At 71.2% G+C, this 57671-nt stretch carries 51 protein-coding genes, 1 tRNA gene and 2 riboswitches (1 of these 54 running past the window's edge); of the genes, 37 read left to right on the top strand and 15 right to left on the bottom strand.

All coding sequences use genetic code 11. The annotated features are described in order from the left end of the window. Positions 1-11: 11 nt before the first annotated feature. Genes IEZ06_RS15790 through IEZ06_RS15805 form a run of 4 tightly spaced genes read right to left on the bottom strand, consistent with a single transcriptional unit; the run spans position 12 to position 4782 of the window. Positions 12-932, bottom strand: a complete 921-nt coding sequence (locus IEZ06_RS15790; protein ID WP_189237457.1) for a DUF4407 domain-containing protein — start codon at positions 930-932, stop codon at positions 12-14. Next, entirely contained in the window at positions 925-1893 is a 969-nt protein-coding gene (locus IEZ06_RS15795) for a hypothetical protein (protein WP_189237458.1), read from the bottom strand. The genes IEZ06_RS15790 and IEZ06_RS15795 overlap by 8 nt, the downstream gene beginning before the upstream one ends. Before the next feature lie 43 nt (positions 1894-1936). Further along, a complete protein-coding gene (locus IEZ06_RS15800; RefSeq protein WP_189237459.1) occupies positions 1937-4054 on the bottom strand; it encodes a hypothetical protein in 2118 nt (705 codons plus the stop codon). Further along, entirely contained in the window at positions 4051-4782 is a 732-nt protein-coding gene (locus IEZ06_RS15805) for a hypothetical protein (RefSeq protein WP_189237460.1), read from the bottom strand. Before IEZ06_RS15805 ends, IEZ06_RS15800 begins: the two co-directional genes overlap by 4 nt. A gap of 199 nt (positions 4783-4981) precedes the next feature. Here IEZ06_RS15805 and IEZ06_RS15810 point away from each other — a divergent pair, with 199 nt between their 5' ends. After that, positions 4982-5497, top strand: coding sequence for a Pycsar system effector family protein (locus tag IEZ06_RS15810; RefSeq protein WP_189237461.1), 516 nt, complete (start codon positions 4982-4984; stop codon positions 5495-5497). 96 nt (positions 5498-5593) lie between these two features. Here IEZ06_RS15810 and IEZ06_RS15815 read toward each other — a convergent pair whose 3' ends face one another. Next, the gene (locus tag IEZ06_RS15815) at positions 5594-6259 is read right to left on the bottom strand and encodes a Crp/Fnr family transcriptional regulator (RefSeq protein ID WP_189237565.1); all 666 of its coding nucleotides are present in this window, start codon (positions 6257-6259) and stop codon (positions 5594-5596) included. 421 nt (positions 6260-6680) lie between these two features. Here IEZ06_RS15815 and IEZ06_RS15820 point away from each other — a divergent pair. Beyond that, a tRNA-Thr gene (locus IEZ06_RS15820) sits at positions 6681-6757 on the top strand. Between the two features lie 41 nt (positions 6758-6798). Here the strand turns inward: IEZ06_RS15820 and IEZ06_RS15825 are convergent. The 3 genes from IEZ06_RS15825 to IEZ06_RS15835 all read right to left on the bottom strand — a co-directional run bounded on the left by IEZ06_RS15825 (position 6799) and on the right by IEZ06_RS15835 (position 9787). Continuing rightward, on the bottom strand, positions 6799-7611 hold the full coding sequence (locus IEZ06_RS15825) for a hypothetical protein (protein WP_189237462.1): 813 nt from the start codon (positions 7609-7611) through the stop codon (positions 6799-6801). Positions 7612-7882: 271 nt separating this feature from the next. Beyond that, a complete protein-coding gene (locus tag IEZ06_RS15830; protein ID WP_189237463.1) occupies positions 7883-8281 on the bottom strand; it encodes a hypothetical protein in 399 nt (132 codons plus the stop codon). Between the two features lie 135 nt (positions 8282-8416). Then, complete coding sequence (locus tag IEZ06_RS15835) at positions 8417-9787, bottom strand: hypothetical protein (RefSeq protein ID WP_189237464.1); 1371 nt, start codon at positions 9785-9787, stop codon at positions 8417-8419. Between the two features lie 270 nt (positions 9788-10057). Here IEZ06_RS15835 and IEZ06_RS15840 point away from each other — a divergent pair, with 270 nt between their 5' ends. Beyond that, positions 10058-10540: a DUF3995 domain-containing protein gene (locus tag IEZ06_RS15840; protein WP_229798206.1), complete on the top strand. Its 483-nt coding sequence runs from the start codon at positions 10058-10060 to the stop codon at positions 10538-10540. Positions 10541-10550: 10 nt separating this feature from the next. On the opposite strand, the gene IEZ06_RS15845 is transcribed toward IEZ06_RS15840, so the two are convergent. Continuing rightward, positions 10551-11606 carry an SMP-30/gluconolactonase/LRE family protein gene (locus tag IEZ06_RS15845; RefSeq protein WP_203872377.1) on the bottom strand — a complete coding sequence of 352 codons (1056 nt, stop codon included), beginning with the start codon at positions 11604-11606 and terminating at the stop codon, positions 10551-10553. 132 nt (positions 11607-11738) lie between these two features. Here IEZ06_RS15845 and IEZ06_RS15850 point away from each other — a divergent pair, with 132 nt between their 5' ends. The 7 genes from IEZ06_RS15850 (at position 11739) to IEZ06_RS15880 (ending at position 21430) form a co-directional block, all read left to right on the top strand. Beyond that, on the top strand, positions 11739-12161 hold the full coding sequence (locus IEZ06_RS15850; protein WP_189237568.1) for a MarR family winged helix-turn-helix transcriptional regulator: 423 nt from the start codon (positions 11739-11741) through the stop codon (positions 12159-12161). A gap of 387 nt (positions 12162-12548) precedes the next feature. Then, positions 12549-13967, top strand: coding sequence for a SulP family inorganic anion transporter (locus IEZ06_RS15855; protein ID WP_189237569.1), 1419 nt, complete (start codon positions 12549-12551; stop codon positions 13965-13967). Between the two features lie 131 nt (positions 13968-14098). Continuing rightward, entirely contained in the window at positions 14099-15715 is a 1617-nt protein-coding gene (locus tag IEZ06_RS15860; protein ID WP_229798208.1) for a methyl-accepting chemotaxis protein, read from the top strand. A gap of 87 nt (positions 15716-15802) precedes the next feature. Then, positions 15803-17413 carry an ABC-F family ATP-binding cassette domain-containing protein gene (locus IEZ06_RS15865; protein WP_189237465.1) on the top strand — a complete coding sequence of 537 codons (1611 nt, stop codon included), beginning with the start codon at positions 15803-15805 and terminating at the stop codon, positions 17411-17413. A 96-nt stretch (positions 17414-17509) separates the two neighbouring features. After that, complete coding sequence (locus IEZ06_RS15870; protein ID WP_229798210.1) at positions 17510-18337, top strand: hypothetical protein; 828 nt, start codon at positions 17510-17512, stop codon at positions 18335-18337. Between the two features lie 151 nt (positions 18338-18488). Then, entirely contained in the window at positions 18489-19979 is a 1491-nt protein-coding gene (locus IEZ06_RS15875; protein ID WP_189237466.1) for an RNA polymerase sigma factor, read from the top strand. Positions 19980-20173: 194 nt separating this feature from the next. After that, complete coding sequence (locus IEZ06_RS15880; protein ID WP_189237467.1) at positions 20174-21430, top strand: C40 family peptidase; 1257 nt, start codon at positions 20174-20176, stop codon at positions 21428-21430. A gap of 18 nt (positions 21431-21448) precedes the next feature. Here the strand turns inward: IEZ06_RS15880 and IEZ06_RS15885 are convergent, their stop codons facing one another. After that, positions 21449-21955, bottom strand: a complete 507-nt coding sequence (locus IEZ06_RS15885; protein WP_189237468.1) for an inorganic diphosphatase — start codon at positions 21953-21955, stop codon at positions 21449-21451. Between the two features lie 117 nt (positions 21956-22072). Here IEZ06_RS15885 and dacB point away from each other — a divergent pair, with 117 nt between their 5' ends. The 11 genes from dacB to IEZ06_RS15940 all read left to right on the top strand — a co-directional run bounded on the left by dacB (position 22073) and on the right by IEZ06_RS15940 (position 32044). Beyond that, on the top strand, positions 22073-23446 hold the full coding sequence (gene dacB, locus IEZ06_RS15890) for a D-alanyl-D-alanine carboxypeptidase/D-alanyl-D-alanine endopeptidase (protein ID WP_229798212.1): 1374 nt from the start codon (positions 22073-22075) through the stop codon (positions 23444-23446). A gap of 181 nt (positions 23447-23627) precedes the next feature. Further along, a complete protein-coding gene (locus tag IEZ06_RS15895) occupies positions 23628-24719 on the top strand; it encodes an Rv3626c family coenzyme F420 biosynthesis-associated protein (protein ID WP_189237469.1) in 1092 nt (363 codons plus the stop codon). A 6-nt stretch (positions 24720-24725) separates the two neighbouring features. Continuing rightward, positions 24726-25805, top strand: a complete 1080-nt coding sequence (tilS, locus tag IEZ06_RS15900; protein WP_189237470.1) for a tRNA lysidine(34) synthetase TilS — start codon at positions 24726-24728, stop codon at positions 25803-25805. A gap of 11 nt (positions 25806-25816) precedes the next feature. Then, complete coding sequence (gene hpt / locus IEZ06_RS15905; protein ID WP_068902488.1) at positions 25817-26374, top strand: hypoxanthine phosphoribosyltransferase; 558 nt, start codon at positions 25817-25819, stop codon at positions 26372-26374. Positions 26375-26664: 290 nt separating this feature from the next. Beyond that, positions 26665-28659, top strand: coding sequence for an ATP-dependent zinc metalloprotease FtsH (gene ftsH, locus IEZ06_RS15910; RefSeq protein ID WP_189237471.1), 1995 nt, complete (start codon positions 26665-26667; stop codon positions 28657-28659). 2 nt (positions 28660-28661) lie between these two features. Beyond that, positions 28662-29246: a GTP cyclohydrolase I FolE gene (folE, locus tag IEZ06_RS15915; protein WP_444544039.1), complete on the top strand. Its 585-nt coding sequence runs from the start codon at positions 28662-28664 to the stop codon at positions 29244-29246. Between the two features lie 201 nt (positions 29247-29447). Further along, a complete protein-coding gene (folP, locus tag IEZ06_RS15920; RefSeq protein WP_189237574.1) occupies positions 29448-30248 on the top strand; it encodes a dihydropteroate synthase in 801 nt (266 codons plus the stop codon). Beyond that, complete coding sequence (locus tag IEZ06_RS15925) at positions 30245-30688, top strand: nuclear transport factor 2 family protein (protein WP_068902496.1); 444 nt, start codon at positions 30245-30247, stop codon at positions 30686-30688. The genes folP and IEZ06_RS15925 overlap by 4 nt, the downstream gene beginning before the upstream one ends. A 38-nt stretch (positions 30689-30726) precedes the next feature. Next, on the top strand, positions 30727-31092 hold the full coding sequence (folB, locus tag IEZ06_RS15930) for a dihydroneopterin aldolase (protein ID WP_189237575.1): 366 nt from the start codon (positions 30727-30729) through the stop codon (positions 31090-31092). Next, positions 31089-31586 carry a 2-amino-4-hydroxy-6-hydroxymethyldihydropteridine diphosphokinase gene (folK, locus tag IEZ06_RS15935; protein ID WP_189237472.1) on the top strand — a complete coding sequence of 166 codons (498 nt, stop codon included), beginning with the start codon at positions 31089-31091 and terminating at the stop codon, positions 31584-31586. Before folB ends, folK begins: the two co-directional genes overlap by 4 nt. Continuing rightward, positions 31583-32044, top strand: coding sequence for a DUF3180 domain-containing protein (locus tag IEZ06_RS15940; RefSeq protein ID WP_189237473.1), 462 nt, complete (start codon positions 31583-31585; stop codon positions 32042-32044). Before folK ends, IEZ06_RS15940 begins: the two co-directional genes overlap by 4 nt. Before the next feature lie 25 nt (positions 32045-32069). Here the strand turns inward: IEZ06_RS15940 and IEZ06_RS15945 are convergent, their stop codons facing one another. Both IEZ06_RS15945 and IEZ06_RS15950 read right to left on the bottom strand, forming a co-directional pair. Then, positions 32070-33239 carry an NADH-quinone oxidoreductase subunit D gene (locus IEZ06_RS15945; protein ID WP_189237474.1) on the bottom strand — a complete coding sequence of 390 codons (1170 nt, stop codon included), beginning with the start codon at positions 33237-33239 and terminating at the stop codon, positions 32070-32072. A gap of 18 nt (positions 33240-33257) precedes the next feature. Then, entirely contained in the window at positions 33258-34616 is a 1359-nt protein-coding gene (locus tag IEZ06_RS15950; protein WP_229798240.1) for an aminotransferase class V-fold PLP-dependent enzyme, read from the bottom strand. A 242-nt stretch (positions 34617-34858) separates the two neighbouring features. Next, positions 34859-34974: riboswitch (SAM riboswitch) on the bottom strand. 197 nt (positions 34975-35171) lie between these two features. Here IEZ06_RS15950 and IEZ06_RS15955 point away from each other — a divergent pair. Next, positions 35172-35945 carry a TerC family protein gene (locus IEZ06_RS15955; RefSeq protein WP_189237475.1) on the top strand — a complete coding sequence of 258 codons (774 nt, stop codon included), beginning with the start codon at positions 35172-35174 and terminating at the stop codon, positions 35943-35945. A gap of 19 nt (positions 35946-35964) precedes the next feature. Then, positions 35965-37164: a cytochrome P450 gene (locus tag IEZ06_RS15960; RefSeq protein WP_189237476.1), complete on the top strand. Its 1200-nt coding sequence runs from the start codon at positions 35965-35967 to the stop codon at positions 37162-37164. A gap of 232 nt (positions 37165-37396) precedes the next feature. Here the strand turns inward: IEZ06_RS15960 and IEZ06_RS15965 are convergent, their stop codons facing one another. Both IEZ06_RS15965 and tnpA read right to left on the bottom strand, forming a co-directional pair. Beyond that, positions 37397-38362, bottom strand: coding sequence for an SAM-dependent methyltransferase (locus IEZ06_RS15965; protein WP_189237477.1), 966 nt, complete (start codon positions 38360-38362; stop codon positions 37397-37399). A 602-nt stretch (positions 38363-38964) separates the two neighbouring features. Beyond that, positions 38965-39381, bottom strand: coding sequence for an IS200/IS605 family transposase (gene tnpA, locus IEZ06_RS15970; RefSeq protein WP_189237478.1), 417 nt, complete (start codon positions 39379-39381; stop codon positions 38965-38967). A gap of 15 nt (positions 39382-39396) precedes the next feature. Between tnpA and IEZ06_RS15975 the strand changes: the two genes are divergently transcribed. From IEZ06_RS15975 to IEZ06_RS16010, 8 genes are all read left to right on the top strand, one after another. Beyond that, on the top strand, positions 39397-40764 hold the full coding sequence (locus IEZ06_RS15975) for an RNA-guided endonuclease InsQ/TnpB family protein (protein WP_189237479.1): 1368 nt from the start codon (positions 39397-39399) through the stop codon (positions 40762-40764). Positions 40765-40856: 92 nt separating this feature from the next. Then, positions 40857-41747 (top strand): Rossmann-like and DUF2520 domain-containing protein, encoded by an 891-nt coding sequence (locus IEZ06_RS15980; RefSeq protein ID WP_229798214.1) that lies wholly within the window; start codon positions 40857-40859, stop codon positions 41745-41747. Further along, positions 41738-42604: a pantoate--beta-alanine ligase gene (panC, locus tag IEZ06_RS15985; protein ID WP_189237481.1), complete on the top strand. Its 867-nt coding sequence runs from the start codon at positions 41738-41740 to the stop codon at positions 42602-42604. Before IEZ06_RS15980 ends, panC begins: the two co-directional genes overlap by 10 nt. A gap of 77 nt (positions 42605-42681) precedes the next feature. Continuing rightward, on the top strand, positions 42682-43098 hold the full coding sequence (gene panD / locus IEZ06_RS15990; RefSeq protein WP_189237482.1) for an aspartate 1-decarboxylase: 417 nt from the start codon (positions 42682-42684) through the stop codon (positions 43096-43098). A 144-nt stretch (positions 43099-43242) separates the two neighbouring features. After that, a complete protein-coding gene (locus tag IEZ06_RS15995; RefSeq protein WP_189237483.1) occupies positions 43243-45756 on the top strand; it encodes an L-aspartate oxidase in 2514 nt (837 codons plus the stop codon). Continuing rightward, entirely contained in the window at positions 45756-46538 is a 783-nt protein-coding gene (locus tag IEZ06_RS16000; RefSeq protein WP_068902518.1) for a type III pantothenate kinase, read from the top strand. The genes IEZ06_RS15995 and IEZ06_RS16000 overlap by 1 nt, the downstream gene beginning before the upstream one ends. A 46-nt stretch (positions 46539-46584) precedes the next feature. Continuing rightward, positions 46585-48090, top strand: coding sequence for a bifunctional lysylphosphatidylglycerol synthetase/lysine--tRNA ligase LysX (lysX, locus tag IEZ06_RS16005; protein ID WP_189237484.1), 1506 nt, complete (start codon positions 46585-46587; stop codon positions 48088-48090). 631 nt (positions 48091-48721) lie between these two features. Beyond that, complete coding sequence (locus IEZ06_RS16010; protein ID WP_307729044.1) at positions 48722-48922, top strand: LuxR C-terminal-related transcriptional regulator; 201 nt, start codon at positions 48722-48724, stop codon at positions 48920-48922. A gap of 111 nt (positions 48923-49033) precedes the next feature. Here the strand turns inward: IEZ06_RS16010 and IEZ06_RS16015 are convergent, their stop codons facing one another. Then, positions 49034-50077, bottom strand: coding sequence for a C40 family peptidase (locus tag IEZ06_RS16015; protein ID WP_189237485.1), 1044 nt, complete (start codon positions 50075-50077; stop codon positions 49034-49036). Between the two features lie 8 nt (positions 50078-50085). Next, positions 50086-50239: riboswitch (cyclic di-AMP (ydaO/yuaA leader) on the bottom strand. 328 nt (positions 50240-50567) lie between these two features. Here IEZ06_RS16015 and IEZ06_RS16020 point away from each other — a divergent pair. From IEZ06_RS16020 to IEZ06_RS16045, 6 genes are all read left to right on the top strand, one after another. Continuing rightward, a complete protein-coding gene (locus tag IEZ06_RS16020; RefSeq protein ID WP_189237486.1) occupies positions 50568-51155 on the top strand; it encodes an amino-acid N-acetyltransferase in 588 nt (195 codons plus the stop codon). A gap of 87 nt (positions 51156-51242) precedes the next feature. Beyond that, the gene (locus IEZ06_RS16025; RefSeq protein ID WP_189237487.1) at positions 51243-52487 is read left to right on the top strand and encodes an RDD family protein; all 1245 of its coding nucleotides are present in this window, start codon (positions 51243-51245) and stop codon (positions 52485-52487) included. Between the two features lie 135 nt (positions 52488-52622). After that, entirely contained in the window at positions 52623-53360 is a 738-nt protein-coding gene (locus IEZ06_RS37185) for an RDD family protein (RefSeq protein ID WP_268245605.1), read from the top strand. 526 nt (positions 53361-53886) lie between these two features. After that, the gene (locus IEZ06_RS16035; RefSeq protein ID WP_189237489.1) at positions 53887-54219 is read left to right on the top strand and encodes a histone-like nucleoid-structuring protein Lsr2; all 333 of its coding nucleotides are present in this window, start codon (positions 53887-53889) and stop codon (positions 54217-54219) included. Positions 54220-54589: 370 nt separating this feature from the next. Further along, on the top strand, positions 54590-57100 hold the full coding sequence (locus tag IEZ06_RS16040) for an ATP-dependent Clp protease ATP-binding subunit (RefSeq protein WP_189237490.1): 2511 nt from the start codon (positions 54590-54592) through the stop codon (positions 57098-57100). A gap of 399 nt (positions 57101-57499) precedes the next feature. Continuing rightward, positions 57500-57671, top strand: the beginning of a protein-coding gene (locus tag IEZ06_RS16045; RefSeq protein WP_189237491.1) for a TIM barrel protein. 797 nt of this gene lie beyond the right edge of the window; only the first 172 of its 969 coding nucleotides appear in the window; the start codon lies at positions 57500-57502; its stop codon lies beyond the right edge, outside the window.

Raw genomic sequence — 57671 nt, forward strand, 5'->3', positions numbered from 1 at the left:
CACAGTACTCATCAGGGGTGTCCTCCTTGATCAGGAGTTACACCGAAAACCGTACAGTCCCCACGCTGCCCGTAGTCGGCCCGTTTGGTGGTGAGCGGTCCGCTCAACTCCGCGATCTGCGTGTTCAACGCCTGCAGCTTCTCGGTGTTCTCACTCAGTCGGCTTCGTGTCTTGAAGCCATCCGCCTCGTTTTGGAGCCGCTGACACCGCGGCCCCCAGCCTTCTTTGCCACTCAGACCCGAGCCTCTTCTTCCCGCGCATTCGTCGGTCGCCTGGTCGATCAAGTGTGCATGCCGCTCGTTGGCGGCGTCGACCTGCGCTTTGAGTTTTGTGGCCTGGTCCTGCAACTGCGTCAGTTGAGCTGCTTCCACTGCAGGAGTGGAGGCCAGGAGCTGGGCGTTCCGGCAGTCGCGCTGCGGTGGTGTGGCGGTAGGAGCCGACGGGTTACACGCCACCAACCGGTCCCGCTCGGTGTTCCGCGCCGCCTGGCGTTCGTCGACGACGTGCTGGACCACGGCCGTCTCGAACACCCGCAGGACCAGCGGTTCGGCGATGATGAAACCCAGGATCACGGCCACGAGCAGGCGCGGAATGAGCATGAGAAGCCGACGCTGCCAGAGCCCGGTGACGGTCGAGACCAGCCAGCGATCGAGATTGAGCACGATGAGTCCCCAGATCACCGTGGGGATGAGCATCGCGATGTGGGCACCGCCCAGGACCTGGCTCAGCGCGAACCACATGGAGATCCCGGCCACGACCGCCGTCCCCAGCACCACGCCGCCGAGACCGACGTAGCGGGTGCGCTCCAGCGGCACCTGGTCCAGGATCCCCTCGTCGACCCCGGCGAGGATGCGCAGCCGCCTGCCGAGGTCGAACCGCCTGCCGGAGGCGGACGTATGTGAATGCCTGCGCACGGAGGTCTCCTCAGTCATCGAGCTCCTCCAGACCGATCATTCGCGGGCGGTCGTCGTCCCCTGCCCGGGACGGTCGGCTCTCGACGGCCCGCGGTTGCTCGGGGCCGGGTGAGGCCTCGACGAAGGGCTCGACTCCGGTGACCGACTTCATCGCCCGGTTGATGAGCGCGTGGGTGTCGACGGGCAGGAAGTCCAGCGAGCCTTCGGGGAGGCCCTCGATCAGCTCGGCCAGGTACTTCATCCGGGTCACCTCGGCCTCGCGGCTGATGCTCACCGCGTCACCCATCAACAGCTGGTCACGGCTGACCCCGAGTGCCACGGCGGCCTCGGTACCCCGCTTGAAGATCTCCTCGATCCGCGCGACGTCACGGTTCTCGATCACCCACTCCAACTGCTTGCGTTCCGTCTCCCACTTGAGCCGTTTGATCTGCTGACCATGGGCGAGGATGTCGGTGGGCGGCAGGACGGTGACGTTGGCCAGGTTCACTTCGATCCCGGGGATGCGCGCCGGGTAGAACTCCAGATACGCCCGGACCCTGCCGGAGACATCGGCGGAGAGCCCGTGCGCCTCCTCGACCGGTCGTACCGCGCCGAGCCGCATCAGCTCCGGGTCGTTGCGGAGATGATGGTCCAAGATCGTCGCGGCGTTCTCCACCCCGGCGGATACAACCGCCTCAGGGTCGGTCACCCTGCACTCGAAGGTCGTTCTGACGAGGAAGTGGTAGCCCATGTCCGCGGAGGGGATCTCGACGTCGACCACGACCCGGCGGCTGCGTACGTAGACGACGCTTACGGAGCGGGCCTCCACGACGGCATCCTCGGATCCTCTGAGATGGCCGATGTCGGTGTAGGCCTTGTAGCCCCCGTTCACGGCGAAGACGAGGACGGTTCCCGTCGGGGCTTCCGGAAGCTCTCCGGGGTCGCGGCGGGCGAACAGCCCCAGGCGTCGTCGGGGCGGGCGCAGAGTGCGCTCTTCCACAATGGGATATCTGATGTGCGGAGACATCGGTGACTCCTTGACGTCATGACTGGGTACGCGGAGTGCCCGCGTTGAGGAGGGTGAGAACGATCTCCCTGGCCGGCCCGGCCTGCGGCTGGATCGAGGCGCCGGCGGCCTGGTCGATCGCCCGCCTGACCAGTACGGCCACGCTGCCGGGCAGTTTGGACCACACCGCGCGACCCAGTGCGTCCGCAGCGGCGACCGCGCCGTCCTTGCCGCTCAGCCCGTCGAGAGTCCGGCAGAGCGCCCGGACCGCCCTGGCCCGATGGTGGGCGTTGTGCAGTGCCCAGGCCCACAGCACGCCGATCGGCTTGGCGCTGTCCGGCTGCGCAAGGAGGAGCGAGGCCATGAGCGGCCGCCCGTTCTCCGGCCCGTCGCTACCCGGCTGCTCGCCGCTCAGCCGATCGGCGCCGAGTACACCGAGTACGGCCGAGAGCGCCCGCCGCGCGAGCATTGGCTCCATGCCCTCGGTGAGGTCGCGGTCGACGTGCCGGGCGAGCAACTGCAGCTCCGTCAGGGCGTCGCCGTCTCTTTCGGCTGCGCCCTGGAACAGCAGGACGAGGGCGCGTTGCGCGACGGTGCTCACCCGGATCCCGCGCAGGGACAGATACCACAACCAGCCCACGGCCTGGACGGGATAACGGATGGAGAGACCGCCCGCGAACGCGAGTGCCGCGGTCATGGCCTGCGGCTGCCCCGCATTCTCCACCCAGCCCAGAGTGCAGGCGAGGGCCACGGTCGCGGTGCCGTCGTCGGTGCACATCAGGGAGAGGGTGCTGGCGGCGGCGAGCCGCTCCTGTACGGTTCCCCCGGCCCAGGTCTCCAGGAAGGACTCCTGGACCTCTTCGGGATTGGTCCGGGAAAGAAGGGCCAGTCCCGCCGCGGCCTGAACCTGGGTCTCCGGCCGGTCGTCGGCCAGCCCGCGGATCCACTCGCGTAGCGGTTGCCACAGCCGGTAGTCGTAGCGGTGGTGTAACTGCCTGATCACATGTTCTCGGTGACGGACGCCACAGAAGATCACTTGACGCTCACCCGGTTCGCTCGACGTCCCGATCAGCGGGTGCCGGTTGTTCCATAGCATCCGGGTCTGAGGTAGATCGTCTCCGATCGGACGCCGTTCACGTTCGGCTCCTTGACACTCGATCTCGTCCGCGATGTCCTTCAACTCCACCACGAGGCGTTCGAAGATGCGTTCGGGCATGCCGTACGCGAAGGCCAGGGCCGCGACCGTCAGTACGTCGGAACGTCCCGGTTGGCCGTCGAACCACCGGGAGACGGTGTCGCCCCCCAGGTCGGCCAGGATCTCCTCGGCCGACCGCGAACCCTCACGCAGTTGTCCGGCCAGTTCGGCGACCTGCCGGGGTGTACGCAACTCGGCCACGCGGTCCTGGACCCGGGCGATCTCGCTGGTCGGCCAGGTCTGGCCGAGGCAGGCGGCGAACAGCGCCGACGGGTCGGGCGCACTCCACGGGATCTCGAACACGGCGAGCTCGGCCTCGGTCTCCGCCCGGTTCAGGGTGATCACCAGATAGGACTGTGTTTCCATGAGTCCGGCGCTCAGCGCCTCGAGATCGAAGCGCCGTGCACTCGTCGCCGTGCCGTTCTCGATCCAGTCGTGGATGAAGTAGACGCGGTTCCTCTTGGCGGAGACGGTGGAGAGCAGGTCACCGAGCCTGCGGTCGGGCGGGAGGACGACGACCCTGTCCACGTTGGCCTTGACGGCGTCGAGGAGAGCGATTCCACTCGTCCACTTGCCGATGTCCTCGCCTCCGACGAGGACGACCAGGTGACGCTCGCGCAGCGTCATCAGCGCCCTGGGGAAGGCGGCGGGTTCGACGAAGCACTGCAGTGCGCGCTCGATGTCCTTCCGGTCCAGCCGGCCCGAGATCGACCGGGCGGCAGGCCCGCCGGTCATGCCGAAGGCGGACCCCTGCGCCTGGACCTCGGCGAAGAAATTGTTGATCACAGTGGCCGTCTGGCCGAGAGCACTCTCGTCGAGATCGTCGTCCGTGTTCTCGGGCGCCGGATCGCCCGCTGCGGAGGAGTCCTGCTCCTGGGACTGCTGCTCGGGCTCGGCGTCGGCACTTGTCGGAGCCTCGGGTTGCCGGTGGGCACCCTGAGGACTTGCCTCCTCGATCATTTCCGGCTGATCCCGAAGACCGCTCCACGGGCGTCGACCGGCCCGTTCATATTGTTGATCACTTCAGCCTGCCGGAATAACCCCTCTGTTATATTTTGTGATCTTTTGTCCATTTCTGTGAGGTCGAGGAGGTGCTCCATGTCTTTCCTGTCGAGTTCCGGGGCCCACACCCAAGCGCTGCCGGAGAACTCCTTGGCGCTGACCAGGACGCGATGGAATTCGAACTCCTGGTAGGACGTGTGTCCCTGGCGTACCACGTCCTCGAAGAGGCGGGCCGAGAGGATGAGAACGATGTTCGCTTCATCTTTTTCGTTGAACAACTGCTTGAGCGGGGCCCAATCGACCAACCGGCTCGCTTCGACGACCGCTTGGCCGGCGTATCCGTTGACGGATGGGTAGGCGGTACCGAAGGCGAGTGCCACTCGGAGGCGGAGTCGTTCGTGTGGATCCAGGCCCTTGTTGTGTTCGGTGAGCCCGTGGTGAAGCGTGCGCACGTATCGGTCGACGATGACGGGTTCATGTTCGCCCTGCGGTAGGATCGCGATCTCGCCGTCGCCCGCAGGCTGAATCACCCATGTTCCGCGGTCGGTTCCCACCTCCGCCGCCGCAGCCCGGTGGAGCTCGATGAAGCCGCGCTGCATGGCCTCATGCCGCTTGTCGTTGCCTCCCCCGTAGCCCTTGAGGTCGCTCGACATGACGAGCGCACGCCCAAAACCACCATTTTTCATGATCTACCTCTGATTCTCCGTCTCTATCGCCTATATCCGCGTGGCCCACCAGTATGGGGCGTTCCGGAGGCGGGCATCCCCTATCGATAGGGGATGTGGTCCCATGAAACATGAGGAGTGTCTGTAAGACGTATTAATCCATACTCGGGCCGGTGCGTGTGCCCTTCTCTGGGATTGGCCGCTAGGGAAGGGAAGCGAAGTGCTGAGCTGGATCAGACATAGTTCTCACAAGGCAGCAAACCAGGAGATGAGTGATGCCCTGGCCACGGTAACCGCATTCCAGAACTACGTTCAGCACGCCGACGGGAAAGTGAGCGTCCTCGTCGTCCTGCACGCCGGGGCTGCGGCGATCGTCGCCGCCCAGTCCGGTGCGAGTGCCAAGCTCAGTGGAGCGGGCACCATCATCGGATACAGCCTGCTGGGCCTGTTCCTCCTGGGTTTCCTGGTCTCCGGCTATCACATGCTCCAGACCATCAGGCCCGATCTGCGGCCGCCGGCCATGCGGAGTCGATACGGCATCACCGGGATCACGCACTCTCCGCCGCCCGCAGCCGATGACCTATCGGCCAGGCTCGCGGAGGCGAGGGCGATGGCGGAGCTCCTCGCGAGGATCGCCGGACGCAAATACCGTCATGTTTCGAAGGCGGTGCCCTGGGCGGGGTTGATGCTGTTCTCCGCCATCTCCTGGACGGTGCTCGTCGCCGCCTGGCGTTGAGCGGACGGCACTCGCCGTGGTTCGTTCCGGGTGCCGCTCGCCTCGCTGCGGTGGCGGACGCCGCCTCCTGGGCGGAACCTCCCTCGGCGGCGTGCTTCAGCCCTCAGTGCCGAAGGCGCGGAGTCCTTCAGGATCGGTGATGATCAGACGTCTCCGCCGGATCAGCAACAATCCGTTCTCTTTGAACGATCGAACTGCGTTGTTCACCGCTGCCTCCCTGGCCCCGATCAACCGCCCCAGCTCCGGCTGGGACAATCCGACGCCGAGGTCTGTCCCCTCCTCGACAGGGAACCCGTGGCTCGCCGCCAGATCGGTGAGTACTCGCGCCAGTCGCACCGGGATGGGGAAAGCGGCGAAATCGAGTCTGCGGTGGTTCGCCCAGTCCAACCTGTTCGCGATCATGGAGGCCAGGGCGGACCACAGCCGTGGGTGTCCGTCGAGATAGGAGATGAAAGCGGCCGAGGAAATCTGGAAGGCCAGCATCGGAGTACACGCCGTGACCGTCGCGGAACGGTCCGTCCCTCGGAGCACGGCCATCTCACCCACCAGGTCACCGCTCACCCGCACTCCGAGCAGTGCTTCGGCGCCGTTGCCCAGAGCGACCGTGACCTTGGCGCAGGCAGACGTCCCCGGGCGGGCGGAACGCAGCAGCAGGACATGGTCGCACCGGGAGTCACCCTGCCGGATCAGGATCGCTCCAGGCTCGTAGGGCTGCGGTTTTCCCAGAGTCAGCAGTTCTCCACGCGCATCCTCATCGAGCATGGACACCAAGGTTCCCGCAGGCCAGGCTGGTCCGCTCCTGGGATGAACCGCTCTGCCTGACACGAGACCTCCTCGTTCGGCGGCATACGTGCTGTCTGTTCACGATCGTAATATCCATGCATGGGGGCCGTAGGAAAACCTTGGTCTGATGCCTGAGGCGGACGTGATGACCGGAGCGGCCAGGTCCGTGACGGTGCTCCGACGGACCGGTTGTGGTAAGGGATACAAGGTGTGAGGCCCCATGGTTGCGTCCACGGACGTGGTGTAAGAGTTTCCCCAGCCCATAGGCGTGCCGCCCGAGCGGGACCGGCCGGACATCGGGAGGCCGGTATCGCCTCTCCCTGGATCGGATGATCCGACGGCGTGCGGACCCTCCGGAACCATGTAGACTTCCCTCAGCCATGCGGAACACGTGTGGCACGCCGCCTTAGCTCAGTCGGCCAGAGCACTTCACTCGTAATGAAGGGGTCTGGGGTTCGATTCCCCAAGGCGGCTCCAGGTCGAAAGGCCCCCATCGGTGCCCGGTGGGGGCCTTTCGCTCATTTCATCCAGGCGGGCTTCTTCATGAGGTCCGTCTTGCTCGCCGGCGGCGCCTTGATCGACACCCGGCTGCCCCACCCGGTGTAGCGGGTCTCCACGCTGAGCCGCCTGTCCTCGTGCCCCGCTTCCTTCCCGCCGTGGGTCTTCTGCGGATAGACGGTGACCAGTCGCTGCGGGAGCCCGTTGGTGCCCAGGGTGAGCGTGAAGCGCAGCACCTCGCGCTTCTCCTCCCCGGACATCTTGATCAGATCGGCGTTCCGCAGCCAGGGGGAGACCTTCGCCAGCGCACCGAAGCTGATCTTGCCCGAGTAGGTGCGTCCCGTCCGCTTCCCCTTCGTGATCAGGACCTTCAGGGTCGCCGGCTCGATCGGGTTCACCAACTGGCTGGACCAACCGCTGAGGCCGGCGGTCATGCCGTCCTGATGCTTGATCCAGGTCTTGCCCTTCGACGGCTTCCAGGTGCTGCCGGAGTAGTAGCTGTCGGTGCCGATCCTGATGGTCCGCTCCGACTCCCCCAGCCTCCACAGGACGCTGGGGGACACCCAGGAGAGCTCGTCGGTGGTGATCTTCGTGGTGACGTCGGAGGCGACGATGCCGGTCCTGCCGAACTGGAAGGAACCGGTGCGCTTGAGGAAGGAGGTGCTCCCGGCGAACTCGGTCGTCGTGGTGACGTCGGTGAACTTCACCCCCTTGCCCGCGGCGAACTGGCTCTTCAGCACCTTGACCGGGTCCGCGGAGGACGCCTGGGCAGGTGTCGCGGCCACGGATGTGGTGACCGTGGCCGCGGCGATGCCCGCGATCACTCGCTTCACAGTTGTTCCCTTTTCAGTCGATATGGGCCTGAAATCCTGCCGGTCCTTGATCACGGACGCGTCTCGTGGCAGGCCGGGCCTGCGGAATCGGCATGTCCGCGCCCGTGCCGTCCGGCTCCACCGGGCCGGCCCCGCCTTCGAACACCGGTCCTCGTCAGGCGCTTCGCCGGAAGGCGATTCACCGTCGTCCGCCCACGCCGAGGCCCCGGTGGGCGGACCGGACGTTCGCCCACCGGGGCCTCGGGAACCGTGCGGCCGGACGGCCGGGGTGTCACCTGCGGCGCAGCCCCATGTGGTGGAGCTCGGCGAAGCCGGCGACCGCGAGGGCCTGGGCCACGACGAAGGCGACGCCGAGCGGGTTCGGGTCGACCCAGCCGGTGAACAGCAGCGCGATGCTGTCGACGGTCCACAGCACGTTGATCACGATCACCGCCTGGACGCCCCGCACGGGGGGAGCCGGACGGGTCGCCAGGTAGGCGAGGAACGCGGTGATCGGGAGCAGGACGATCCCGGCCCAGCGGAGCAGCGGCTCGGGGAGGCCGAGCAGGTCGGCCAGCGGGGTCGCGGCGGCGGCCAGGATGATCCCGAACCCTCCGGTGAGGACGGTGTCGGCCTGCAGCGCCCGGTTCAGGAAGGGGGTGCGGCGGGTGGGAGCGGCGGTCGCGGTCATCGGTCTCTCCTTCTGTGAGCGCCTCTGCGAAGGCGTCTGTGAACGCGTCCGTGAGCGCCTCTGCGAGTGCGTCGGCTTCGGACGCCCTCAGCACACCGCCTCACCCGCTGCCAACTGCAGACATGGCACTGCCATTCACTGCCGGTTCTCCGTACGGAGATCATCGGCGACGAGTTTGGCCGCCGCGTTCTGCCAGTTGTAGAGCGTGCGTTCGGGGACTTCGCGGAGGAACCAGTCGAACGCCCGCCGTTCCTCCGGGGTGAGCCCGTCGCGTCCGGCCCCGCGCCGGTAGGGCCGCAGGCCCCGGACGTAGGGGAAGTAGAGCACGTTGTAGAACCGCCACTCCTCGCTGGTGCCGAACTCGCCGTCCCGGGGCTTGAGCCGCTGGATGCTCTCCAGCAGCAGATGCCGCAGCTCGGCCGCCCGCTGCAGGGGGCTGTCCCCGGTGACCCGTTCGTCGATCACCGGCAGGTTGGCGAGCGGGCTGGCGGCGAGCTTGCCCAGATCGCCGTAGCCCGCCAGGGCGCGCCGCGTCAGGCGGGTGAACTCGGCCTCGTCCAGCGGCGGCGGGCCCTGCTCGCGGCGGGGCAGCGCCTCGGAGGAGTCCCGCAGCTCGGCCCGCTCCCGCCGGATCTGCGGATCGCCGGGGAAGGCGATCCGGTCCAGGGCCCGATGCACCGGCCCGGTGAGCGTCTGCGCGGCCACGGCCACCGCGACCACCCCGAAGAGCAGCGCCGCCAGGGCGGGCGTGGGCCCACCGAGCGCGACGGCCAGGGCCACCTGCCCGCCCGTCGCGCCCGCCGCCGCCACCGCGCCCAGCAGGGAGCGCAGCATGTCGCGCCAGAGGGCCTCACCCGCCTGGAACGCGCTGGACATCGCGATGGCCACGCCCAGCAGGGCCATGTCCACGTCGATGGCCAGTACGGCGAGCAGCCCGGCCGGTCCGGGCAGCGGGAACACCAGGAGCGCCGCGCCCAGCCCGAAGAACAGGGTGGCGACCGCCGCCAGCAGGCCGACCCGGGGCGGCCTGGCCCGCACCAGCAGCACCAGCACCCCGGCCAGCGGCGCCAGCAGCAGCACACCGGTCACCGCCCGCACCGCGGTGTCCGCCCCCGCGACCTGACCGGAGGCCACCAGCCAGGCGAGCGCGACGAGCGTGACCGGGACGAGCCCTCTCGACCAGGCCCGGTCCAGCCGTTCGCTCCCGGGGACCAGCGTCAGCACGGCGCCGGTCCACAGCAGCACCGGCAGGTGGATCAGCACGCCCTCGGCCCCGGTCAGCACCCCGGCCAGGGGTCCGGCCGGCGCCCCGGTGAGGGCTTCGCCCGGTGCCCCGGTCCCGGCGTCTTCCAGGGCGACGCGCACCTGGCCGACCGCCAGCGCGAGACCGTAGGCCAGCAGCCCCAGCCCCGCCCGCCGTGGTCCGCGCTCCCGCGGGTCCCGTACGATCACGTAGAACCCGAGCCACCAGGTCAGCCCGGCCGCGGCCGCGACGGCGAGAAGCATGGACGCCCCCTTTCCCCGCCGTGAGCGTACCGATCACAGACGCGGGTGCCCCGCGGCGGCCGGGGAGGTGCGGCGGAGGGTACGGAACCACCCGCCCCGCGCCGGGAGGGCACTGATCGTCTCGCACGTGCGTTGATCCGGCATGGCGATGATGGCGATGGCTTTACGGGAGGCCTGGTCGGGATCACCCCGCCGGACGGGAGCGGGGCGGTGACGCCCGGCGGGCGGGTCCGCCGGGCACCGCTCGCGTACGCCGCGTACGCGACCTGTGTGTGCACCGCGGCCTACGGCCTGATGAAGCTGGCCCAGGCGCTGGGCGCGAACGCGCTGGCGGACAAGGACCCGTTACCGCCCGACCTGCGGCAGCGGCTGCTGGCGCGCGATCCGCTGTTCGTGGCGAGCCACTGGATCCTGTTCGCCGTCGCGGTCGTCGGCGTTCTCGTCGCGCTCGCCACCGTGCGCCCCTGGGGCGAGCGGGTTCCGCGGCGGATCCTGCTCGCCGTCACGTGGACGGTGGGGGGTTTCATGATCCTGCGGGCCTTCGGCCCGGTCGGCTACGGATTCGTCGGCGACACGCTGGTGCTCACCGGTCTGCAGCCGCCGCCGGGCGGTCACACCGAACTGGCCCGCGAGCTGGCCCGCTGGGATCTGCTGCTCTGGTCGCCGTTCTTCCTCGTCTGGGGCCTGCTGTGGACGGCGACGGCGTGGCACCTCGCCCGCACGGGACGAGGCAGGGGCCAGCGGTCCGCCTGACCTCCGGTGCTCAGAGGCCGCGCACCGAGGCGATGGTGAAGGGTCGCTGCGGGGTGCCCTCGCCCAGCGGACCGCCCTTGTCGAACTGCGAGCGGACCACGTGGAGCGTCCCGCGGACCCGTACCAGCGTGGTCGGGAGCTGCAGGGCCTCGTCGGCCACCCGCCGCTCCATCCGGGCGGAGGTGCCGTTCGCGGTGACCCGCCACCGGCTGACGGCGTTGTCGGTGTTGTGCACGGCCCAGAGCCGGCCGCCCTGCAGTTCCAGCCCGTCGGCGTGCAGCATGTCGCCGCCGTGCAGGGCGACCCTGGCGATCGCGCCGGAGGCGGGGTCGAGGCGGTAGAGGTCGCCGCCGACCATGTCCGCGGTCAGCAGGTGGCGTCCGGAGGGGTCGGCGACGATCCCGTTGAGGCTGAACGCTCCGGGCTCGCGCGGTTCGAGGACACCGGTCAGGTCGAAGCGGGGGGTGAGCGCCGCCGTACGGCCGGCCGCCCGGGACAGCTGGGCCGGGGTGACCCGGTAGACCACGGCGCGCACGCTGTCGGTCAGGTAGGCGGTGCCGTCCGGGGTGAGGGCGAGGTCGTTGACGAACCTCGGCTCCTGCCCGGGGACCTCGAAGCGGGCCAGCAGGCGGCGGCTGCGGGTGTCGTACACCGACACCCCGGTGGTGGAGTCGGTCACCCAGAGTCGCCCGGCCCGGTCCACCTTCAGCCCGTTGGCGGTGTCGCGCCCGTCGGCGCCGGCGGGCAGGAAGATCTGGGCGGTCCGCCGGCCCGGGGTCATCCTGAAGACCGTGCCGTCGGTGAAGGACCCCGCGTAGAGGTCTCCGGTGCGCGGGTCGGCGGCGATGCCCTCGGGATAGACCCGGTCACCGGGCAGTTCGTGGGCGGTGGAGATCCGGACGCGTGACTCGGAGGCCGGTGCGGTCGCACCGGTCGCACCGGTCTGGGCGACCTGGGCGATCTGGGCGGCGGGGGAGGCGGGGGCGGCCTGGGCGGCGGGGGACAGGGAGAGCGCCGCGGCGAGGGCCGCGACCGTGATGGTGATGGGCTGACGAACTCGGGACATGCTGCCTCTCCGTTCGGCCGTTTCCGGCGTTATGAGAACACTGTGATCAATGTGAGTAGACAACATAATTAGAACTCTAATCTTCGTCAACAGGCGAACGTTCCGGGCCGTTAGCATGCAGAGGTGACGTCGATGCCGGTTCCCGAGCGCCTGGGCTCCCATCTCAAGCGCGCCGAACAAGCGCTCACCGCGGCCAAGCACGCCGCGCTGAAACCGGCCGGGCTGACGGTGCCGCAGTACGCGGCCCTGCTGCACCTCGCGCAGAACCCCGGCATCTCGGCCGCCGCGCTGGCCAGGGCGTGCGCGGTCACCCCGCCGACGATGAACACCGTGCTCAAGAACCTCCAGGAGGGCGGCCTCATCGAGCGCACCCCGCACGAGTGGCACCGGAACATCCTGGAGACCCGGCTCACCGCGAAGGGCGAGGAGGTGCTGGCCGACGGGGACGCCCGCGCGGTGCGGGTCGAGCGGGGCCTGGCCGCCGAGTTCACCCCGGAGGAGCGGGAGACGCTGATCGCCCTCCTGGGCCGCTGCATCGACTTCCTCTCAGGCTGAGCGCGGTCGCCGGGGGCGAGGGCGCCCGCCGGAGCCGGCAGGGTAAAGTTGCGGGCGATCGGGAAGACCTCTGCGGCCTTCCCCGTTGGAGCCAGGGGCGATGCCCGGGCTCTCCGCCGAGGCGGGACGCGACGGCGCGTCTCCGCGGACCCCGCGGGAGCCCACCGTCCTTCGCCCGCGCCCACCGTCCTTCGCCCGCGAACGTGCGCGGGCGGCCCCCGTACGGCCCGCCGGGCCCGCCGGGTGTGCTCTGCCGCGTGTTCCGGTCCGCCGGGAGGCGCCCGGAACCCCTGAGGTCGACTGTTGCAGACTCCATCGACGCCGCCGGTCCCCCGGCTGCGCCTTCCCCGTCCGGCCTGGCTCTCGCCGAAGGTCGCCCGCACCGAGATGCTCGCCGGCCTGGTGGTCGCGCTCGCGCTGATCCCCGAGGCGATCTCCTTCTCCATCATCGCCGGGGTCGATCCGAGCGTCGGGCTGTTCGCCTCCTTCACCATGGCCGTGGTGATCGCCGTCGTGGGCGGCAGGCCCGCGATGATCTCCGCGGCGACCGGTGCGATCGCCCTGGTGGTCGCGCCGCTCGCCCGTGAGTACGGCCTCGGCCACCTGATCGCCACCGTCATCCTCGGCGGGGTGATCCAGATCGTGCTGGGCGCGCTCGGCGTGGCGAAGCTGATGCGGTTCGTGCCGCGCAGCGTCATGGTGGGCTTCGTCAACTCCCTGGCCATCCTGATCTTCATGGCGCAGGTGCCCGAGCTGCGCGACGTGCCGTGGGCGGTCTACCCGCTGGTGGGCGGGGCGCTGGCCCTCATGGTGCTCTTCCCGCGCCTCACCAGGGCGGTCCCGGCGCCGCTGGTCTCCATCGCCGCGCTGACCGCCCTGACCGTCGGCGCCGCGATCGCCGTGCCGACCGTGGGCGACCGGGGCGCCCTGCCCTCCTCGCTGCCGGTCCCCGGCCTGCCGGACGTGCCGTTCACCCTGGACACCCTCACCCTGCTCGCGCCGTACGCGCTGGCGTTCGCGCTGGTCGGGCTGATGGAGTCGCTGATGACGGCCAAGCTCGTCGACGACATCACCGACACCCGCTCCAGCAAGACGCGCGAGGCCGTCGGCCAGGGCGTCGCCAACATCGTCACCGGGTTCTTCGGCGGCATGGGCGGCTGCGCGATGATCGGCCAGACGATGATCAACGTCAAGACCAGCGGGGCCCGCACCCGCCTGTCGACCTTCACCGCCGGGGTCTTCCTGATGATCCTTTGCATCGTGTTCGGCCCCTGGGTCTCGCAGATCCCCATGGCAGCCCTGGTCGCGGTGATGATCCTGGTCTCCGTGGGCACCTTCGACTGGCACTCGGTCGCCCCGGCCACGCTCCGGCGCATGCCGTACGGCGAGACCGTCGTGATGGCGACCACGGTCGCGGTCGTGGTGGCCACCCACAACCTGGCCGTCGGCGTGGTCGTCGGTTCCGTCACCGCCATGGTGATCTTCGCGCGGCGGGTCGCCCGGCTGGCCGACGTCACCGCGGTCACCGACCCCGAGGGCGGTCACGCGATCTACGCCGTCACCGGGGAGCTCTTCTTCGCCTCCAGCAACGACCTGGTCCACCGGTTCGACTACGCCGGGGATCCGGACCACGTGGTCATCGACCTGTCCGGCGCGCACATCTGGGACGCCTCCTCGGTGGCCGCGCTGGACGCGATCGAGACGAAGTACGCCGCCCGCGGCAAGACCGTGGAGATCACCGGCCTGAACCGGCCCAGCGCGGAGATCCACGGCACGCTGAGCGGGGAGCTCTCCGGGGGGCACTGACCGGATCCGCGTATCCGGCGGAGAACCGCGCAGCAGAGGGGGAACCGGAGCCGCCGGATTCTCAGTTTCCGCGTTCCGCGGCCGATCTGACTGACGAGCACCGGTATCTCCAACGTTAGGAAGAACACCTCATGTTGCGCGTCGAGGACCTCGGAGTGGGCAGACGGCTGGGCCTCGCCTTCCTGCTGGTATCCCTGCTGATCGCGGCCGCCGTCGGCGCAGGGCAGTGGGGGATGGACCGCCAGGCGGAGATCAACGCGCGGATGGACCAGTTGGAGCGGGTCGAGGACGACATCCAGACCTTCGCCTACCACGTCGCCGACGCCACGAGCTGGCAGGGACTGGTGGTGGCCGACGCCGGGGCCTACGGGGGCGAGCAGGCCACCGCGCCCGACTCCTACAACCGCGCGGGCCTGATGGAGACGGAGAAGGCGCTCTTCGCCACCCTGGACAACGCCCACGTGCAGTACCTGACCCCGGCCGAGCGGGCGCGGTTCGACGAGCTGAAGCCCGCCTGGGAGAAGTTCTTCGCCGAGGACGACAAGATCGTCGAACTGCTCCGGCAGGACACGCGCGAGGGCCGTGCCGCGGCGATGGACAGCATCAACGAGGGCGCGGGCGGAGAGGCGTGGGAGGTGGGCGTCGAGATCACCCAGGCCCTGCAGAAGTCGCTCGGCGACCGCATCGCCCTGCTGGAGAAGGAGGTCGAGCAGGTGGAGGACACGGGCCGGCGGGTGCTGTGGGGCACGCTGGCGGCCGCGCTGCTGCTGGCCGCGGTGCTCAGCGTCCGGGTGACCCGCTCGGTGGTGCGCCCGCTGACCGTCGTGGTCGACGCCCTGGGCCGGGTGGCCCGCGGCGACCTGACCGTCCGCCTGGGCATGACCCGCCGCGACGAGCTCGGCCGCCTCGGCCGGGCCATGGACGACACGGCGCAGGCGCTGCACACCACGGTGACGGCGCTGACGGAGCACAGCGACGCGCTGGCGACCTCCTCCGCGCACCTGTCGCAGGTCTCCGAGCGCATCGCCGCCTCCGCCGAGGAGGCCAGCGCCCAGTCCGGCATCGTCGCCGCCGCCGCAGCCGACGTCTCCCACAACGTCCGCGTCGTGGCCGCCGGCGGCGAGGAGATGGGCGCCGCCATCCGCGACATCTCCACCAGCACCTCCCAGGCCGCCTCCGTCACCGCCGAAGCCGTCACCGCCGCCCACACCACCAACACCCTCATGACCCGCCTGGGCACCTCCTCCACCGAGATCGGCAACGTCGTCAAGACCATCACCAGCATCGCCGAGCAGACCAACCTGCTCGCCCTCAACGCCACCATCGAGGCCGCCCGCGCCGGCGAGTCCGGCAAGGGCTTCGCCGTCGTCGCCGGCGAGGTCAAGGACCTCGCCCAGGAGACCGCCAAGGCCACCGAGGACATCGCCCGCCGCGTCACCGCCATCCAGGCCGACGTCACCGGCGCCGTCCAGGCCATCGACCGCATCAGCGCCATCACCGGCCGCATCGACGACCACCAGGGCGCCATCGCCGCCGCCGTCGAGGAGCAGACCGCCACCACCGGCGAGATGAACCGCAACGTCGCCGACGCCGCCGCCTCCAGCGACGAGATCGCCGCCAACATCGCCGGCGTCGCCCAGGCCACCGCCGTCACCACCGAAGGCGTCGCCGAATCCCGCCACGCCGCCGCCGAACTCGCCGGCATGAGCCGCTCCCTGCGCGACCTGGTCGGCCGCTTCACCGTCTGACCCCTCGGCGGGCGGACGGAAATCCGGGTGCCCGGGGGCGAAACCGGCATGTACCCTGCGCGAGGACTTGAGAGTAGGGGAAGCGCTGTGGGACACGTCGAGGTCGGGCATCTGACATACGTTCTGCCGGACGGCAGGCCGCTGCTGGACGATGTGTCCTTCCGGGTCGGCGACGGCGTGAAGGCGGCGCTGGTCGGGCCGAACGGCGCCGGGAAGACGACGCTGATGCGGCTCATCGCCGGGGACCTCCAGCCGGTGGAGGGGAGCGTCGCCAGCTCCGGCGGGCTGGGGATCATGCGGCAGTTCATCGGCGGCATCCGCGACGGCCGGAGCGTGCACGACCTGCTGGTCGGCGTCGCCCCCGAGCGCGTACGGCAGGCGGCCGAGAAGCTGGAGGCCGCCGAGCTCGTGATGATGGAGCGCGAGGACGAGAAGGCCCAGATGCGCTACGCGCAGGCCATCACGGACTACACCGACGCGGGCGGCTACGACATCGAGGTGCTCTGGGACGCCTGCACCATGGCCGCCCTCGGCATGCCGTACGACCGGTGCAAGTACCGCGAGGTGAACACGCTGTCGGGCGGCGAGCAGAAGCGGCTGGTGCTGGAGGCGCTGCTGCGCGGGCCGGACCAGACGCTGCTGCTGGACGAGCCGGACAACTACCTGGACGTGCCGGGGAAGATCTGGCTGGAGCAGGCGCTGCGCGAGACGCCCAAGACCGTGCTGCTGGTCAGCCACGACCGGGAGCTGCTGGCCAACGCCGCCGACCGGATCGTGACCGTCGAGTCGGGGAACGTCTGGGTGCACGGCGGCGGCTTCCGGAGCTACGCCCAGGCGCGCAGGGAGCGCAACGAGCGCCTGGAGGAGCTGAAGAAGCGCTGGGACGAGGAGCACGCCAAGCTCAAGCGGCTGGTGAACATGCTCAAGCAGAAGGCGAAGTACATGGACACCATGGCCGCCGCCTACCACTCGGCCCAGACCCGGCTGCGCAGGTTCGAGGAGGCGGGCCCGCCCGAGGCCGCGCCGCGGGACCAGTTCATCAGCATGCGGCTCAAGGGCGGCCGGACCGCCAAGCGCGCGGTGATCTGCGAGCGGCTGGAGCTCACCGGCCTGATGAAGCCGTTCGACCTGGAGATCTGGTACGGCGAGCGGGTCGCGGTGCTGGGCTCCAACGGTTCCGGCAAGTCGCACTTCCTGCGGCTGCTCGCCGGGGAGGACGTCCGGCACACGGGTACGGCCAGGCTCGGCGCGCGGGTCGTCCCCGGGCACTTCGCGCAGACCCACGCCCGGCCGGAGCTCCTCGGCCGGACCCCGTGCGAGATCGTCATGACCGAGCACGCGCGGCTGAAGAACGAGGCGATGAAGGCACTGGCCCGCTACGAGCTGGCCGGGACCATCGCCGAGCAGCGGTTCGAGACCCTGTCGGGCGGGCAGCAGGCACGGCTGCAGATCCTGCTGCTGGAGCTGTCGGGGACCACGATGCTGCTGCTGGACGAGCCGACCGACAACCTGGACCTGGCCAGTGCCGAGGCGCTGCAGCAGGGGCTGGACGCCTTCGACGGGACCGTGGTCGCGGTCACCCACGACCGGTGGTTCGCCGAGGACTTCGACCGCTACCTGGTCTTCGGCTCCGACGGGAGGGTGTACGAGGCGCCGGAGCCGGTCTGGGACGAGAGCCGGGTGGTCAGGAAGCGCTGAGCCGATCGGCAAGGTCTGCGGCAGCGGGGCTAAAGAGTTCGCTTGACCTCCGCGTGTCCGGGGAGGACGCACGCGGCCGGGGACTATGACGGCTGGGTGGCCTACATCACCCGCACCGCCGGCGTCCTCGGCGCCCTCACCCTGATCCTCCTCACCGGCTGCGCGAGCGAGCGCAGGCAGGACGACGACGCCCCCGAGCTCCGGGCGCTCACGGTCGCGGAGGAGGTCTCCTCGGTCGTCCGGAGCGAGGACCGCCACGACGGGTACGTGGTGAACTGGGCCGGGGTGCTGGCCAACCCCAACCCCTGGCACTTCGGCGAGCACGTGGTCGTCACGGTGGTGGGGCTGGACGCCCGGGGCAAGGAGGTCGTCCGGATGGAGCAGCCGCTCGACGCGGTGCCCCCGGCGGGGTCGCTCGCCTTCACCGGGCAGGCGCTCGCGGTGAAGAAGCCCGCGAAGGTGACCATCGGCTACCGCCCGGCCGAGTGGCGCAGGGCGGGCCGCATCGTCTCGGCCTTCCAGCCGTTCCCCGTCTCCGGGGTGCGGACCGGGCGGCCGAAGGACGGCGGTTACCTGGTCACCGGGTACGTCGGCACGCCGTACCGGCTCCCCGCGGGGACGCTGGCGGTGACCGCGCTGCTGCGCGACTCGGCGGGCAGGCTGCTCGGCGGGGGGACGACGTTCGTGGACGACGTCCGGGAGAACCGCAGGCGCCGCTTCCTGCTGGACGTCGAGAGCGTCGCCGACCCGGCCAAGGTGGCGAAGGCCGAGGTGGTCGCGCGGACGTGGGGGTCGAGCAGCCGGCCGTACGAGGAGCTGGCGCTGGGCGGCGCGGTCCCGGTGCACACCGTCAAGCCGACGACCTCCCCGTTCGAGGAGGACCGGGGGCGGCGGGCCCTGCCGGGTGAGACCGCCACCCCGTGACCGTTAATTCCGGCAAATGACTATTAACTAAGATTTACGAATGCGCGAAATGCGGCATTTTTTGCAGGGGTTGTTAACATTCTGAATACGGTTGCCGTGTCTTCCGGGAATCGGTGGAACTTGCAGTTACGGCGCTATTACCGTCTGCTACATGAACGACAGCGTCCTGGTCGAAGCCCTGCGCGCCCGTGATGCGGGCGCCCTCGCCGCGCTCTACGACTCCTACGCCGAGGGTGTCTACCGTTACTGCCGGTCCATGCTGGGTGATTCGGACGGTGCCCAGGTGGCCCTCCGGGACACCCTGATCACCGCTGAGGACCGCGTCCACGTGCTCGCCGACGCCGGGCGGCTGAAGGCGTGGCTGTACGCCCTCGCCCGCGAGCAGTGCCTGCGGCTGCGCACGGCCGCGGAGGACCGGGAGGGGGAGGCGGCGACCGAGGAGCTGCCCGTCCCGCGCGGCGGCGACGCCGACCTGCGGGTGGTGGCCTGGAACGCCGTCCGGGGCCTGTCGGAGGAGGACCGCGAGATCCTCGAGCTGGTCGCCCGGCACGGCCTGGACGTCGCCGACGCCGCCGCGGTGATGCGGATCCCGGACCGGGACGCCGAGCGCCTGCTCGAATCCGCCAAGGACCGGTTGCGCGACGCGGTGACCGCCGAGTTCCTCGCCCGCAAGGGGCCCTACGACTGCGTGGAGCGGGCCGAGATCCTGGGCGGGTTCTCCGGGGAGCTCACGCCGGGGACGCGCGAGCGGATGGTCGCCCACGTCAACCGGTGCGACACCTGCACGCCGCACCGGTCCCGGCAGATCTCCGCGGTCAAGGTCTTCGACCTGCTGCCCGGGGTGACCCTGCCGGACACCGTGCGCGTGCGGGTGATGAGCTGCTTCACCGACCCCGAGCTCGTCCCCTACCGCCGTTACGCCGCCGGCCGGATCGGCGTCCTCGACGCCGCCGGGTTTCCCCCCGCGAGGGCTCGCCGGGACCCTGGCCGGGTTCGCGCGCTGGCCGGTGCGGCGGCTGCGGTCGCGGCTGCGGCCGCAATCGCCATGATCTTCGTCAACTTCGGCGGGGGACCCGGCGGGGAGCCCTCGGGCATCGCCTCCGGGGTCCTCCCCGCGGCGGGCGGGGGGCCGGGCGTGCGCCTGCCGTGGAGCGCCGAGGCCGGAGAGCGCCCGATGGCCCTGGAGTCCGCTCCGCCGGAGCTGGTCGCCCACGCCCTCGGGCCCACGGGCCCGGCGGGAACACGGCAGCAGGTGGGCGCGGTCGGGCCGGAGGCGCTGCCGGACCGGTTCCTCCCGGGGGTGAGGCCCGACCGGCCCGACCGGCCCGGCCCCGCGGGGCCTTCGTGGCGGCCCGCCCCTTCCGCACCGGACGGCCCGCCGGGAGGGGGGCCGACCACTCCGGTGCAGCCGCCCCGCGACCACCAGGGAGGACGGCCGGGCCCCAAGCCCTGCCCGACCCCCAAGCCGGCCCCTTCGCCGACCACCTCCGCGCCGAAGCCGCCGTCGACCCCGCCGGCGACGCCGGCGACGACACCGCCCGCCCCGGTGACCCCGCCGCCGACTCCGGACCCGTCGGCCACGCCGACCCCGGACCCGTCGGCCACGCAGTCGGCCACCCCTTCCGGGACGGCGAGTCCGTGAGACCGCTCCGGCGCGGTGATGCCCGTCTTCGCGCGTCTCCGTCCCGGACAGGTGAATACAACGTCTTGTCTGTCCTTGCTGATTACCTGGGTTGATTACAGCGCGCCTGTCGTGCTTGTTCGGAGAGTGACGGAGCGTGATCCTGGCTGGCGCCGTACGCCGCGGAGGCGTGCGGCGGTCCAGGAGGGTGATGCATGCAGTCCGTCGAGAAGCGGCGCCGCGGCGCCACGGTGGTGGCCGGTCTGGTCTGCGCCCTGCTCGTGGTGGCGGGTCTCCCGGCCGACGCCGCGCCCGGCAGCCCCGGTCCGTCCGCCGACGAGGTGGCCCGCGCGAGCGCCGAGGCCCGTGAGCAGGGCAGGCGGCTCGGCGCGGCCACGGCCCTGCTCGCCGAGGCCGAGGCCGAACTCGAGGGGCTGACGGCCAGGGCGGAGAAGCTGATCGAGGCCTACAACGGCGAGCTGGTACGGCTGGCCCAGGCGGAGGAGCGCCAGCGGCGGGCGGACGAGCAGGTCCGTGCGGCCGGCGCCCAGGTGGAGGACTCCCGCCGCGCGGTGGCCGCGCTCGCCGCCCAGAGCTACGGCGGGATGGACCCGATGATGGGCCTGATGGCCGACGCGGGCGGCGGTGGCGCGGACCCGGGCTACCTGCAGCGGATGAGCGTCATGGCCCACGTGGGCGGCGGCCAGGCCGCGCGGCTCAGGGAACTGCGCGACGCCCGGGAGGTGCTCGTCGTCTTCCAGGAGCAGGCGGAGGAGGCCTACGCCGAGCGGCGGGCGGCGGCGGAGCGGGCGGACGCGGCGAAGTCGGCGGCGGAGCGCGCGGTGGCCGAGCAGGTCGCGCAGACCCGCCGGCTGGCGGCGGAGCGGGCGGTGCTGGAGCGGCGGGCGGACGCGGCGCGCAGCACCGCCGACCGGCTGGCCAGAGAGCGGGCGGAGGCGCTGGAACGGGCCAGGATCGCCCGCGAGCGCGCGGCCCAGGAACGGGCGCGGCGGGCGGCGATCCGGCGGGAGCGGGCCCGTGACGGGGTCCGCAACGGGGGCGGCGGAGGAGACGGCCCCGGCTGGGCGTCCGGCTCGGACTCCTCGGCCCGGGGCGACATCGCCGCGGACTGGGCGCTCACCCAGCTCGGCAAGCCGTACGTCTGGGCGGCGGACGGGCCGGGCAGCTACGACTGCTCGGGGCTGACCATGCGGGCCTGGCAGCGGGTCGGCGTCCGGCTCGACCACTGGACGGGCACGCAGTGGACCTCGGGCCCGCACGTGCCGCTCGACCGGCTCCGCCGGGGCGACCTGGTGTTCTTCGGCCGGATCACCCGCAATCCGGGCGACATCCACCACGTGGGCATGTACATCGGCGGCGGCATGATGGTCCACGCCCCGCGCACCGGGGACGTCGTGCGGATCGCGCCGATCTGGCGCAGCGACCTCGTCGGCGCGACCCGTCCCACCTGACCCGTGCGGACGCCGGGCTCAGTGCTCCCCGTGCCCGCCGCCCTCGTCGTCCTTGGCCCGCTGGATGGAGCGGACGATCTCCTCCTCGGCCTCCACCCGGCCGACCCAGTTGGCGCCCTCGACGGACTTGCCGGGCTCCAGGTCCTTGTAGACCTCGAAGAAGTGCTGGATCTCCAGGCGGTCGAACTCGGGCACGTGGTGGATGTCGCGGATGTGCTCCATCCGGGGGTCGGTGGCGGGGACGCACAGCACCTTGTCGTCGCCGCCCTTCTCGTCGGTCATCCGGAACATGCCCACCGCGCGGCACTGGATCAGGCAGCCGGGGAAGGTCGGCTCCTGGAGCAGCACCAGGGCGTCGAGGGGGTCGCCGTCCTCGCCGAGCGTGCCCTCGATGAAGCCGTAGTCGGCGGGGTACTGCGTGGAGGTGAAGAGCATCCGGTCCAGCCGCATCCGGCCGGTCTTGTGGTCCACCTCGTACTTGTTCCGTTGTCCCTTGGGAATCTCAACGAGAACGTCGAACTCCACCGCGGTTCCTCCGCTCAAGCCCCCGGGCAGTCCCGGTCGGGCGTTAATGTCTCGTAGGCGTAATTGGTTACTGGGGATCGATGAGAGGCCGGCGACATGATGCGGCGTGATCGGTGGGTGGCGTTGGTCACTCTCGTCATGCTGCAGCTGTTCGCCGTCGCGGCCGGCGCCCACCTGCTCGCCAGCGACGCGCTGGTGGAGAAGGAGGCACGGCCGGTCGCCTCGCCCGAGCCGGTGGCCGTCCCCGTCGTCACCGCGGGTCCGGTCCTGGCCGCGGGCGGGAACGGACCTCTCCCGGCCAAGACTACTTTGGCAGAACGGCTCACCAGGGCGCTGGGGGACCCCGCACTCGGTGAGAGGGTGGGGGCCGCGGTGGTCGACGCGGAGAGCGGCGAGACGCTGTTCGACGGCGACGGGGACCGGGGCATCACCCCCGCCTCCACCACGAAGATCGTCACGGGGATCGCCGCACTCGCCTCGCTGGGGCCGGACGCCAGGCTGAGCACCCGCGTGGTCCGCGGCTCCTCGCCGGCCTCGATCATCCTGGTCGGCGGGGGCGACCCGACCCTGACGGCAGGGAAGATCGACCCCTCGGTCTACCCCCGGCCCGCGTCGCTGGCCTCCCTCGCCTCGCGTACGGCCGAGGCCCTCAAGGCCGGCGGCGTCACCAAGGTGACCGTGGCCTACGACGACGGCCTCTACACCGGCCGCCGCACCGCCGCCAGCTGGAAGCCCGGCTACCTGCCGGAGGGGCAGGCCGCCCCGGTGACGGCGCTCATGGTCGACGAGGGCAGGGCCGCCCCCGGCAGCAGGCAGCGGGTCTCCGACCCTTCCAGGGCCGCGCACGCGGCGTTCGTGTCGCTGCTGGCGAAGCACGGGGTCAAGGCCGCCAACCGGACGGCCAAGCGGGCCAGGGCCGGTGCGGGCGCCGAGGAGATCGCCCGGGTCGAGTCCGCGCCCGTCCACGCCCTGGTCGAGCGGGCGCTCACGCTCAGCGACAACGACCTGTCGGAGGCGCTGGCCCGGCACGTGGCGATCAAGGAGGGAGAGCCCGCCTCGTTCGACGGCGGCGCGGCGGCCGTGCACAAGGTGCTGGCCAGGCTGGGCGCGGCCGAGGGCATCCGGGTGTACGACGGCAGCGGCCTGTCGCCGAAGAACCGCATTGCGGCGGCGGCGCTGGCCCGCCTGCTCGCGCTGGCGGTCTCCCCGGCGAACCCGCGGTTGCACCCGATCGTCAGCGGCATGCCCGTCGCCGGGTTCACCGGGACGCTGGGCCACCGGTTCGGCGAGAGCGACTCCGCCTACGGCCTGGTCCGCGCGAAGACGGGCACCCTCGACGGGGTCAGCACGCTGGCCGGGCTGACCACCACGAAGGGCGGCCGGCTGGTGGCGTTCGCCTTCCTGGCCGACGAGGTCCCGCCCGGCTGGGGCAAGGCCGAGGCGGCCCTCGACCGGCTGGCCGCCACCGTGGCGGCCTCCGCGGCAGACTGAACCGCATGCCGCGGGCAGGCCGGAGGCGCCGAACCGCATGCCGCGGACAGGCGGGAGGCGCCGAACCGCATGCCGCGGACAGGCGGGAGGCGCCGAACCGCATGCCGCGGACAGGCGGGCCGGAGGCGTACGTCGCGGGTAATCCGCGCGGTCCGGGAGAGCAGCACGTACGGTGGACGGTATGCAGGTGATCGACTGGGACTTGGCCGTAGCGACCGGAACGCGCCTGGTGCGCCCCGGGCCGCAGGTGAGCCGGGAGGAGGCGCGGGAGGCGGTCGCCGAGTTGCGGCGGCTGTCCCGGGTGGCCGAGGGCCACGTCCGGGAGTTCACCAGGATCGACACCGAGACCGCGGCGCAGCCCGCCACGATCGTCGACCGGCCGGGCTGGATCAAGGCCAACGTCGAGGGCTTCCGGGTGGTGCTGGAGCCGCTGACCGAGCGGATGGCCGCCCGCAAGGGGCAGACCCCGGCGGTCGTGACCGCGGTGGGCTCCCGCATCACCGGCGTCGAGGTCGGCGCGGTGCTGGCCTTCCTCGCCTCGCGGGTCCTGGGGCAGTACGAGCTCTTCCTCCCGCCCGACCCCTCCGGCCGGGCGCCGGTCGGCCGCCTCACCCTGGTCGCGCCCAACATCGTCCACGCCGAGCGTGAGCTGGGCGTCGACCCCGGCGACTTCCGCCTCTGGGTCTGCCTGCACGAGGAGACCCACCGGGTCCAGTTCACCGGCGTCCCCTGGCTGCGGACGTACGTCCGGGACCAGATGACCGAGTTCCTGCTCGCCTCCGACCTGGACCTCCCCACGCTCCTCGACCGGCTCCGCTCGGCCGCGGACGCGGTCGCCGACGCGGTCCGGGGCGGTGAGGGCAACCTCATCGACGCGATCCAGACGCCCGAGCAGAAGGAGATCCTCGACCGCCTCACCGCGGTGATGACCCTGGTCGAGGGGCACGGCGACTACGTGATGGACGCCGTCGGACCCGGCGTGGTCCCCTCGGTCGCCGACATCCGGGCCAAGTTCCACCACCGCCGCGAGGGCGGCTCCCGCCTCGACCGCACGGTCCGCAAGCTGCTCGGCATCGACCTCAAGATGAAGCAGTACGCCGAGGGCTCCGCCTTCGTCCGCGCCGTCGTCGACCGCGCCGGGATGGACGGCTTCAACAAGGTCTGGACCTCCCCCGACACCCTCCCGAGCCAGGACGAGATCTCCCACCCCGAGCGCTGGATCGCCCGCGTCCTCGACGCCCCCGCCCTCCCCGCCGCCGAGATCACCGACTGATCCCATTTGGGTCCGCATCCCGCCGTCGCCGACGTCCGCCGCGCCGTACGGCTCTCGCTGGCCGACCTGGAGCCCGGCGGCCTCGTGCTGGCGGCGTGCAGCGGCGGCGCCGACTCGCTGGCGCTGGCCGCCGGGCTCGCGTTCGTCGCGCCCCGGGCGGGACTGCGGGCCGGGCTGCTGACCGTCGACCACGGGCTGCAGAGCGGCTCGGCGCGGCAGGCGGCCGCGGTGGCGGGACTCCCGCTCGGCCTCGACCCGGTCGAGGTCCTGACGGTCACGGTGGGGACGTCCGGCGGGCCGGAGAACGCCGCGCGCGAGGCGCGGTACGCGGCGCTGTCGGAGGCGGCCGGGCGGCTCGGGGCGGCGGCCGTGCTGCTCGGGCACACCAGGGACGACCAGGCCGAGACCGTGCTGCTCCGGCTCGCGCGGGGGAGCGGGACGCGTTCGCTGGCGGGGATGCCGGCGCGGACGGGGATCTACCGGCGGCCGCTGCTGGAGCTCGGGCGCGGCACGACCGTCGCGGCCTGCGCGGCGCTCGGGCTCGTCCCGTGGGAGGACCCGCACAACCTCGACGGCCGCTACGCCCGGGTCCGGGTCCGGACACGGCTCCTCCCGGCGCTGGAGGACGAGCTCGGTCCCGGCGTCGCGGAGGCGCTCGCCCGTACGGCGGGCCTGTGCCGGGACGACGCGGACGCCCTGGACGCGTGGGCCGAGGAGGCCTACGGGCGGGCGGTCGCCGGCGAGCGTGATCCGGTCGACGGCGACCGCCGCCCGGCCGCCGGTGATTGCGCTCTTAGCGATATCCCCAAGGGGGTGGCGCTGGCCGTACCGGTGCTGGAGGGGCTGCCGGCGGCGGTCCGGCGGCGGGTGCTGCGGCGGGCCGCGATCACCGCGGGGGCCCCGCCCGGCGCGCTCTCGGCCGGGCACATCCTCCAGGTGGAGCGTCTGGTCACGGCCTGGCGGGGGCAGCGGTCGGTGGGGGTACCCGGGGGGATCGGCGCGGTCCGGCGGTGTGGCACCCTGATATTCGTCGCAGATCCCCCACGAGGGGACGACGGCGACCCGGACAGCAGGCCACTCCCGTAAGGAAGACCCAGGTGGACGCAGCCGACATGGGCAAGGACCTCTCGAAGGTCCTCATCCCCGAGGACGAGCTCCAAGCCAAGATCAAGGAGCTCGCGGCCCGGATCGACGAGGACTACGAGGGCAGGGACCTGCTGATCGTGGGCGTGCTCAAGGGCGCGGTCATGGCGATGGCCGACCTGGCCAGGGCGCTGCACGTGCCGGTGCAGATGGACTGGATGGCCGTGTCGTCCTACGGCGCGGGCACGAAGTCGTCGGGCGTGGTCCGCGTCCTGAAGGACCTGGACACCGACATCGCGGGCCGCCACGTGCTGGTCGTCGAGGACATCATCGACTCCGGGCTGACCCTGTCGTGGCTGATGCAGAACCTCAAGTCGCGCAACCCGGCCTCCGTCGAGATCTGCACGGTGCTGCGCAAGCCCGATGCGATCAAGGTGCCGATTGACGTCCGTTATGTCGGTTTTGATATCCCGAACGAGTTCGTGATCGGCTATGGCCTGGACTATGCGGAGAAATATCGCAATCTACCCTTTATTGGGACTCTTGCGCCGCACGTCTACGGAGCAAGCTGAAAATACGCCGTGGGCGAAGCGCGCTAGCACGAAATCGGCTGGAAAGCCACATTGTTCGGAGCTTCGGGGAACACGGACCCGCCTGACGTACGTTGGTAAGGCAGAGCCGGTGTCGTGCGGGCGGTTACCCCGCGCGCCGCGCCGGTGTACCTTCGGACGACCGAGAGGTGGCTTCACGCCGTCTCTGGGTAGTCAGGGGGAGCGGTTAGGGATACCGCGAACCCCGGGTTCCGCCCGGGGTTGCCAGGCCTTGGTCAGGAAGGGACGGGCCCGCCGGGGTTCCGCATCGGATGGATCTCAAGCGATTTACACGTGGGCCACTGCTGTGGATCCTGGGCATCGTCGTGCTGCTCGTGCTCGTCAGCACGATGTGGAGCGGTGACGGCAACTACACGAAGGCCGACACCTCCCTGCTGATGGAGCAGATCCAGGCGGGGAACGTCAAGAGCGCCCGAGTCGTCGACAAGGAGCAGCGAGCGGAGCTGACGCTCGTCAATCCGGTGCGGGTCGCGGGCAAGGAGACGAACCGCATCCAGTCGCCCTGGGTCGACGGCCAGGGGACTCAGATCATGAACCTCCTGGCGGAGAAGAAGAGCGCCGGCAGCGTCAAGGAGGGTTACACCGCCGACGTGCCGCAGGAGAACTTCCTGCTCGGCCTGCTGGTGAGCTTCCTGCCGATCGTCTTCATCGTGCTGCTCTTCCTGTTCATCATGAACCAGATGCAGGGCGGCGGCTCGCGGGTGATGAACTTCGGCAAGTCGAAGGCCAAACTCATCACCAAGGACACCCCCAAGACCACCTTCGCCGACGTCGCGGGCGCCGACGAGGCCATCGAGGAGCTCCAGGAGATCAAGGAGTTCCTGCAGGCCCCGGCCAAGTTCCAGGCGATCGGCGCGAAGATCCCCAAGGGCGTCCTGCTGTACGGCCCGCCCGGAACCGGCAAGACCCTGCTCGCCAGGGCCGTCGCCGGCGAGGCCGGCGTGCCGTTCTACTCGATCTCCGGCTCGGACTTCGTCGAGATGTTCGTCGGCGTCGGCGCCTCCCGCGTCCGCGACCTGTTCGAGCAGGCCAAGGCGAACGCCCCGGCGATCATCTTCATCGACGAGATCGACGCGGTGGGCCGCCACCGCGGCGCCGGTCTCGGCGGCGGTCACGACGAGCGCGAGCAGACGCTGAACCAGCTCCTCGTCGAGATGGACGGCTTCGACGTCAAGGGCGGCGTGATCCTCATCGCCGCGACCAACCGGCCCGACATCCTCGACCCGGCGCTGCTGCGTCCGGGCCGCTTCGACCGCCAGGTCACCGTGGACCGCCCCGACCTGGAGGGCCGCAAGGGCATCCTCAAGGTCCACGGCCGCGGCAAGCCGTTCGCCGAGGGCGTCGACCTCGACATCATCGCCCGCCGGACGCCCGGGTTCACCGGCGCCGACCTGGCGAACGTGATCAACGAGGCCGCGCTGCTCACCGCGCGCGCCGACCAGAAGCTGATCACGATGGAGCTCCTGGAGGAGTCCATCGACCGCGTGATGGCGGGCCCGGAGCGCAAGACCCGCGTCATGTCGGACCAGGAGAAGAAGATCATCGCGTACCACGAGGGCGGTCACGCCCTGGTCGCGCACGCGCTGCCCAACTCCGACCCGGTCCACAAGATCACGATCCTGTCCCGCGGCCGCGCCCTCGGTTACACGATGACGCTGCCGATGGAGGACAAGTTCCTCGCGACCCGCTCGGAGATGATGGACCAGCTCGCGATGCTGCTGGGCGGCCGGACCGCGGAGGAACTCGTCTTCCACGAGCCCACCACGGGCGCCTCCAACGACATCGAGAAGGCCACCTCCATCGCCCGCCGCATGGTCACCGAGTACGGCATGAGCGAGCAGCTCGGCGCCCGCAAGTTCGGCACCGGCAACGGCGAGGTCTTCCTCGGCCGCGAGATGGGCCACGAGCGCGACTACTCCGAGAAGATCGCCTCCACGATCGACGAGGAGGTGCGCAGGCTGATCGAGTCCGCGCACGACCAGGCCTGGGAGATCCTCGTCGAATACCGCGACGTGCTCGACAACCTGGTGCTGGAGCTGATGGAGAAGGAGACCCTCTCCCGCGAGATGGTCCTCCAGATCTTCGCCCCGGTCGTGGTCAAGGAGCACCGCCCGTCCTACTCCGGGTACGGCAAGCGGCTGCCCTCCAACCGCCCGCCGATCCTGACCCCGAAGGAGCAGTCCGGCAACGGCGCGCTCCCCGCGGGCGCCGGCCACCCGGACACCGCGGCCAGGGACGGGAACTGAACGTGGAGCCCCCCCTGCCCCTCCAGGTCGACCACGCCCGGATCGAGAGGGCCGTCCGCGAGATCCTGATCGCGATCGGCGAGGATCCGGACCGCGACGGCCTGCTGGAGACCCCGGCCCGGGTGGCCCGCGCCTACGCGGAGCAGTTCGCCGGGCTGGGCCAGACCCCGGAGGACGTGCTGACCAAGGTCTTCGACGTCGACCACGACGAGATGATCCTGGTGCGCGACATCGAGGTCTACTCCACCTGCGAGCACCACCTGGTCCCGTTCCACGGCGTCGCCCACGTGGGCTACATCCCGAACGACAAGGGCCAGGTGACCGGCCTGTCCAAGCTCGCCCGCCTCGTCGACGTCTACGCCCGGCGCCCCCAGGTGCAGGAGCGGATGACCTCGCAGATCGCCGACGCGCTCATGCGCGTGCTGGAGCCCCGCGGGGTCATCGTGGTGATCGAGTGCGAGCACCTCTGCATGACCATGCGGGGCGTGCGCAAGCCCGGCGCCAAGACCACCACCTCGGCGGTCCGGGGGAGCTTCCGCGACAGCGAGAAGACCCGGGCCGAGGCGATGGCCCTGATCCTCCGCTGATCGGGTGGGTCTGCTGATTCGTTATCGGAGAGGTGGACCCACGCCCCGGCCGGGTGCGCGCGAGCACCTAGGCTTGGCCGCATGACCACACCGCACGGGACAGCACCACCGGACCCGCGGGAAGGCGGCGGTCACCGGCCCCCCGGCGGCGCGCGGCGCCGTGTCCTCCCGGGCCTGCCGGACGAGGGCCGCTGCCTGGTGATGGGCGTGGTCAACGTGACCCCCGACTCCTTCTCCGACGGCGGCCGCTGGTTCGACCGGTCGGCCGCCGTCCGGCACGGCCTGGAGCTCGTCGAGCAGGGCGCCGACATCGTGGACGTGGGCGGTGAGTCCACCCGTCCCGGGGCGGCGCGGGTGTCGCTGGAGGAGGAGCTGGCGCGGGTCGAGCCGGTCATCCGGGAGCTGAGCCGCCAGGGCGTCGCGGTCAGCGTCGACACCATGCGGGCGGAGGTCGCCAGGGCCGCCGTGGACGCGGGCGCGAGGCTGGTCAACGACGTCAGCGGAGGCCTGGCCGACCCCGAGATGCCGAGGGTCGTGGCGGCCTCCGGCGTGGCCTACGTGGTCATGCACTGGCGGGGCCACAGCCACACGATGCAGAGCCGGGCCGTCTACGACGACGTGGTGACCGAGGTCTGCGACGAGCTCGCCAAGCGGGTGGCCTCCGTACTGGCCGAGGGGGTCGCGGAGGAGCAGATCGTCCTGGACCCGGGGCTGGGCTTCTCCAAGAACCCGGAGCACAACTGGGCGCTGGTCGCCGCGACGGAGCGGCTCGCCGGTCTGGGCCGCCCGCTGCTGATCGGGGCCTCGCGCAAGCGCTTCCTGGGCCGCCTGCTGGCCGGGCCGGACGGCGCCCCGCGCCCCTTCGGGGACAGCGACGCCGCCACGCTGGCCGTCACCGCCCTCGCCGCGCGGGCGGGAGCATGGTGTGTGCGGGTGCACGACGTACGCCCGAACGCGGACGCCGTCCGCGTGGTCGCAGCAGTCGAGGGAGCGAGAGCATGAGCGTCGACACCGCCGCCATCGAGGCGGTCAACCAGGCGTTCTACACCGCGATCGAGAACGCCGACCTGGACCGGATGACCGAGATCTGGGCCGAGGAGACCGGCGCCGAGCAGGTGGGCTGCGTGCACCCGGGCTGGCCGATCGTGACCGGCCGGGCCGAGGTGCTGCGCTCCTGGGCGCTCATCATGGCCAACACCCCCTACATCCAGTTCGTGCTGACGGACGTGAACGTCATGGTCCACGGCGACGTCGCCGTGCTCACCTGCGAGGAGAACATCCTCACCGCGGGCGACGAAGGTGATTCCAGCTTCGCCGCGGGCAAGGTGGTGGCGAGCAACACCTTCGTCAAGACGCCGGAGGGGTGGCGGCTCTGGCTGCACCACGGTTCACCGGTGCTGCAGACCGAAGACGACGAGGACGGAGAAGAGGGCGTGTCGTGACCGGAGCCGCAGACGGGGCCGTAGACGGGGCCGGGGCCGTGACCGGGGACCGGATCAGCGTGCGGGGCCTGCGGGCCCGGGGGCGGCACGGGGTGCTGCCGGCGGAGCGGGAGCTCGGTCAGGAGTTCGTCCTCGACGTCACCCTCTTCCTGGACACCTCGCCCGCCGCGGCGGCGGACGACCTCACCAAGACCGTGCACTACGGCGAGCTCGCCGAGGATCTGGTGAAGGTCGTGGAGGGCGAGCCCGTCGACCTGATCGAGACCCTCGCCCAGCGGCTGGCCGACGTGTGCCTGGCCCGCGAACGGGTCACCGCGGCGGAGGTGAGCGTGCACAAGCCCGCCGCCCCCATCCCGCTCCCGTTCGACGACGTGGTCGTGACGATCACCCGGAGCCGGGCATGAGGGCCGTGCTGGCGCTCGGCGGCAACCTCGGCGACCGGCTCGCCACGCTGCAGGGCGGGCTCGACGCGCTCGCCGCCGTGCCGGGCCTCGACCTCGTCGCCGTCTCCCCGGTCTACGAGACCGACCCGGTCGGCGGTCCCGAGCAGGGCCCCTACCTCAACGCCGTCGCGGTCGCCGAGACCTCGCTCACGCCCCGGGAGCTCCTCGCCCGCACGCAGGAGACGGAGCACGCCTTCGGCCGGGTGCGGACCGAGCGGTGGGGCGCACGCACCCTGGACGTCGACCTGATCAGCGTGGGCGAGGTCGTCTCCGGCGACCCCGAGCTCACCCTCCCCCACCCCCGCGCGCACGAGCGCGCGTTCGTGCTGGTCCCGTGGCTGCAGGCCGACCCCGACGCGACGCTCGGCGGCACGCCGGTCGCCGAGCTGCTGGCCGGTCTCGACAAGACCGGGGTACGGCTCCGCGCCGACCTGACCCTGCGGGGGCCCGCATGACGCCGAGCCGTCCCGGCGTGCTCGCCGGGCTGACCGTCGTCTTCGCGATCCTCACCTGGGCGGTGCTCCAGCGGGTCTACCAGTTCATCCCGGCCGTGCCCTGGACGGCGATCCCGACGGTCCTGCTGCTCGCGCTCGGCGAGGCCCACACCGGCTGGATGACCAGGGCCAGGATCCGCCGCAAGCCGGGCACCAAGCCGGTCGAGCCGCTGGCCGTGGCCCGCCTCGTCGCCCTCGCCAAGGCCTCGGCGTACGGCGGCGCCGTCTTCGCGGGCGTCTTCGCCGGGTTCGCGTTCTACGCGGCCGGCCTGCTCGACCAGGACACGCCGCGCCGCGACTTCTTCATCGCGGGCGGCTCGTTCCTCGGCTGCGTGGCGCTGGTCTGCGCCGCGCTCTACCTGGAGCACTGCTGCCGGGTGCCGGAGGACCCCGACGCCGCCCCCGACCGCCGGGGATGAGCGGGGTGCGCCGGATGCCCGGCGGCTACTTGTCGACGTCTCCGACCACGAAGAACATCGAGCCGAGGATCGCCACCATGTCGGCCACCAGGTGACCGGGGAGCATCTCGCGCAGCACCTGGACGTTGTTGAAGGAGGCCGAGCGGAGCTTCAGCCGCCACGGGGTCTTCTCACCGCGTGAGACCAGGTAGTAGCCGTTGATGCCGAGCGGGTTCTCCGTCCAGGCGTAGGTGTGGCCCTCGGGCACCTTGAGCACCTTGGGCAGGCGCTGGTTGACCGGACCGGGGGGCAGCTCGCGGAGCCGCTCCAGGCAGGCGTCGGCCAGGTCCAGGGAGACCTTCACCTGCTCCAGCAGCACCTCGAACCGGGCGTGGCAGTCGCCGGCCGAGCGGGTGACGACCTTCACCGGCAGCTCGCCGTAGGCCAGGTAGGGGTCGTCGCGCCGCAGGTCGACGTCCACCCCGGAGGCGCGGGCGATCGGGCCGCTCACGCCGTACTGCATGATCTGCTCCCGGGTGAGCACGCCGACGCCGCGCGTGCGGGCGGTGAAGATCTCGTTCCCCACGACCAGGTCCTCGATGTCGGGCAGCCGCCGCCGCACGTCCTCGACCGCCCCGGAGGCGCGGCCGAGCCAGCCCTCCGGGATCTCCTCCTTCAGCCCGCCCACCCGGTTGAACATGTAGTGCATGCGCCCGCCGGAGATCTCCTCCATCACGGCCTGGAGCGTCTCGCGCTCGCGGAACGCGTAGAAGACCGGGGTGATCGCGCCGAGCTCCAGCGGGTAGGAGCCGAGGAACATCAGGTGGCTGAGGACCCGGTTGAGCTCGGCCATCAGGGTCCTGGCCCAGACGGCCCTGACCGGGACCTCCATGCCCAGCATGCGCTCCACGGCCAGGACCACGCCCAGCTCGTTGGCGAAGGCGGAGAGCCAGTCGTGCCGGTTGGCCAGCATGATGATCTGCCGGTAGTCCCTGACCTCGAAGAGCTTCTCCGCACCGCGGTGCATGTAGCCCACGATCGGCTCGGCCGCGCTGATCCGCTCGCCGTCCAGCGTGAGCCGCAGGCGCAGCACCCCGTGCGTGGACGGGTGCTGCGGGCCGATGTTGAGGACCATGTCCTCGGTCGCGAGCTCCTTGCCGCCGGAGCCGCCGACTCCGGCGGCTCCGGCCCCGATTCCCACGACCCGTTCCGTCATAGGGGCCATGCTGCCACGTCAGCCGCGGGAGACAAGCTCCCGGAGGGCTCCGACGAGGCGGTCGACGTGCTCGGCGGTGGTGCCGATGCCGATCGAGGCGCGCACCGCCGAGGCCGTGGTGTCCTCGCAGCCGCCGTCCTTGACGCCGCCCAGCAGGTGCCGGACGAACGGGTGGGCGCAGAACTTCCCGTCCCGCACGCCGATGCCGTACTCGTTGGAGAGGGCCTCGGCGACCTCGCGGGCGGTGCGGCCGTCCACCACGAAGGAGACGATGCCGACCCGGGGGTGGTCCGGGCCCCACAGGGAGAGTTCGTGCACACCCTCGATCCCGGCGAGCCCCGCGCGCAGGCGGGCGAGCAGCCGCTCCTCCTCGCGCACCAGCGCGGTCCAGCCGGTCGCGGTGAGGGCGTCGCAGGCGGCGGCCAGGGCGACGGCGCCCAGCACGTTCGGGGTGCCCGCCTCGTGCCGGGCCTCGGGGTCGTCGTGCCACTCGATCTCCGCCGTGCCCGCACCCGTCCCCGCCGTGCCCGTCTCCGCCTTACCCGTGGCCGTGCCCGCCGTGCCCGCACCCGTCCCCGCCGTGTTCGCGGTCGCCGTGCCCGTGGTCGCTGCACCCGCCGTGCCCGTGGTGCCCGCGCCGCCGTGCACGGCCCGCACCGCCCCGCCGCCCCGCAGGTACGGCGGGGCCGCCGCGAGCCAGTCGGGGCGGCCGACGAGCACGCCCGTGCCGAAGGGCGCGTAGAGCTTGTGGCCGGAGAAGACCACGTAGTCCAGGTCGAGCGCGGTCAGGTTGAGCGGGCGGTGCGGGACGAGCTGGGCGGCGTCGACGAGGATGCGGGCGCCGTGACGGTGGGCGATGTGCGCCAGGGCGGCGATCGGCCAGAGCTCACCGGTGACGTTGGAGGCGGCGGTAACCACGAGCAGCTTCGGGCCGTCGATCCCGGCCAGGGCGTCGTCGGCCGCGCGGACGGCCTCGCCGGGGAAGGCGGGGGGCGCGAGCCGTACGGCGTCGGCCCAGGGCAGCAGCGAGGCGTGGTGCTCGGTGTCGAAGACCACGACGGTGGTCCCCTCGGGCAGGGCGCGGGCCAGCAGGTTGGTGGCGTCCGTGGTGTTGCGGGTGAAGACCACCGCGTCGCCGGGGCGGGCACCGGCGAAGGCGCGGACCGTGTGCCGGGCCTGCTCGTAGCGGGCCGTGGTGAGCTGGGAGGCGTAGCCGGCGCCCCGGTGGACGCTGGAGTAGGCCGGGAGCGCGGCGGCGACCGCGGCGCTCACCGGCTCCAGACACGGCGCGCTGGCGGCGTAGTCGAGGTTGGCGTAGGGGACCAGCCTGCCGCCCCGGACGGGGACCTCCAGGTCGGCGCCGAGCACCGCGGGGATCGGCCGTCCTCCCGGAGCGGCCGGGGCGGCCTGCCCGGGGAGCGGGTCCGCCGAGGCCGCGGCCGGGGCGGCGGCGGCCCGGGCGGCGGGCACGGGACCGGCTCCGGCGGGGGCTCCGGTGCCGGCGGGGGCGTGGGCTCCGGTGCTGCCGGGGGCGGGGGTGAAGATTCCGAGGACGGACACGCCAGGACTCCTTCGAGGTCATCGGACCCCAAGCCCCTTCGGGTGGCGTTGGTGCGTGGAGCCCGCGCTTGCCCGGCACACCTCGCGCCGGACCAGGTCCTCACCCGGGGCACCCCGCCGCGGACGCGAGGGTTGCCGGCCAGCGAGCCGGGGCTTGTCACTGGCACTCATGACCTACAGGCGAACTATAACCATCACCGGGCGCGGTTCCGCAAGTCGGCCGTTCCACCGGCCGTTCCACCGGCCGGTCGCTCCGCGACCCGCCGGGCGGTGGGATCGTCCCGGCGATCGTGGGCAGGAACTACCGGCGTCCGCCGATCGTCTACGCGGCGTGACCCCACGGAACGGCACGACCCCACGAAGGAGACGGCGATGGACTGGGTGACCGACCCGCAGATCTGGATAGGGTTCCTCACCCTCGTCGGCCTGGAGATCGTCCTGGGCATCGACAACATCATCTTCATCTCGATCCTGGCGGGCAAGCTCCCGCCCGAGCAGCGGGACCGGGCCCGCAAGCTGGGCCTGCTCGCCGCGCTGCTCAGCCGCCTGGCGCTGCTGCTGGCGCTGTCGTGGGTCATCCGGCTCACCGAGCCGCTCTTCGAGGTCCTCGGACAGGAGATCTCGGGCCGCGACCTGATCCTGATCCTGGGCGGCCTGTTCCTGATCGGCAAGAGCGTCTTCGAGGTCCACGACAACCTGGAGGGCAAGTCCGGCCACGCCGGAGGCAGGGTGGCCGCCTCCTTCGGCGCGGTGATCTTCCAGATCATGATCCTGGACATCGTCTTCTCGCTCGACTCGGTGATCACCGCGGTCGGCATGGTGGACGAGATCGGCGTGATGGTCGCGGCCGTCGTCGTCTCGGTCCTGGTGATGCTGTTCGCCTCCGGGCCGATCAGCCGCTTCGTGGACAAGCACCCGAGCATCAAGATGCTCGCCCTGTCGTTCCTGATACTGATCGGCGTCGTGCTCCTGGCCGAGGGCTTCGAGCAGCACATCCCCAAGGGCTACGTCTACTTCGCGATGGCCTTCTCGCTGCTGGTGGAACTGCTCAACATCCGCGTGCGGAGCAAGGCGGGGGCCGAGGAGCCGGTCGAGCTGCACCACCGCTACGAAGAGGGCGAGACGGACCGGCCCACCGGGGCCTGACCGGGATTACGATGCCCATGTGAAGTTTGATCCCTGGAGTCCGGAATTCGTCGCCCACCCGTACGACGTCTACGCCGAGCTGCGGCGGGAGCGGCCGGTCGGTTTCTTCGAACCGACCGGCCAGTGGCTGGTCGCCCGGCACGCCGACGTCAACGCGCTGCTCCGCGACCGCAGGCTCGGCAGGTCCTACCTGCACGTGGCCGCCCACGCGGAGTTCGGCAGGCCCGACGACCCCGGTTTCCAGGACCCGTTCTGGCGGGTGATCCGGGCCGGGATGCTCGACGTCGAGCCGCCGGTGCACACGCGGCTGCGGCGGCTGGTGTCCAAGGCGTTCACCCCGCGCATGGTCGAGGCCCTGCGCCCCAAGGTCGCCGAGCTCGCCACCGGGCTCGTCGACCGGTTCGCCGAGAGCGGCGGGGGCGACCTCATCGCCGAGGTGGCCGAGCCGCTCCCGGTGACCGTGATCGCCGAGATGCTCGGCGTGCCCGAGGCCGACCGGCACCTGCTCCGGCCCTGGTCCGCCGACATCTGCGGCATGTACGAGCTCAACCCCTCGGTCGAGGCCCAGCACACCGCCGTGCGCGCCGCCTCGGAGTTCTCCGACTACCTCGTGGGGCTGGCCCGCCACCGGCGGGAGCACCCCGGCGACGACCTGATCAGCGCGCTGGCGCAGGTCGCCGACGAGGGCGACGCGCTCACCGAGGAGGAACTGGTCGGCACCTGCGTCCTGCTGCTCAACGCCGGACACGAGGCGACGGTCAACGTCACCGGCAACGGCTGGTGGTCCCTCTTCCGCAACCCCTCCGAGCTGGAGCGCCTCCGCGCCGACCACGGCCTGCTGCCGACCGCGATCGAGGAGCTGATGCGGTGGGACACCCCGCTGCAGATGTTCGAGCGCTGGGTGCTGGAGGACGTCACGGTCGGCGGGGTGGACATCCCGCGCGGCAGCGAGGTGGCCCTGCTGTTCGGCTCGGCCAACCGCGACCCCGAGGTGTTCGACGACCCCGACCGCCTGGACGTGGGCCGGGCGGACAACCCGCACATCTCCTTCGGTGCCGGCATCCACTTCTGCCTGGGCGCGCCGCTGGCCCGGATCGAGCTCGCCGAGTCGTTCGGCGCCCTGCTGCGCAGGGCCCCGGCGATGGAGCTCGCCGCCGAGCCCGCCTGGGGTCCCGGCTACGTCATCCGCGGCCTGGAGTCCCTCCAGGTCCGCATCTGAACTCGGGCCGCGGCTGAACGGCGTCCGCATCCGGGACGCATCCGAAGCCGGGTCCCGGCTGAACGGCGTCCGCATCCGGGACGCGTCCGAAGCCGGGTCCCGGCTGAACGGCGTCCGCATCCGGGACGCGTCCGAAGCCGTGTCCGGGGCGCGCACGGCCGCGGACCCCGGTTCCGCGGGTCCGGTCCGGCCGTGAGGCGGCGGCCGGACGGGTCGGACGGCGGCCGGGCGCTCAGCGGCGCTCCTGGACGAGCCAGCCGAAGCCGCCCAGCCCGCCAGGGTCGAGCAGCTCCGCCTCCTCCGAGGCCCGCACCAGGGCGCGGAGATAGCCGTGCGGATCGGTGCGGGCGCGGTCGGCCGGGGGCCGGGTCCCGGTGAGTCCGAGGGCGCGCAGGGCCTCGCGCTGCGTGGTCAGCGCCGCGGTGGTGGCCCCGGCCCGCTCCCCGGCGGCCGCGCAGGCGTCCAGGGCGACGTGCGCGGTGATGTCGCAGGATCCGTCGGGCACGGGCGGGACGGCCGCTCCGTCGCGGTAACCCGCCAGCGTGCCGTACGGCGGGCGGCCGCCCGAGGCGTGCGCGTAGTCGACGGCGATCGCACGTCCCTGCGCCAGCCGTGCGACGACCCGCGCCCAGGCGTCGTCGCGGGGCGCGCCGATCTCCGCCCGCTCGCCCGCCGCCCGCATCGGCCACCAGCGGTCCAGCCAGGCCAGGTCGGCCGCCGCGGGCCGGTCGCCGAGCCGCTCCTCGCCGGTCGCGGGATCGACCAGCACCAGCCGCGGCCCGTCCGGGGTCTGCTCGGCGACGTCCACCGGCACGTTGTCCAGCCACTCGTTGGCGATCGCCAGCCCGCGGATCCGGTCCGGCGGGACGGGCGACCAGACGATCTCCCCGGGCAGGCCGGGCGGCCGGGGGGCCAGGTCCACCGCGGTCGGCCGGAGCCTGGCCCGCAGGTCCGCCGGGGCCAGCGCCGCGACCCGCGCGGCCAGGGTGCCCTCGCCGGCGCCGAGGTCCACCAGATCGACCTCGGGCGGGCGCCCGAGCGCGTCGTCCACCGCCAGGAGCTCGCGCAGCACGGCCTCGGCGAACACGGCGGAGGCCCCGACCGAGGTCCGGAAATGCCGGGAGGGGCTCTCGCGCAGGTAGAAGCCGTTCTCGCCGTAGAGCGCCCGCTCGGTCGCGACACGCCAGCTGAGCCACATGATCGGAGACGTTACCCGGCTCCCCGGGGGATTCGCATGGGACGGAGATGACACGCCGGGTGAACGGGTTACCGCTCCCTGTAATCACTTTGCGTTAACGTTGCTCAAGTCGGTGGCAGTCGGTGCCCGGCCCGCTCCCCCAGCGGGCGCGGTCCCGGCGCCCTCCGGCAGCGCTGATCACTCGTGTCGGCATCATCGGGCGCCGGGCCCTGGGGAACGGCCCGGCGCCCGCCACCGTCTCCGGGCGGGGCCCTGCCGCCGTGGCCCCGGATCAGGTCCGACGGTTCCTGACGTTCCGTGAGACCGCGGTCTCCTGACACCGCAGCCTCCCGACAGGCGCCGTGATGCCACCGCCGGGGTTCGGCTCGTTACCGAAGGTCCGCAAAAGCCTCGGCCTTCAGGACTCCCTTGCTCAGTTTGGCGCGACTTTGCGGAAGCAGCTGATGTCCTGCATCGAGATGGTCTGTCGCTGGAACTCACCGTCTGATCCACGCAATTGGGCAATAGAGCCCTTCATGTCGGGGATGAATGCGGTCCCCGTCAGGGGATGGCCCGCCGCCAGGCGGGACATCACCGGAGCGTGAAACGCGGACCTGCAAGGGTCAGGCCGAGCGGCGCTGCTGTTCGATGTAGGCCTTGACGACGGCCAGGGGAGCTCCGCCGCAGGAGGCGGCCAAATAGCTGGGAGACCAGAAGCGGCCATGCAGGACGGCGCGGTCGATTCGGCCGGTGAACTCCTTGCGCAGGTAGTGCGAGGAGACGCCCTTGAGTGAGTTGACTAGTTTGCTGAGGGCGACCTTGGGCGGGTACTCCACCAGTAGGTGGACATGATCGTCTTCGCCGTTGAACTCACGCAGCTCGGCCTCGAAGCCGTCGCATACCTCGATCATGATCTCTTCGCAGCGGCGCAGCATCACGTCATCGAAAACGTTCCTACGGTATTTGGTTATGAAGACCAGATGGACATATAGCGCGGAAACCACCTGTCTACCACGCCGGTATTCGCCTCCCAGAGTCATAGACCAGATGTTAATGTGTTCGAGTCCGCGAGCAAGTGGGTAACCGACAGGACGGGGGAGGTGTTTCGCATACTGACCGGACGTAGGTACCGGCTGGAATTCGACTTCGGGCAGAAGCTGGTCGCCGAGCGGATCGCCGCTGTCTGCCGGTCGGTGTGGAACACCGCCCTGGAGCAGCGCCGCGCCTACCGCCGCCGGGGCGCGTTCATCGGCTACGCCGAGCAGTGCAGGCAGCTCGCCGAGGCCAAGGCCGAGTTTCCCTGGCTGGCCGAGGCTCCGGCGCAGGCACTGCAGCAGACGCTCAAGGACCTGGACGTGGCGTGTCGCCGGCATGGCACCTGGAAGGTCCGCTGGAAGACCAAGACGAGGTGGACGCCGTCGTTTCGGTTTCCCACCCCCAAGCACCTCCCGGTCGAGACGATCAACTACAAGTGGGCGCGGGTGTTCCTGCCCAAGATCGGCTGGGTGTGCTTCCGGTTGTCACGTCCACTGGGCGGAACCGTGCGCTCGGCGACCGTCTCCCGCGACGGCGGATACTGGTTCATCAGCTTCCTCGTCGAAGAGGCACAGCACACCCCGGACACGCACGCCTACCCCAGCCGGACGGTAGGAGTGGACCGGGGTGTGGTGACGGCCGCCGTCACCAGTGACGGGGAGTTCTTCGACCGCCGCCATGCCACCGCCTGTGGCGTGTCGGCCCCCGAGTCGCCGAAGGAGGGTAAGGCCGGACGGGCGGTCGACCGGGGCTACCTGTCGCCCCGTGAGGCGGAGCGGTATGTGCGGCTGCAGCGCCGTCTGGACCGCGCGAAGAAGGGCTCGGCCCGGCGTGCGCGGGTGGTGCAGGCACTGGGGGAGGCCATGCGGCGGGTCCGGCGGCGGTGGGCGGATTTCAACGCTCAGGCTGCGCACCGGTTGACTCGTGACTACGCGCACGTCGTCTTCGAGGATCTGAAGGTGCGGGCGATGACCGCCTCGGCGTCGGGAACGGTCGATGCGCCGGGGGCGCGGGTGGCGCAGAAGTCCGGGCTGAACCGGGCGATCTTGGACAAGGGCTGGTATGGGCTGGAGGTCGCGGTTCGCTCCAAGGCCCGCTACACCGGCAGCCTCATCACTACGGTTTCTGCCGCGTACACGTCCCAGACGTGCTCGGTCCCGGCCTGCGGGCGGGTGGATGTGAAGAGCCGCGAGAGCCAAGCGCTTTTTCGCTGCACCGCCTGCGGGTACACCGAGCACGCCGATGTGAACGCGGCGAAATGCGTCAAGGCCAGAGGACAGGCGGCCGGGCCGGTCGTCTCAGGGCGTGGAGACTCAGGGGTTGCCCGGGTCGGTGAAGCGTCAAGCACCCGTTCCACAGCGCGCGGCACGCCGCGGGCTGCCGCGTGAGCGGCACGGGAATCCCCGTCTATTCAGGGCGGGGAGCAGGTCAAGCTGGACGACTGGGCATGCAGCTCCATGTTGGCGAAGGACGGGACATCGTGGACACAGGTGATCGCCCGGCGCGGTTGGCAGTCGGGGTGCTCGGGGCCGGACGGGTCGGCTCGGCGCTCGGCGCCGCCCTGGCGAGGGCGGGTCACCGGCTCGTGGCCGTCAGCGGCGTCTCCGACGCCTCCAGGCGCAGGGCGGCCGACCGGCTGGGCCTGGCCCCCAGCAGCCCGGAGGATGTGGTGGCCCGCGCGGACCTCGTCCTGCTCACGGTCCCCGACGACGTGCTGCCCGGCCTGGTCGCAGGTCTGGCCGAGACGGGCGCCGGCCTGCGCGGCAAGCTGCTGGTCCACACCAGCGGCGCGTACGGCCTGGCGGTGCTGAACCCGGCGGTCGAGCGCGGGGCGCTCCCGCTGGCGCTGCACCCGGTGATGACCTTCACCGGCAGGGACGACGACCTGAGCCGGCTGACCGGCATCACGTTCGGGGTCACCGCGCCCGAGCCGCTCCGCCCGGTGGCCGAGGCGCTGGTCATCGAGATGGAGGGCGAGCCGGTCTGGATCGAGGAGCGGGACCGGGCGCTCTACCACGCGGCCCTGGCGAACGCGGCCAACCACATGGTCACGCTCATCGCGGAGTCCTCGGAGCTGCTGCGGAAGATCGGCGTGGACGAGCCGGGCCGGATGCTCGGCCCGCTGCTCGGCGCGGCCCTGGACAACGTGCTCCGGCTCGGCCTGGCCGGACTGACCGGTCCCGTGGTGCGGGGCGACGCGGGCACGGTCCGCAAGCACGTGGACGCGCTCATCCTCGCCGCCCCCGAGGCCGCGGACGCCTACGTGGCCCTCGCTAGGCTCACGGCGGACCGGGCGCTCGCGGCCGGGCTGCTCAAGCCCGAGGCCGCCGAGCGCCTCCTGGACGCCCTGGGAGGGAACATATGGACCTGATCGTGGCGGGCGACCGCGCCGAGCTGGCCGAGGCCCGCCGGATCCTGCGCATCGGCCGCGAGGTCTCCGCGGGCAAGGCCGGCCTGGCGCTGGTGCCGACCATGGGGGCCCTGCACGAGGGCCACCGCTCGCTCATGCGGCTGGCCCGGGAGCGGGCCGACCGCGTCGCGGTGAGCATCTTCGTCAACCCGCTGCAGTTCGGCCCGGGAGAGGACTACTCCCGCTACCCGCGGACGTTCGACGCCGACCTGGAGGTGTGCGCGGCCGAGGGCGTGGACGTCGTCTTCGCCCCCGCGGCCGAGGACCTGTACCTGCCGGACCGGCAGGTCGGCGTGACCGCGGGCGCGATGGGCACGATCGTCGAGGGCGCCTCCCGGCCGGGGCACTTCGACGGCATGCTGACCGTGGTGCTCAAGCTGTTCAACCTGGTCCGGCCGGACGCGGCGGTGTTCGGCCGCAAGGACGCCCAGCAGCTCGCGCTGATCCGCCGGATGGCCCTCGACCTCGACCTGCCGATCGAGATCGTCGGGGCCCCCACGATCCGGGAGGCGGACGGCCTGGCGCTGTCCAGCCGCAACCGCTACCTGTCGGCAGAGGAGCGGAGCTCGGCGCTGGCCCTGTCCAGGGCGCTGTTCGCGGGGGCGGAGCAGCGGACCCCGGAGGAGATCCGCCGGGCGGCGCGCGCCGTGCTGGACGCCGAGCCGGGAGCGGCCCTCGACTACCTGGTCCTGGTGGACCCGGCGACCTTCACCGAGGTGTCCGACGACCACGCGGGGGAGGCGGTCCTCGCCGTCGCCGCGAAGGTGGGGACTACCCGGCTGATCGACAACGTTGTTCTGACGCTGGGCCGACCGTAGTCTGGGTACCGCCCTGCAGTCCCCTGTCCGGCGTGCACGCCCGCGAGGCGGCGCGACCTTCGAAAGGTGAACGGCGCATGCTCCGAACCATGCTCACCTCCAAGATCCACCGTGCCACCGTCACCCAGGCCGACCTGCACTACGTGGGATCGGTCACCATCGACGAGGACCTGCTGGACGCGGCCGGGCTGCTGCCCGGGGAGCAGGTCCACATCGTGGACATCGACAACGGCGCGCGCCTGGTCACCTACACCATCGCCGGTCCCAGGGGGTCGGGCGTCATCGGCATCAACGGCGCCGCCGCCCGGCTCGTCCACGAGGGCGACCTGGTGATCATCATCGCGTACGGCCAGATGGAGGACGCGGAGGCCAGGACCTTCCGGCCCCGGGTCGTCCACGTCGACCGCGGCAACCGCGTCATCGACCTCGGCGACGACCCGGCCGAGCCGGTCCCCGGCTCCGTCGGCCTGCGCGGGGACCTCGTCTCCGGCTGACCCGGGGAAGCCCCGGCCTCCGCGGGGCGTTATCGTCATGGTGACGAAATCCGTGGACCCCCAGACCTCCACGGGCCCGCTCGGAGGCTCCGGCCACGGCCTCCGAGCCGCGACGCACGGCGTCGCAACAGACAGGAGGCGACCATGAGCATCCCGATCCCCCGGAAACTGACCGCGCCCGAGCCGGGATGGACGGTCGAGGCGGACGTGGTCGTGGTCGGCTCCGGGATCGCGGGCCTGACCCTGGCGCTCCGCCTGGCGGCCCTGGACCCCGCAGCGAAGGTCCTGGTCGTCACCAAGGACGTGCTCTCGGCGGGCTCCACCCGCTGGGCGCAGGGCGGCATCGCCGCCGTGCTCGACCCCGCCGACACCCCCGAGGAGCACCTGCACGACACGCTCGTCGCCGGGGTCGGCCTCTGCGACACCGAGGCGGTCCGGGTCCTGGTGACCGAGGGGCCGGACGCGCTGCGCGGGCTGATCGCCGCCGGCGCCCGCTTCGACACCGACGCCGAGGGCGGCCTCCAGCTCACCCGCGAGGGCGGCCACCGGCGCAACCGCATCGTGCACGCGGGCGGCGACGCCACCGGGGCCGAGGTGCAGCGCGCGCTCGTCGCCGCGGTCCGGGCGTCGGAGATCGAGGTGATCGAGCACGCGCTCGTCCTGGACCTGCTGAAGGACGCGCACGGCCACGCGGCCGGGGTGACCCTGCACGTGATGGGCGAGGGCTCGCACGACGGCGTGGGCGCCGTGCGGTCCCGCGCCGTGGTGCTCGCCACCGGCGGGATGGGCCAGGTCTACGCCGCCACGACCAACCCGGCGGTCTCCACCGGGGACGGCGTCGCGCTCGCGCTGCGGGCCGGGGCCGTCGTGCGCGACCTGGAGTTCGTCCAGTTCCACCCCACCGTGCTCTGGCTGGGCGAGGACTCCACCGGCCAGCAGCCGCTGATCTCCGAGGCGGTCCGCGGCGAGGGCGCGGTGCTGGTCGACGCCGACGGCGTGCGCTTCATGAAGGACGTGCACGAGCTCGCCGACCTGGCGCCCCGGGACGTGGTGGCCAAGGCGATCATGCAGCGGATGCGGGAGACCGGCGCCGAGCACATGTACCTCGACGGACGCCACTTCGGCGAGGAGAAGTGGCGCACCCGCTTCCCGACGATCCACGCGGTCTGCCTGGAGCACGGGATCGACCCGGTCACGCAGCCGATCCCGGTCGCCCCGGCCGCCCACTACGCCAGCGGCGGCGTCCGCACCGACCTGCACGGCCGTACCAGCGTGCCGGGCCTGTACGCCTGCGGCGAGGTGGCCTGCACCGGCGTGCACGGCGCGAACCGGCTGGCGTCCAACTCCCTGCTGGAGGGCCTGGTCTTCGCCGAGCGGATCGCCGCCGACGTGCACGCCGTACGGCCGGCGCCCGGCGAGCCGGTGTCCGACGACAGGACCGCCGGGCTGGTCGACCCGCGGGCCCGGCCGCGGATCCAGGCGCACATGAGCCGGGGCGCGAGCGTGCTGCGCAGCGAGAAGAGCCTGGGCGAGGTGAGCCGCGCCCTGGTGAACTCCCGCTGGACGCCGGTGGCGGTCGAGCCGTGCACCGAGTCGTGGGAGGCCACCAACCTGCTCACCGTCGCCTCCGCCCTGGTGGAGGCCGCCCGCGCCCGGGAGGAGACCCGCGGGTCACACTGGCGGGAGGACTTCCCCGACCGCGACGACCACCGGTGGCTGAGCCACCTCGACGTGACCCTGACAGAGGAGGGGATGACCATGAACCATCGTCCGCACGGGGGCGCGGTGCCCGCGCACCTGGCCGAGGAGCTGACCGCGGCGGGGCTGGACCCGGCCGAGGTGGGCGCCGTGGTGGACGCCGCGCTCCGGGAGGACCTGCAGGAGGCCGGCGACGTGACGAGCATCGCCACGATCCCCGCCGGGCAGACCGCCACCGCCGACGTGGTGGCCAGGGCCGACGGGGTGGTCGCGGGGCTCGCGGTCGCGGAGGCGGTCTTCGCCCGGCTCGGCGCGGACCGTACGGAGCGGCACGTCAAGGACGGCGAGCGGGTGGAGCGGGGGGACGTGCTGATGACCGTCACCGGCACCACCCGGGACCTGCTGACGGCCGAGCGGACCGCGCTGAACCTGCTCACCCACCTGTCCGGCGTCGCCTCGCTCACCGCCGGGTGGGTCCGGGCGGTCGAGGGGACCGGCGCCCGGATCCGCGACAGCCGCAAGACCCTGCCGGGCCTGCGCGCGCTGGAGAAGTACGCCGTCCGGGCGGGCGGCGGGGTCAACCACCGGATGTCGTTGTCGGACGCGGCACTGATCAAGGACAATCACGTGGTGGCCGCGGGCGGGGTGGCCGAGGCGTTCCGTGCGGTCCGCGACGCCTACCCCGGCCTGCCGATCGAGGTCGAGGTCGACCGGATCGACCAGATCGAGCCGGTGCTGGCGGAGGGGGCGGAGGAGATCCTGCTGGACAACTTCACCGTTCCGCAGCTCCGCGAGGCCGTGCGCCTGGTCGGCGGACGGGCGCGCCTGGAGTCCAGCGGGGGGTTGACCCTGGAATCGGCCCGTGACGTGGCCGAAACCGGTGTTGACTACCTTGCGGTGGGCGCGCTCACGCACTCGGCGCCGGCCCTGGACATCGCCTTGGACCTTCGGGGGAACTGATGCTGCTCGCCATCGACGTAGGCAACACGCACACCGTTCTCGGCCTCTTCGAGGGCGAGGAGGTCATCGAGCACTGGCGGATCGCCACCGACGCCCGGCGCACCGCCGACGAGGTCGCGGTCGTGCTGCAGGGGCTGCTGGCGCAGTCGCCGCTGCTCAAGGGGGCCGACGTCGACGGCATCGCGCTCTGCTCCACGGTGCCGTCGGTGCTCAACGAGATGCGCGAGATGTGCCGCCGCTACTACGGCGACGTGACCGCGGTGATCGTGGAGCCCGGCGTGCGCACCGGGGTGCCGGTCCGGATGGACAACCCGAAGGAGGTCGGCAGCGACCGCATCGTCAACGCGCTGGCGGCCATCCAGCTGTACGGCGGGCCGTGCATCATCGTCGACTTCGGGACCGCGACCTCCTTCGACGCCGTCTCCGCCAAGGGGGAGTACGTCGGGGCGGTCACCGCGCCCGGCATCGAGATCTCGGTGGACGCGCTGGCCGCCGCCGGGGCGCAGCTGCACAAGGTGGAGCTGATCCGGCCCCGGTCGGTGATCGCGAAGAACACGGTCGAGGCGCTCCAGTCCGGCATCATCTACGGCTTCGCCGGCCAGGTGGACGGGATCGTGGAGCGGATGGCGGCCGAGCTGGCCGAGGACCCGGACGACGTCACGGTGGTCGCGACCGGCAGCGCGGCGCCGCTCGTGGTCAGCGAGTCCGCCTCGATCGACGTGCACGAGCCGTGGCTGACGCTGATCGGACTCCGGCTCATCTACCACCGCAACACCATGTAGTCGGGTGCAGTCCGGGCGCGGCCCGGACATCGGTAACCTTGACCGCGTGACCGACCATGTGACTGCAGCCGAGGACCTGCCCGAGCAGATGCGCGTGCGCCGGGAGAAGCTCGACCGCCTCCGTTCCGAGGGCGTCGACCCCTACCCGGTGACCTTCCCGCGCACCGCGACCAACGCCGAGATCCGCGACAAATACGCCGGTCTCGCCGCTGACACCGCGACCGGCGACAGGGTGGGCGTCACGGGCCGCGTCATGCTGTCGCGGACCGGCGGCAAGCTCTGCTTCGCCACCATCCGGGACGGCTCCGGCGACCTGCAGGTCATGATCTCGCTGGACAGGGTGGGCGAGGAGTCCCTCGCCGCCTGGAAGCGCGACGTCGACCTGGGCGACCACATCGGCATCGAGGGCGAGGTCATCACCTCGCGTCGCGGCGAGCTGTCCATCCTGGCCGACCGGTGGGCGATCACCTCCAAGTGCCTGCGCCCGCTGCCGGAGAAGCACGCCGGGCTCACCGACCCCGAGGCGCGGGTACGGCTGCGCTACGTGGACCTCATCGTCAACGACGAGGCCCGCAAGATGGCCTACACCCGCAGCGCCGTCGTCCGCGCGATCCGCGACTTCTGGCACGGCGAGGGCTACCTCGAGGTCGAGACGCCGATGCTCCAGCCGATCCACGGCGGTGCGGCGGCCCGGCCGTTCAAGACCCACATCAACGCCTACGGCATGGAGCTCTACCTCCGCATCGCGATCGAGCTCTACCTCAAGCGGCTCGTGGTCGGCGGCATCGAGAAGGTCTTCGAGATCAACCGCAACTTCCGCAACGAGGGCGCGGACGCCACCCACAACCCCGAGTTCACCATGCTCGAGGCGTACGGGACGTATCTCGACTACCACGACATGGCCGACCTGACCCAGCGGATGATCCAGAGCGCGGCCGTGGCCGCGCTGGGTCACTCGGTGGTGGAGCACGACGGGGTGGAGGTCGACCTCGGGCTGGCCGAGTGGCCGCGGATCACGCTGTACGGCTCCGTCTCGGAGGCCCTCGGCGAGGAGGTCACCACCGAGACCCCCCTGGAGCAGGTCCGCAAGCTGGCCGACGCGCGGGAGATCCACTGGGACCCCAAGTGGGGCCAGGGCAAGCTCGTCCAGGAGATCTTCGAGGCGCTGGTCGAGCACACGCTCATCCAGCCCACGTTCGTCATGGACTACCCGCTGGAGACCTCCCCGCTGGCCCGGCAGCACCGCGACAACCCGCTGCTGACCGAGAAGTGGGACCTGATCGGGTTCGGCACCGAGCTGGGCACCGCCTTCTCCGAGCTGGTGGACCCGGTCGAGCAGCGCCGCCGCCTGACCGAGCAGTCCCTGCTCGCCGCGGGCGGCGACCCGGAGGCCATGCAGCTTGACGAGGACTTCCTCGCCGCCCTGGAATACGCGATGCCGCCGACGGGCGGGATGGGCCTGGGCGTCGACCGCCTCGTCATGGCCTTCACCGGCAGGAACATCCGCGAGACCATCCTGTTCCCGCTGGTCAAGCCGACCGGCGGAGCCTGACGGGCGTCCACGGCCGGGGGCGGCGCCCCCGGCCGTGGCGGTGCGGTCCGGGTGCCCCGGCGCGCCTTTCAACGCACGGATCAGAAACTCCTTTTCGGCCGTGTCCTATATCGCCGGACGATCAATCATCCCGGCGGTTATTAACGAATGCAGAGAAATGAGCCTCGTGTCCGGCAGCCGGACACGAGGCTCCTTCCGTTTCGGCCGTGGTGCTCCAGTGGCCGGCGTGACAAAAGTCTCATGCCTCCTGCGGAGCGCGGGACGGGCGGCCCCGCGGGCGCGGCGACGGGACCGTCCCGGTGGCGACGGCGTCCCGCTCCGGAGCCGTCGCCCGTGCTCGCGGGCCGTTCGCCGGGCGGCCGCCGGCCCGTTCGCGCCCGGCCGCCGTCCGGCCTCGGCTTATTCGCAAAACCCCGACATATCGTCAGTACTTCACGTAATAGCCACTAAGTCAATGTAGGTCCCCGGATCTATGGAGAGCAGAACTTGACGACCTTTGAAGAAGACGTTTACCGTTCCTGACGGGCGGCATTGGTTCCGATCACACTCACGGCTGGATGCCGGTGCGGGGGAGGACCTCTAGATGGCATATCCAGAAGTCGTAGTGGATGCCCGTCGCGGCCTTCTGGCCGTGAGCGAGGTGGATCTGAGCGACGAGGATCTCGTTCTCCTGGCGGAACTCGCCAAGGGGGTCACGGTGGACCGGGTGGGGCGGCGTCTCGACATCAGCGGGCGCACCGTCCGCCGGAGGCTGCGCGGCATCTGCGACCGCATCGGCGTGGCCACGGCCATCGAGGCGGTGGCCTGGGCCGCGCGCCGCCGCCTGATCTGACCCGGACCCGGTCCGGAGCCGCGTCCGGTCCGGAGCCGCGTCCAGTCCGAAGTCGCGTCCAGTCCGAAGTCGCGTCCGGTCCGGAGCCGCCGCCTCCGGCCGGACTCCGCCTCAGTCCGCGATCCGTACGGCGCCGGCGAACGGACGGCCCGCGATCGGAGCGATGCGGACGACGTCGCCGGTCCGCGGCGCGTGGACCATCAGGCCCCCGCCGATGTAGATCCCGACGTGGTGCAGGTCCCTGTGGAAGAAGACCAGGTCTCCGGGGCGCATCTGCTCCTTGGGGATCTGCGTGCCCGCGGTCCACTGGTTGCCGGTGTAGTGCGGCAGGCTGATCCCGACCTTCTGGTAGGCCCACATGACCAGGCCCGAGCAGTCATAGCTGCCGGGACCCTCGGCACCCCACACGTAGGGCTTGAGCTGCTGGCTGAGCGCCCAGCGGGCGGCCTCGGCGGCCTTCCCGCCGCCCACGATCGGCATGTCGACCTTCACGGCCCGGCCCCCGCCGCCGGCGCGCTCGCGCACCTCCCGGAACAGGTTGCTCTCGACCCGGGCGACCAGCCGCTCGATCTTGGTGCGCTTCGTGCCGAGTTCGTCGAGGAGGGCGGTGACCTCGGCGGTCCGCGCCTTCGCGCTGGCCTTCGCCCGCTCGGCGGCCTGGATCGCCCGGCTGACCTGGGCGACCTCCTCGCTCTGCCGCTGCTGGAGGGCGTAGGCGGCGGCCGCCTGGTCGAGGAAGGCGTCGGGGTCGCCGGAGGAGGTGAAGGCGAGACCGCCGCCCAGGCCGCCCGTCATGTAGCTGCTCTGCGCGAGCAGGCTGGCCTTGTGGCGCCGGGACTCCAGCTGGGACTCGCTGGTGGCGAGGGTCTTCTTGGCGGCGGCGGCGGCCCGCTCGGCCTGCTTGAGCTTGACCCGCTCCCCGTTGTACTGCTCGGTGAGCTGAGCGATCTCCGTGTGCAGCTTGTCGGCCTGCTTGGCGAGCTGCTGGAGGCTCGGCTGGGGGTCGGCGGCGGCGACCAGGGGGGTCCCGAGGGTCAGGGAGGCGAAGACGGCCGCGACGACGGTGATCCGGAGCGGGAATCCGTGCGGGGTGCGTTCTCGGTAGCGGGCGTGCTTGCCCGCATGTTCTCTCCCGCGTTCGCGCGTGCGCTTCACCAACAGGCTCCTCTTCCTCGCACCGCCTACCGGGTTAGCTGACGGGTTCGGGCCGGAGGCAGCCCTACCGAGAGCGCTGACGGCGTCTCGGATTCACCCCGGGGGACTTCAGGGAGGTGGGTCCCCGGTTCTCCGCGCTCGGAGATTCGGCGGGCCGGCTCTCGGGGTGAGCCGACATCGAGCCTGGACACTAGTGCAATGGGAGTTCAAGCTCAACCAGAACTCCAAACTTGGTAAGGATTCTCAAACGAGGAAATCACGGGCAGGTCACACGGAGTCATGATCGGTGTGACATTGCGCTGCCCGCCGCCCGGCTCTCGGCCGCAGCGTGGGGTCTTCGCCGGCCTGCGCTGCCGCACCCGGGAGAACCGGTGGCCGGCGGGAGACGGCGGGGAGTGGTGCGGCTCACGCCCGGTGACGCATGATGCTTCTGGGGGATGAGTTAAGGACGAGCCGTAACCACAGACGACAGAGGACGTACTCTGATCGAATGACGGAGCAGGTTGCGGAGCATTTCCCCACGCAGGCCGTACCCCACGCCGAGGCGATCACGGTGCGCCGGGCGCGGACCCCGGATGTCCGGTCCATCAGGCGGCTCGTCGACACCTACGCCGGGGCGGGCCCGCGCCTGCTGGAGAAGGCCACCGTCACGCTGTACGAGGACGTGCAGGAGTTCTGGGTGGCCGAGCGGGCCGGCCGGGTCGTCGGCTGCGGCGCGCTCCATGTGCTCTGGGAGGACCTGGCCGAGATCCGCACGGTCGCCGTCGACCCCTCCTGCCGGAAGATGGGCATCGGGCACCTGATCGTCTCCCAGCTCATCCGCGCCGCCCGCGAACTGGGCCTGCGCCGGGTCTTCTGCCTGACGTTCGAGGTCGATTTCTTCGCCCGGCACGGATTCCGCGAGCTCCAGGGGACGCCGGTCTCCCCGGAGGTCTACGCGGAGCTCCTCGCCTCCTACGACGAGGGCGTCGCGGAGTTTCTCGAGCTCGAGCACGTCAAGCCGAACACCTTGGGGAACACCAGGATGCTGCTGCACCTCGGCGAGAATGACGCCGGGGCTGACTACCAGGAAAGGTGACTGTTCTTACCTATGTCGATACCTTGTGCAGCAGCAAGCATGCATGTCTGACATAAGACACATGCCCAGTCGAAGTGAGGTGACGCGGTGAGCACCGGACAGCCGCCGTATCCGCAGGATGATCCCGACCGCGATCGCACACCGTCGGGGCAGCCGGAATACGGACAGCAGAACGCGTACGGTCAGCACGCCCAGGGCGGGCACGACCCCGACGTGACGATCGTGGGATACCGGGGCGAGGGCACGGGCCCGCAGACCCCGCCCGCCTACGGCCAGCAGCAGGGCTACGGCCAGCAGGCCGCCCAGCCGGGCTACGGCCAGCAGGGGACGGGCGCGTACGGCCAGCAGCCGGGCTACGGCCAGCAGGCGGCCCAGCCGGGTTACGGGCAGGCGGCCTCCCACGAGCAGGGCTACGGCCAGCAGCCCGGTTACGGCCAGCAGGCCGCCCAGCCGGGCTACGGCCAGCAGGGGACGGGCGCGTACGGCCAGCAGCAGGGCTACGGCCAGCAGGCGGCCCAGCCGGGTTACGGGCAGGCGGCCTCCCACGAGCAGGGCTACGGCCAGCAGCCCGGTTACGGTCAGCAGGCGGCCCAGCCGGGCTACGGGCAGGCGGCCTCCCACGAGCAGGGCTACGGCCAGCAGCCCGGTTACGGTCAGCAGGCGGCCCAGCCGGGCTACGGCCAGCCCCAGGGGTACGGCCAGCAGCCGGGCTACGGCGGCCAGCAGGGCTACGGTCAGCAGGCGGCCCAGCCGGGCTACGGCCAGCCCCAGGGGTACGGCCAGCAGCCGGGTTACGGCCAGGGCTACGCGCCGCAGGGCGTGACGCCTCCCGGGGCCCCCGCCCCGCTCGCGGAGTGGTGGCAGCGTCTGGTGGCCCGCCTCGTCGACGGGGTGATCCTGGCGATCCCGACGCTCATCCTCAGCTTCGCGCTGGCCGGGCTGATCGTGCTGCCCAGCTTCGGAGCCAACGGGATCACCGAGGGGAGCACTTTCCTCTACGACCTGCTCACCTCGCTCCTCGGGTTCCTGATCTACGCCGGCTACGAGTTCTTCATGCTCAAGCAGAACGGCCAGACCGTCGGCAAGATGGTCATGGGCATCAAGGTGGTCCCGGTCGGGAGCGTCTCGACGGCCGGCGGACTCTCCGCGGACGCCGCGCTCAAGCGTGCGGGCGTGCTCTACGGCCCGACGGGTCTGCGCTGGGTTCCGGTCGTCGGACCGCTCATCGGCATCTTCAGCCTGGTGAACGTGCTCTGGCAGTTCTGGGACAAGCCCTTCCAGCAGTGTCTGCACGACAAGGTCGCCTCGACGGTGGTCGTGAAGGTCAAGTAGTTCCGTGATCGACGGGGCCGGCGGAGGAACCGCCGGCCCCGCTTTCATGCCCGGGCGGGAAAACGGTGTCGGGCGGTCTCCCCGGGGCAGACTGCGGGGGACTGCAAAACCATTCGCGCCGGCGGGAGGAACGCCATGGCCGCCTCTCCGCGTCCCGGAGACAATCACCTCGGGCCGGCTTCTTCTCCGCCCGCGGGCCCCTATACGGCCGTGCCGGTTCCGCCACTCCCGGACGGGACGGGCTTCTCCCTTTCCCGGGCCGCGAGGGCCGGAGGAGCGGGCGGAGGCGGGCCGAGGACCCCCGCCCCTTCGGGAGGCGTGGGAACGCCATCCGGTAAGGGAGCCTTCCGCCGGGTGGATCCGCCGCTTCCGTCGCCGTATGCGGCCCTCCCGGACGCTCCGCCGCCCGCCGAATGGTGGGAACGATTGGCGGCGCGCATCATCGACGCCGCCGGCTTCGTGGCGCTCTACTGGATTCTCTCGCTGTCGTTCTACTCCCTCCTCGCGCCGGCGGGTGAAGGCCGCGGCGCCGATCCCCGGGTGCTGCCGGGGTTGTTCGCCGGCCTGATCGCCTTTGGCGGTTATACGCTCTACGACTATGTCCTGCACGCCCGGGACGGCCGTACGATCGGTAAGAAAGTCATGGGGATCAGGCTGGTCCCGTACGGCGGTGCGGGCCCGGACCGGGCCGGTCTGGTGCGGAGGGCGGCCCTCTACCCGGGCGTTCTCCTGACCGCGGGCATTCCCGCGGTGAACCTCCTGGCCGCGGTCCTCGGCTTCGCGGGCGCCCTGTTCATCCTCATGGACAAACCCCTTCAGCGGGGGCCGCACGACAGGCTGGCCGGGACCGTGGTGGTCAAGGACCTGCGGTGACGCGGTCCGCCGCCGAAAGCGATCGATCCGTGATCACTCTGTCACTCTTTTCCCCGGCGCTTTACGGAGTGCAACCGGTAAGACGCCTGGAGAGAAGCATTAAGGTGGTGGATGAGCGTCATGGGCGTCCTGGGACGCACATCGCTCCTGGAAGCCGCTATGGTCATGTGTGAGCTGATCTGCCCGCCCGGTCGTGCCCCCGGACCGCGATGTCGCCACGGAAAGTCCCATGACCCGGAATGTCGCCCCGCTGCGGAGTGAGGACCAATGTACGAGGTAATGTCCGCGTTGATACCCCCCGCGGTCGTCGGCGGGGTCTTCGTGTATGCAGTTTTCAAGCTCCTTCGCAGTGAGGCGGCCGGTCGTCGTCCCGCGAAACGGGCCGATCAGGGCGAGTCGCAGAACGGCTGATCACCTCTTCCCGGCACTCGCGGGAGAATCACCGGGCTCCGGAATTGCTGCGCTCTCACCGTGGGTATATGTTTGGCTAGCGAATGAAACAATACTCCGCGAAAGGATTGCGTAGATGGCCAAGCAGATCCAGGAGATTCTCATCGACGACCTCGATGGGGGCGAGGCCAATGAGACTGTCTCCTTCGCGATTGACGGCACCAGCTATGAGATTGACCTGAGTGACGTAAACGCGAAGAAGCTCCGCGACTCCCTCTCGCCTTTCGTGGCGAGCGCCCGTCGCGCCGGGGCCCTGCCCTCCCGCCGCCGCCGTGCCGCCGGGACGAGGGCGCTGACCCGGGAGAAGAGCGCGGAGATCCGCGCCTGGGCCAAGGCCCAGGGCCGCAACGTCAGCGAGCGCGGCCGGATCGCCTCCAAGATCGTCGAGGACTACGAGGCGGCGCACTGACCGGTGGTCGGCGAGAGCGCTTCGCCGACCGGTGAATCATGCGGTCATGGCGGTCACGGTGGGGTCCGGTGGCGGCCATGGCCGCATGATGCGTTCCGGGGCCCGCTCCGCGCTCCCGCCCGGACCCGCGGTCCGGACGGCCTCTCCGGCGCACCCGGGTCGCGAATGCGGTCTCAGTGGTCGATAAACGTCGTTCGCTTGCGGCGTATCGGGAACATCGCACCCCCGATAGGTAGTTGGATAGAGCGTGAACGCCCTGCTCTCGGGGAACGTCTTCTACGTAGAGCGGTTGCCGGGTCGGGGCTACCATGCGGGAGGACAGGGCCCGGATATCCCGGACCTGCCTGACCGCTCTGTGAGGAGCGACGAGATGTTCGAGAGGTTCACCGACCGCGCACGGCGGGTTGTCGTCCTGGCCCAAGAAGAGGCCCGGATGCTCAACCACAACTACATCGGTACGGAGCACATTCTTCTTGGTCTGATCCATGAAGGTGAAGGCGTTGCCGCCAAGGCTCTGGAGAGCCTCGGCATCAGTCTTGAGGGTGTGCGTCAGCAGGTCGAGGAGATCATCGGCCAGGGGCAGTCCGCGCCGTCGGGGCACATTCCGTTCACCCCGCGCGCCAAGAAGGTCCTTGAGCTGTCGCTCCGCGAGGCCTTGCAGCTGGGTCACAACTACATCGGCACCGAGCACATCCTGCTCGGCCTCATCCGTGAGGGCGAGGGCGTCGCCGCCCAGGTGCTGGTGAAGCTGGGCGCCGATCTCAACCGGGTGCGTCAGCAGGTCATCCAGTTGCTCCACGGCTACCAGGGCAAGGAGCCGGCCGCCTCGGGCGGGCCGCAGGAGGCCGCGCCGTCGACCTCCCTCGTGCTCGACCAGTTCGGCCGCAACCTGACCCAGGCCGCCCGCGAGGGCAAGCTCGACCCGGTGATCGGCCGCGACAAGGAGATCGAGCGGGTCATGCAGGTCCTCTCCCGGAGGACCAAGAACAACCCGGTCCTGGTGGGCGAGCCCGGCGTGGGCAAGACCGCCGTCGTCGAGGGCCTGTCCCAGAAGATCGTCAAGGGCGAGGTGCCCGAGACGCTCAAGGACAAGCAGCTCTACACCCTGGACCTCGGCGCGCTGGTGGCCGGTTCGCGCTACCGCGGTGACTTCGAGGAGCGCCTGAAGAAGGTCCTCAAGGAGATCCGCACCCGCGGCGACATCATCCTGTTCATCGACGAGCTGCACACGCTCGTCGGCGCGGGCGCCGCGGAGGGCGCGATCGACGCCGCCAGCATCCTCAAGCCGATGCTGGCCCGCGGCGAGCTGCAGACCATCGGCGCCACCACGCTCGACGAGTACCGCAAGCACCTGGAGAAGGACGCGGCGCTGGAGCGGCGCTTCCAGCCGATCCAGGTGGCCGAGCCCAGCCTCAGCCACACGATCGAGATCCTCAAGGGCCTGCGCGACCGCTACGAGGCGCACCACCGGGTCTCCATCACCGACGGCGCCCTGGTGGCCGCCGCGCAGCTGGCCGACCGCTACATCAGCGACCGGTTCCTGCCGGACAAGGCGATCGACCTCATCGACGAGGCCGGCTCGCGCATGCGCATCCGCCGCATGACCGCGCCGCCGGACCTCCGCGAGTACGACGAGAAGATCGCCAACGTGCGGCGCGAGAAGGAGTCCGCGATCGACGCGCAGGACTTCGAGAAGGCCGCGGCCCTGCGCGACCAGGAGAAGCAGCTCCAGCTCAAGCGCGAGCGCCGGGAGAAGGAGTGGAAGGCCGGCGACATGGACGTCGTGGCCGAGGTCACCGAGGAGCTCATCGCCGAGGTCCTCGCCACCGCCACCGGCATCCCGGTCTTCAAGCTCACCGAGGAGGAGTCCCAGCGGCTGCTCCGCATGGAGGACGAGCTGCACAAGCGGATCATCGGCCAGGACGACGCGATCAAGGGTCTGTCCCGCTCGATCCGCCGGACGCGCGCCGGTCTGAAGGACCCGCGCCGCCCGGGTGGCTCGTTCATCTTCGCCGGCCCGTCCGGTGTCGGTAAGACCGAGCTGTCCAAGACGCTCGCCGAGTTCCTGTTCGGGGACGAGGAAGCGCTGATCATGCTCGACATGTCCGAGTTCATGGAGAAGCACACCGTCTCCAGGCTGTTCGGCTCCCCGCCCGGCTACGTCGGATACGAGGAGGGCGGCCAGCTCACCGAGAAGGTGCGGCGCAAGCCGTTCTCCGTGGTCCTCTTCGACGAGATCGAGAAGGCCCACCCGGACATCTTCAACTCGCTGCTGCAGATCCTGGAGGACGGTCGCCTGACCGACGCCCAGGGCCGGGTGGTGGACTTCAAGAACACCGTCATCATCATGACGACCAACCTCGGCACCCGGGACATCTCCAAGGGCATCGGGGTGGGCTTCGCGAAGTCCAACGACACCGAGTCCAACTACGACCGGATGAAGGCGAAGGTCCAGGAGGAGCTCAAGCAGCACTTCCGGCCCGAGTTCCTCAACCGCGTCGACGACATCGTGGTCTTCCACCAGCTGACCCCGAAGGAGATCATCCAGATCGTGGACCTGATGCTCGCCCAGGTGGCCGAGCGCCTGAAGGACCGCGACATGGGCCTGGAGGTCACCCAGGACGCCAAGCAGCTGCTGGCCGACCGCGGTTACGACCCGGTGATGGGCGCCCGCCCGCTCCGCCGGACGATCCAGCGCGAGCTGGAGGACACGCTGTCGGAGAAGATCCTCTACGGCGAGCTCCGCCCCGGTCAGATCGTCAAGATCGGGATCGAGGGCGAGGGCGAGGAGGCCAAGTTCACCTTCGCCGGTGAGAACGCGCCGGGAGGCAACCGGGTCCCCGACTCGGCCGCCTCCATCGTGGAGCCGATCCAGCACTGACGCAGCGCGCACGGACCCCGGTCGGAAACGGCCGGACAGGCAAAGGCGGACCCCGCCGTGAGCACCTCACGGCGGGGTCCGCCTATTTGTTACCCAAGGGTGCTTCTCGCCACCAAATGTAGTACTACACTCTGTAGAGCGAACTGGACCACGTCCCGTCGGCTGCCCGGACACCATTCCGTCCCGGCGGGGACCGGTCCCAGAGATCAGCCCAGCGATGTACGGGCGTGTCAGCTCCGGGAGTGACGCGCTGATCGGCGCCGGTGGGAGATGCTCGACGGACCGGGTCGAGTTCCCGGCAGAGGAGAGACGCGACGGCCCACGAGGCCGGGCCCGCGGGCGCAGGGCGGCCGCGGACGACCGGAGTCTCTTACACGGAACACGCCTGGGAGGCACCCGATGCGCTTGCGGCACGAGGACGGGACGCTCGTCCACCTGGCCTACAACGCGGGCGTGCATCCCGCCGAGGACCTGGAGAACCTGATCGCGCACCTGACCCGCTACGCGGTCCCGGTGCGCAAGCGCCTCGGCGTGGAGCGGATGGGCGTGGGCCTCTGGCTCTCGCCGGCCG

The sequence above is a fragment of the Planomonospora antibiotica genome (assembly GCF_014647955.1).
In the GTDB taxonomy this organism is placed as follows: domain Bacteria; phylum Actinomycetota; class Actinomycetes; order Streptosporangiales; family Streptosporangiaceae; genus Planomonospora; species Planomonospora parontospora.

Bases quoted from the DNA above. Each gene is read 5' to 3' on its own strand.
- IEZ06_RS15945 (WP_189237474.1), bottom strand. From the start codon at position 33,239: ATGACGGAACGGGTCGTGGGAATCGGGGCCGGAGCCGCCGGAGTCGGC.
- IEZ06_RS15955 (WP_189237475.1), top strand. From the start codon at position 35,172: ATGGACTGGGTGACCGACCCGCAGATCTGGATAGGGTTCCTCACCCTC.
- IEZ06_RS15815 (WP_189237565.1), bottom strand. From the start codon at position 6,259: ATGCTCGATGAGGATGCGCGTGGAGAACTGCTGACTCTGGGAAAACCG.
- IEZ06_RS16020 (WP_189237486.1), top strand. From the start codon at position 50,568: ATGACGGAGCAGGTTGCGGAGCATTTCCCCACGCAGGCCGTACCCCAC.
- panC (WP_189237481.1), top strand. From the start codon at position 41,738: ATGGACCTGATCGTGGCGGGCGACCGCGCCGAGCTGGCCGAGGCCCGC.
- IEZ06_RS16035 (WP_189237489.1), top strand. From the start codon at position 53,887: ATGGCCAAGCAGATCCAGGAGATTCTCATCGACGACCTCGATGGGGGC.
- IEZ06_RS15880 (WP_189237467.1), top strand. From the start codon at position 20,174: ATGCAGTCCGTCGAGAAGCGGCGCCGCGGCGCCACGGTGGTGGCCGGT.
- IEZ06_RS16040 (WP_189237490.1), top strand. From the start codon at position 54,590: ATGTTCGAGAGGTTCACCGACCGCGCACGGCGGGTTGTCGTCCTGGCC.
- IEZ06_RS15925 (WP_068902496.1), top strand. From the start codon at position 30,245: ATGAGCGTCGACACCGCCGCCATCGAGGCGGTCAACCAGGCGTTCTAC.
- IEZ06_RS15850 (WP_189237568.1), top strand. From the start codon at position 11,739: ATGCCGGTTCCCGAGCGCCTGGGCTCCCATCTCAAGCGCGCCGAACAA.
- panD (WP_189237482.1), top strand. From the start codon at position 42,682: ATGCTCCGAACCATGCTCACCTCCAAGATCCACCGTGCCACCGTCACC.
- IEZ06_RS15790 (WP_189237457.1), bottom strand. From the start codon at position 932: ATGACTGAGGAGACCTCCGTGCGCAGGCATTCACATACGTCCGCCTCC.
- folP (WP_189237574.1), top strand. From the start codon at position 29,448: ATGGGCGTGGTCAACGTGACCCCCGACTCCTTCTCCGACGGCGGCCGC.
- ftsH (WP_189237471.1), top strand. From the start codon at position 26,665: ATGGATCTCAAGCGATTTACACGTGGGCCACTGCTGTGGATCCTGGGC.
- IEZ06_RS15830 (WP_189237463.1), bottom strand. From the start codon at position 8,281: ATGACCGCGACCGCCGCTCCCACCCGCCGCACCCCCTTCCTGAACCGG.
- IEZ06_RS37185 (WP_268245605.1), top strand. From the start codon at position 52,623: ATGGCCGCCTCTCCGCGTCCCGGAGACAATCACCTCGGGCCGGCTTCT.
- tnpA (WP_189237478.1), bottom strand. From the start codon at position 39,381: ATGACTCTGGGAGGCGAATACCGGCGTGGTAGACAGGTGGTTTCCGCG.
- IEZ06_RS15845 (WP_203872377.1), bottom strand. From the start codon at position 11,606: ATGTCCCGAGTTCGTCAGCCCATCACCATCACGGTCGCGGCCCTCGCC.
- IEZ06_RS15895 (WP_189237469.1), top strand. From the start codon at position 23,628: ATGCAGGTGATCGACTGGGACTTGGCCGTAGCGACCGGAACGCGCCTG.
- IEZ06_RS15800 (WP_189237459.1), bottom strand. From the start codon at position 4,054: ATGATCGAGGAGGCAAGTCCTCAGGGTGCCCACCGGCAACCCGAGGCT.
- IEZ06_RS15995 (WP_189237483.1), top strand. From the start codon at position 43,243: ATGAGCATCCCGATCCCCCGGAAACTGACCGCGCCCGAGCCGGGATGG.
- IEZ06_RS15860 (WP_229798208.1), top strand. From the start codon at position 14,099: ATGTTGCGCGTCGAGGACCTCGGAGTGGGCAGACGGCTGGGCCTCGCC.
- IEZ06_RS15835 (WP_189237464.1), bottom strand. From the start codon at position 9,787: ATGCTTCTCGCCGTCGCGGCCGCGGCCGGGCTGACCTGGTGGCTCGGG.
- IEZ06_RS15965 (WP_189237477.1), bottom strand. From the start codon at position 38,362: ATGTGGCTCAGCTGGCGTGTCGCGACCGAGCGGGCGCTCTACGGCGAG.
- IEZ06_RS15940 (WP_189237473.1), top strand. From the start codon at position 31,583: ATGACGCCGAGCCGTCCCGGCGTGCTCGCCGGGCTGACCGTCGTCTTC.
- folK (WP_189237472.1), top strand. From the start codon at position 31,089: ATGAGGGCCGTGCTGGCGCTCGGCGGCAACCTCGGCGACCGGCTCGCC.
- IEZ06_RS15805 (WP_189237460.1), bottom strand. From the start codon at position 4,782: ATGAAAAATGGTGGTTTTGGGCGTGCGCTCGTCATGTCGAGCGACCTC.
- IEZ06_RS16000 (WP_068902518.1), top strand. From the start codon at position 45,756: ATGCTGCTCGCCATCGACGTAGGCAACACGCACACCGTTCTCGGCCTC.
- IEZ06_RS15875 (WP_189237466.1), top strand. From the start codon at position 18,489: ATGAACGACAGCGTCCTGGTCGAAGCCCTGCGCGCCCGTGATGCGGGC.
- IEZ06_RS15855 (WP_189237569.1), top strand. From the start codon at position 12,549: ATGCTCGCCGGCCTGGTGGTCGCGCTCGCGCTGATCCCCGAGGCGATC.